This is a genomic window from Micromonospora sp. NPDC051141 (assembly GCF_044455765.1).
Classification (GTDB): Bacteria; Actinomycetota; Actinomycetes; order Mycobacteriales; family Micromonosporaceae; genus Micromonospora.
In genome coordinates, this window is sequence record NZ_JBITFD010000014.1 from 170,000 (window position 1) to 212,936 (window position 42,937).

Sequence of the window (42,937 nt, forward strand, 5' to 3'; positions counted from 1 at the left end):
TCGCTGGCCACGCACTCGTCGCCTGCCTGGTCGCCGTCGTCCTGCCCGTTCGCCGGGACCTCACCTGATCGCCCCCGCACCTCGGCCCGGACCGGAGGAGGGCGCTGTCAGCAGGCCGCGCGTTGGCCCGAGTGGTGGGTGCCGATCCGGCCGACCACGGTCAGGTCGGTGAGAGCGGTGTTCGCCGCGCGTGCCACGTAGCACGAGTACCGGTGCTGGTTGATGACTTCCAGGTGGATGTGCGCCCCGCTGTCGCCGTTGACCTGGTAGCAGCTGGAGTACCGGAACCTGCCGGTCTCGCCGAGCTTGGTCCACGGTCCGACGGAGGCGCCGACGACGATGCCGCCGGACTTGTTGTTCACGTGCATCACATCCGCCCGGCCGATGATCTCGCCGGTCGTGGTGTCCCGCGCCTCGAGCCCGATCCGGTAGCCGCCGTCGGCGAGGTTTCCGGTCGCGCAGCCCGCGCGGACAGTCACCACGGTGACCGCGACCGGGTGCCCGGCCGCGGTCTTGGTGCCGAAGGGTGAGACGACGGTGGCCCCGGGGGCGCGGTAGATGTCCACCGCCCAGTCGTTGGTGTAACCCCAGTTCCCGAACACGATGTGATGGCCGGCCGGACCGGACACGCCGAACCGGTCCCAGGTGGACGAGCCCTGGATCGGCGGGTAGACCCCGATCGTGTCGGCCGTGGCGTGCGCGCCGGCCGGGGCCGCCGGCGCGGCGGCGGCACCCAGGGCGAGCGCGAGCGCGCCGAGCGTACGGGCGAGACGGGACCTCATCGTGCCTCCGGAGGGGTGTGCGACGCTGCGTGTCGACCAGTCGATGGACAAACTTGAATGAGGGTATTGCCTCCGAATGCGCGTCGGGAGGGGCCGACCTCATAAACAGTTTTGAACCGGCACATCATTGACAGCTGTTAACCGACCTGTCGCCGCCGGCACATCCACTCCTACCTTTCCGACACAGCCCTCCGGGTCTCCCCGTCGCCGGGACGCGACACCCGGAGTCGGCATGAGGAGGAGATCACCCGTGTCGCTACGACTCGCCGCCGCCGGTCTCACGCTGGGCGTGGCACTGGCCGGCATCGTCGGCATCGGCGGACCGGCCCAGGCCGATCCGACCGGTGTCGTCCGGAACGCGGACAGTCCGACCGCGGTGGCCGGCCGCTACATCGTGACTCTGAAGGACACCGGGCTCGCCCGCGCGGTGCTCGACGACCGCGCCCGAGAGCTGACCGGTCGCTTCGGTGCCCGGACCCGCCACGTGTACGGGTCCGCGCTGACCGGCTTCTCGGCCGAGATGCCTGCGCGCCAGGCCGCGCGCCTGGCCGCCGATCCGGCCGTCGCCGCTGTCGAACAGGTGCAACGCGTCCAGGTGTCGGACACCCAGACCAATCCGCCGAACTGGGGCGACGACCGGATCGACCAGCGGAGCCTGCCGTTGGACCGGTCGTTCACCTACCCGTCCGGGGCCGGGCAGGGCGTCACCGTCTACGTCCTGGACACCGGCATCAACGCCAACCACACCGAGTTCACCGGCCGGGTCCGCCAGGGCACCGACGTCGTCGACGGCGACAGCACGCCGCAGGACTGCCACGGGCACGGTACGCACGTGGCCGGCACGGCGGTGGGCAGCACGTACGGCGTCGCGAAGAAGGCGGCGGTGGTGTCGGTGCGGGTGCTCAACTGCCAGGGCACCGGCACCAACGACGATCTGATCGCCGGGATCAACTGGGTTCGTGCCAACGCGCAGAGGCCGGCGGTGGCCAACTACAGCATCGGCTGTGGCAGCCGGTGCTCCAGCCAGGCGATGGACAGCGCCGTCACCAGCCTGATCGGATCCGGCGTGCAGTTCGTGCAGGCGGCCGGAAACTCGTCCGACGACGCCTGCTACTACAGCCCGCAGGCGGTCGCGGCGGCCGTCACCGTCGGCAACAGCACCAGCTCCGACGGGCGCAACAGCAGCAGCAACTACGGCTCCTGCCTCGACCTGTTCGCCCCCGGCACCAGCATCGTCTCCGCCTCGTACGCCAGCAACACCGGCAGCGCGACGATGACCGGGACCTCGATGGCCTCGCCGCACGTGGCCGGTGCCGCCGCGCTCTACCTGGGTGCCAACCCGTCCGCCACGCCCGCGCAGGTGCGGGCCGCACTGGTGGACAACGGTACCACCGGCAAGATCACCAGTGCGGGCAGCGGATCGCCGAACGTGCTGCTCTACACCGGCTTCGTCGGCGGCACCGACCCCGCGCCTGATGCCCCGACGGTGACCGGGCCGGGTGACCAGACCTCCGGGCTCGGGCAGGCGGTCGACCTCCAGCTGCGCGGCAGCGGCGGCACCACGCCGTACACGTGGAGCGCCTCCGGCCTGCCGGCAGGGCTGGCGATCGGCGCCTCGACCGGCCGGATCACCGGCGCCGCCACGGCGGCGGGCACCACGACGGTGACGGTGACGCTCACCGACGCCGCGTCGCGCTCCGCGACCGCCACCTTCCGCTGGACGGTGACCGGCGGTGGCGGCTGCACGTCGGCCCAGGTGGTCGGCAACCCGGGCTTCGAGAACGGCGCCACGCCCTGGACGGCCACGGCGAACGTGATCGGCACGTGGGCGGCGCAGCCGGCCCGCTCCGGCAGCCGCAACGCCTGGTTGAACGGCGGCGGCGCGGTGCAGACCGACACCGTCACGCAGCAGGTGGCGATCCCGGCCGGGTGCACGACCGCGACCCTGCGCTTCTGGGTCCGGATCACCACCGCGGAGTACGAGAACCTGGCGTACGACACGTTGACCGTCAGCTACGGCGGTGCCACCGTGGCTCGTTACTCCAACCTCGACCGCACCGGTGGGTATGTGGAGAAGGTGATCGACCTCAGCGGATACGTCGGCCGGACTGCCGCGCTGACGTTCACCGGCGTCGAGGACTGGTCGTACCAGACCAGCTTTGCGCTCGACGACGTGACGGTCACCGTCGGCTGATCGGTGCCGTGGTGGGAGTGGGCGGTGGAGCAGGGCCGCTCACTCCCACTCCCACCGCATACCGACGATCCCGGGCGGAATGTCGGAGGCGATCAGGTGAGCGCCGTGGGTGGAGCCGATCCACGCCTCCCAGACGCCCTGGTCGGGCGCGTCGAGCCCGCGACGCTCGAACCGGTGGCAGCGGGCCGGTACGGCGTCGTGGTCGAACTGCACCTGAAGCACGTACTCGCCGACCGGCGTCGAGAAGGCCCGGTAGTAGTTGTCGGTGGGGCGCTGCGAGTCGCTGAGGAACTCGTACTCGAGGACGACCGAGTCGCCCCGGGCCAGCATGCGGTCGAAGACGATCTCCGCGACCAGGATTCCGGACCCGGGATCGGAGCGGACCCGGCCGATCCGGCAGTTGCGTACCGCGTTGATCCGGGTCGTCGCGGACGGGTCGTCGGTGCGGAAGATGCCCACCGTCCGTGACACCCGGTCGGTGTTGGCCCGCAGTACCTGGCGACAGACGAGGCTGATCTCCTGACGACGGACGCCGACCTGGTAGAGATCGTGCAGGCTGAGTCGGGTCAGCTCGTGGTAGTGCCAGCGGTCGACCTCGGCGATCATCCTGGCCAGCCCGGTACGGTCGTGGAACAGCCGGTCGATCTCGATGGTTCCGGGCGGCTGACTCAACCACCGGCCGCGCGGGCGTCGCGGTCCGAGCTGCACGATCAGCGACTCTGACGGCAGGTCGAGGATCTTCTCCAGCAGCCGCACCGCCCGGATGGAGTCCGGACGTTCGGGCCGGCTGCGACCACGCCGCCAGTAGCTCAATGTGGTGAGGCTGACGCCGACTCCCGCCGCCGACAACCGTTCCTGGATCTCCTCCAACTTCAGCCCGCGATCCTCGATGGCCAGGTGGAGCGCCGCCGAGAATGGCCCGGTCCGCAGCGCGTGCGCCAGGTCCCGGCCCAACTCCGCACGGGGCCTGTCCATGGTGGCGAGTATCGCTACGCCGGGCCCGACGCGCCACCTCGGCGGTCGGCCCGGGTGGGCTCGCTCCGCTCGCGGCCGACAAGTGGCTGACAGCTCAGGCTGACCGGCGGCCCAAGAACCCCGCCTAGCGTGGCCCGCATCCGCCCAATGCGATGAGCAGGCGTCGGTGGGGTGCTTCAAGTCACGCCGCGCGCACTGACGCCTGTCGACGCCCTCGAGGTACGACACCGCCTGGCTGCGACAACCGTTCGTCGGCGGCGGTAGCTGCGGAGGAGTGGCGCCCTGACCACGCGCTGCCTCAGTCGGTCGGTATCGCAGGACTGAACAGGCCGGCGCCTCGCACACGCGACGCCGGCCTGTTCAGCGCGGCCCGCCACACGCAGCCGGACCCCCTCCGGCCGGGCGAGCCCTGTACCCCTTCGATCGGTATACCGAGAATTGGTCGCGTTAGGTTACGGCCTCTGGTTCAGGAATTACCGAGCGCGTATCTGCCTGATCGGGAGCCGTTCCAGGGCCGGCCCAGCGTTTGGCCGGGTTCGACATCTGCTGGGCTGCACGACGATGTCGACCTCCCGGATGGCGGCGTCGAGCACGACTCGCGGCACCACCCGCCCCCAACTCCCACTCCCGATCGCGACCGGTAAGGATCCATACCATGACCGCTTCACGACCTTTGGCCCTGGTGACCGGCGCATCCGCCGGCATCGGCTACGCCCTCGCCCAGCAGGCCGCCCGACACGGGCACGACGTCATCATCACCGGGGCCAGCGGACGCGTGCACGACTCCGCCACCCGCCTCGCCGCGGATACCGGCGTCCAGGTCACCGCAGTGCAGTCCGACCTGCGTACCGCCGAGGGCGTCGATCAGGTCTGGAACGCCGTCACCGCTACCGGCCGGCCCTTGGCGATCGCCATGCTCAACGCGGGCGTCAGCCTCGGCGGTGCCGCGTTCGTCGACACTGACCTCGCCGACGAACTCGACGAGATCAACCTGAATGTCGTGTCCCAGGTCAGACTCGCCAAACCGATCGCTCGACACATGATTGCCAACCGTGCGGGCCGGATCCTGTTCACCAGTTCTCTGTCCGCGACCACGCCCACCCCGTTCGAGACGGTGTACGGCCCGACCCGCGCATTCGTGTACTCCTTCGCCCAGGGACTACGCCAGGAACTTCTCGGCACCGGAGTCACTGTCACCGCGCTGCTGCCCGGCGCCACCGCCACCGAGTTCCACGCCCGGGCCGGGATGGGCGGCACCCGGTTCGGCGACAACTCGTGGAAGAACGACCCTCAGGTCGTCGCGGTCAAAGGGTTCGCCGGCCTGATGGCCGGCCGCGACCACGTCATCGGCGGCGACCGCGCTACCTGGCGTGCCGCAATCCGCCAGCGGATCCTGCCCGAACGGATCAAGGCAGCGCAGTTCGCGAAAGCGTCGCGCCCCCGCTGTTCGCAGTAGGCCCTTGACCTCGGCGCGAGCGGCGTTCTAGCTTCCTGGAGATCAGGAAAGTTTGTTCACTGTTTCGCTTCGTCAACCGCCCGGGAGGGCACATGCGCGGAACGATCCCCCGCCGGCTCGCCACCTTCGTCACCGCTCTGACCGTCCTCGCCGTCGGCGTCCCGGTCGCCGCCGTGCAGGCCTCGCCGTCCAGGGTGGCCCATCGGGACGGGTTTCATCGGGTCGGCTACTTCACCCAGTGGGGCATCTACGGCCGGGCCTTCCCGGTCAAGAAGCTCGACACCTCCGGGGCCGCCGCGAGGCTGACCCACATCAACTACGCCTTCGGCGACGTCACCGCCGACGGGCTCTGCGCCTCCGGCGACGCCTGGGCGGACTACCAGCGCCCGGTGTCGGCCGAGGAGAGTGTCGACGGGATCGCCGACGCGGCCGGTGACTCGCTGAACGGCAACTTCGACCAACTGCGCAAGCTCAAGGCCAAACACCCGGGCCTGCGGGTGCTTCTCTCGCTCGGCGGCTGGAGTTGGCCGACGTACTTCTCCGACGCGGCTCTCACTCCGGAGTCCCGGCGGACCTTCGTCACCTCCTGTGTGGACCGGTTCCTCAAGGGCAACCTGCCGGTGGTCGGTGAGGTCGGCGGTGCCGGCTCGGCCGCCGGTGTCTTCGACGGCATCGACCTGGACTGGGAGTGGCCCGGCTCGGCGGGTGAGCCCGGCAACATCGTCCGCCCGGAGGACAAGCAGAACTTCACCGCGCTGGTCGCCGAGTTCCGCCGCCAGCTTGACGGCTACGGTCGGGTCACCCGCAGGCACTACGAGCTGACCGCGTTCCTCCCGGCCAACCCGGCCGCCATGGACGCCGGCTTCGAGGCCAGGAAAATCTTCAAGGATCTCGACTTCGCCACCGTCCAGGGCTACGACTTTCACGGCACCTGGGAGTCGGTGACCAACCAGCACTCGGCGCTGCGCCGGTCAGCCGCCGCCCCGGACAACCCGGACTTCACCATCGAACGAGCCATCGACGGTTGGCTCGACCGGGGCGCGCCGCGCGGCAAGCTGGTGCTCGGCATCCCGTACTACGGCCAGGGCTGGACCGGCGTGACCGGCGGCGGCAACGGCCTGTTCAAGCCGGCCACCGGCCCGGCGGCGGGCACCTGGGCACCCGGTAACGAGGACTACAAAATGTTGAAGAACCTGCCCGCGCAGGGCTACCGGGTGCACCGCGACCTGCGTACCGGGCACGCCTGGCTCTTCGACGGCACCACCTTCTGGACCTACGACGACCCGGTCACCGTGCTGCAGAAGACGCTCTACATCCGCAAGGAGCGCCTCGGCGGGGCGATGGTCTGGTCGCTCGACGGTGACGACGACCGGGCCACCCTGACCCGGACGATCGCCGCCGGTCTCCGGACCCCCTGACCCACCCGCACCAATGCGCCGCCGTGCTTCCCCGAACTGGCAACGCGGCGGCGCGGCCGGGGGTCGATCTCGACCCAGTCGGTCACAGATCGATTGATGGGAGGCTCTGCGTCTTACCCGAGACTGATCGACCATGCAGAACCGGGGGCTCTGACTCGCCGAGCGAGCACAGGCCCGGTGCCGGGCAACGCTCATGTTCAGCTCGCCGCTGCTACCAGGTTTAGATGTTCCAGCATGTCGGCTGTGCGCTCGGGTCGCCGTCTAAGAGATCGATCCCGCTGGTATGGTCGTCGTCGGTCGTCCCGCAGATTCCGAAATCGTCCGTGGGTGTGAATGACGGACGAGAAGAGGATGCGACAGATATGGAAACGATGTACCGGCTGAATGGCGGTGGCGACGACGCCGAGCACGAACGCGTTCGCCGCGACTCGGACAGACTCGACATGCTGCGCTGTCACGACATTCTCGACAGGCCCGCCGATGGCACCTTCGACGACATAGCGGCACTCGCTGTCAGCGTTTGCGGCACGGCGATGTCGACGGTGAGCATCGTCGACGCCGATCGGGTCTGGTTCGCCGCCAGTCAGGGCCTTCACGGTGTCAGCGAGGTCGGTGTGGATTCCGGACTGTGTGCGTCGGCGTTCTGCGCACACGGTCCGTATGTGATCGAGGATCTACAGGTCGATCCGCGGACGCTGAGCCACCCCCTCGTTCGGGGAGGTCTGGGCCTGCGCTTCTACGCCGCCGCGCCGATCATCACCCGGGACGGTCACCGCCTGGGAGTGGTGGCTGCCCTCGATGTCATCACGCAGAAGCTGACCCACGACCAGAGAGCCTCCCTGGTGCGTCTGGCCAGCTTGGTGGCACGGCAGCTCGATCTACGACTCGACGCGCTGCGGGCGGTGCGAGCCGAACGGCGGGCCCGCCGCGACTTGACTGGAGGATGACCCCAAGGCGAGAGCGGCGCGGGGAGCCCGAATAGGAGAGCCGTGCGGCGCGGCTACCGGCAGGAGACTGCCCGGTTGTCGCCCTGGCGCCGACGTCGCCGTCCCGCCGGTCAGAGTACCTCGTCCGCTCGCGCCGACTTGGCCGTCCGAGCCGCTGAGGCGGGCCTCCTCTTCGCCGGTCGGTCGTGATTCGCCAGCAGCGCGCTGGTCCGGCGGAAGCTCCTTTCGGTCATGACACGAGGTGGGAGTGATCGGCGGCGGGCCGACCGACGAGGGCCGCCATAGCCCTCGGTGCGACACTAATATCGGGTCGTCTCGATCGGGTACGTCCGTTTTGCTCGCGCTCAGACGCTGGCTGCCTGGTCCGCCTCGGCCTTGCTCATGCCGGCTGCCTGGAGCAGTTCGTTCACCACGATGAACACCTGCGAAGCGACGATGTTGCCGGAGAAGCCGAGATCGGTGTCGCGGGCCCGCCGGACCGCCTCGACGGCTTCCAGCGCCCGGGAACGGGCGATCTCGGGGGTACGGCCAGCCAGGAAGTCACGGTGCAGCAGTCGTAGCGACTGGCCGAACGTCTCTATCGCTGCCGGCAGGTCGGGCGGCACAGGTTCCCGGGCGTCCAGCAGCGCGACGATCCGGCGTACCATGTTGCGGCTGTTGGTGAACGCCAGTTCCAGGTGGGTGGACGCGTTCTCGTAGCGGCGGAGCTGGCCACGCCGTCGCCATCTCCACGGTGACAACGCTGTCACCTCGCGAGCTGCGGCAACAATTTCTGTGGTTTGCTTACGTTCGGCCTCGGCTGCCTGGAGGCGTTGCAGCGCCGCGTCCGCTTGCTCGATGTTGCCGGTGGCGAGCGCCTGCGCGGCGGCGGTGAGCTGGTTGGCGAACAGGTCGAGGGTGGGTCCGGCGGCCCGGTGCACGACCCGCACCGGATTCAGCGGTAGCAGCAGCAGCGCCACCACGACGGCTATGCCGCCGCCGACCAGGGCGTTCGCGGTCCGTGGCACGGCCAGGTCCGGCGCTGTGGGCTCGACACTGCCCAGGAGGACGGCGGTGCTACCAGCCTGCACCATCACCGCTCCGTTGCCCCGGAAGATCACCGCCACCGAGATGGCCGCCGCGACCACCAGCCCGGTCTGCACCGGTCCAGAGCCGATCACCGCGATGATCAGGTCGCCGACCAGGACGCCGAGGACCACGCCCGCGAGCAGTTCGGCGGTGCGGCGTACCCGGTTTCCGATCGCGGCGGCGATGGTGCCGACCGCCGCGGCGGGCGCGAACAGCGGCTGCGGGTTGTGCAGCAACGTGTTCGCGACATACCAGGAGAGTCCGGCCGCGAGCCCGGCCTGAAGCGCCACGATGAAGTAGCTGCGCAGCCGCTCGACCGCCTCCCGGGCGTAGCGGCGCACTGTCGTCGGTACGCCCATCACGTGGCGCGCTGATCGTCAGGCGATCGGAGGCGGAAAGGCGCGGGCTCGGTCACGTCTTCCTCTACCCGCCCGCCTCGTCGGTAGTCCGATGGGGCGGCGCGAACCATGACGGCGTCTTCTTGAATGAGTGATTGACGATCGAGCGAACCGGGTATTTGCCCGTCACACCATCATCACCGCGCGAGCGCGCGTTATCAGGGAGATTGCCGTGGGATTCGGCGACAAGATCGACAACACTGCTCAGAACGTCACCGGAAAGGTCAAGGAAGGCGTCGGACGGGCTACCGACGACGAGCGGCTCGAAGCCGAGGGCCGTGGTGACCAGGCTGTCGCAAAGCTCAAGCAGGCTGGTGAGAAGATTAGGGACGCCTTCAAGAGCTGATCTCGGCGAGGCGCGCCGCCGCTTGTCCGGCCCAGTGGTGGGGAGCCGTGCCGCGACAGACGAGCCCGGGTCGGTGACCGAACGGGATCGCGGACTCAGGCTCGTCCGTGATCCCGCGCGTCAGTGTTATCCGCGCGGGTGCGGGGTCGCCGGGCACGCTTCTGGCCGGCCTGGTACTCCAACCGCACCTGGTGAAGTCGGTGTCCTCGCTGGCGGTGGGCTGTTCCGGCGCGGTATTGGTATCGACTTCGCCATCGTGGCCATCGATGCGACACATTCCCGGCCTGTTCCGCCAGGGTGTAGCCGTTCTTACGGCCCAGACCCGAGATCAGGCCGCACAGGTACCGCCGCGCCCGACGCCGCGGCTCCGAACGGCGAGACCGAGGCCCGATACGGGCATGCAACCGCTCTGAGCGTTGCCGTCAACGACGGTACGGCGGGAGCCGGCTCAGCCGTGGACGGGCCCGAAAGGGCCGGATGACGGAAGCGGATGTGAGCTGACCGACAGCTCTGGAGCGGCCCGGTGTTCGACGGGTCGACCGGACGTGCCGGCGGCGGTAGCGTCTGCTCGGGCCCGTCCGTTCGGCCCTCCGTCGGATGGGGAGTGCAGCGTGAGGCATCGGGCCGGGCTCGCGGTCGGTGACGGCGAGTTGCTCCCGTCAAACGTCCTGCGGCGCACCAGGGCAGAGGTGGCGGTCCTCGTGCTGCTCGATTCGGCCGGCACGCAGCTCGACCTGGTCGACCACGTCGGCATGGTGCCCGAGCTGGCCGAGACGTGGGCCCACTTCCCGCTCGCTGCCCCGGTCGGGATCTCCCGGGCCGCCCGTACCGGCGAGGTGATCGTGGCGGACTCGTTCCGGGAACGGTTGATCCGCTTCCCGGCGACCGCGAGTCTGCCGACCGCCGACATCGAGGGTCTGGTGGCCGTGCCGCTGTGGCATCCCGGCGCCGACGGGACGATCATCGGCGCGATGAGCCTCGGCTTTCGTGGCGTGGTGCCGCCCGGCGCCGCGTCGGTGGCGACGACACTCGCCGCGACCGCCGCCCGGCGGATACGCGCGGCTGGACGGCGGCACGGCGCGCGCCGACCGGTCGCCGACGAACCCGGGCCGCCCGGTCCCTCGTCGGTGGCCGGCCTGGGGCGGTCGCCGACGGTCGCCGCCATCGACCAGACGCTGCTGGAGACGGTCCTGCTCCACCTGCCGGTCGGGGTGAGCGTGCTGGACCGCGACCTGCGCTTCGTGAGGGCCAACCAGCGGGCGGCCGAGATCAATGGGCGGCCCGCCGCCGACCATGTGGGGCGGCACCTGCGCGAGGTGCTGCCGGACCTGCCCGAGTCGTTCGCCGACCAGCTCCGGCAGGTGCTCGATACCGGGCGACCGATGGTCAACTTGGATGTCGTCGGGGCCACCCCGGGCCGGCCCGGCCGCCGACGGTGGCGGGGGAGCTACTACCCGGTGCACGGGACGACGCCGGTCGGGCCGGTCGGCGTCGCGGCCGTCTTCGACGAGGTGGCCGACGAGGCGACCCTCGGTGTCGAGCAGGTCACCGCGGAACGGGCCGCCATGCTCACCGCGCTCGACACGCTCGTCGAGAACGCGCCTGTCGGCGTCGCCCTGCTCGACACCGACCTGCGTTACCTCCGGATCAACGCCATTCTGGCGGGGTGGAACGGCCACCCGGTGGCGGACCATCTCGGCCGCCGGGTGCCGGACCTCCTCCCCGAACTCGGGCCGGTCCTCGAACCGCTGATGCGGGAAGTCGCCGATGCCGGCGAGGTCCGCGACGTGGAGATCGTCCGGGCCGGGCGGACGTACCTCAGCAGTTTCCTCGCCGTGCCCGGCGGCGGTGGCCGGGCCGGCGCGGTGGCCGTCCTGGTCACCGACGTGACGCGCCGCCGGCGGGAGGAGCTGCGGGCCCGCCGGGTGCAGGACTTCACCGCCGCGCTCTCCCAGGCGGTCTCCGTGGCCGAGGTGGTCGACGCGGTCCGGGACGGCGCCGGCCCGGCCGCGGAGGCGGCCCTCGCCGCCGTCGCGCTGATGGACGAGAGCGGCCGGCAGATCCGGTTCGCGCCCACCGGCCAGGAGCCCCCGGCACGGTGGAAGGCCGTCGGGCGGGACGCCATCCATCCGATCGCGGCGACCTTCTGCGACGAGGAACCCCGCTTCTTCCCGGACATTCAACCCCTGGTCGACGACTATCCCGAGGTGGCCGAGGCGGTGCGGCGCAGCCCGTACCGGTCGTGGGCGATGGTGCCGCTGCACGGGCGGGGGACCGCCGCCGGGGTGCTCATCTTCGGGTACGCCGACGCGCAGGAGTTCGAGCCGGCGCACCGCAACTTCCTGGTCACCCTGGCCGGGCTGGCCGGTCAGGCGCTCGCCCGGGCGCAGCTCTACGAGCGGGAGCACGCCACCGCCGTACGTCTGCAACGCAGTCTGCTTCCCTCGCGGCTGCCGCGGGTGCCCGGCGCCGATCTGGCCGCCGTCTACCTGGCCGGGGACTCGGCCGGGGTCGGCGGCGACTTCTACGACGTGTTCCCGGTCGACGGCGCCGCCGGGCGGGAGTGGGTCCTCGTGATCGGTGACGTCGCCGGCCGGGGCGTGGACGCCGCCTCGGTCACCGGTCTGGCCAGGCACACACTGCGGATCACCGCGGCCCTGGCCGAGCCGGCCACCGCGCTGCGCCAGTTGCACGGCCGGCTGCGCAACGACCCGGACGTGGACCGATTCCTCAGCGTGGTGTGCCTGCGGCTGCGGCTGCGCGACGGCGGCGCCGACCTGGAGCTGGCCTCGGGGGGCCACCCTCCCGCGTTGGTTCGGCGGGTGGACGGGCGGGTCGAGGTGATCAATCTGCCCGGCGTGCTGCTGGGGGCCTTTCCCGAGGTGCGGGTGGGGCACCGGTCGGTGGCCCTGGCCGCGGGTGACACCGTGCTGCTCTACACCGACGGAGTGATCGAGGCGCGCGGGCCGGACGGCCTCTTCGGTGAGGAACGACTCGTGGCGCTGCTGCGCGGCGCGTCCGACGGCGATCCGCGGCGGCTGGTCGAGCTGGTGCGCGACGGGGTGGCCGCCTACCAGCTCGGCCCGGTCGCCGACGACATCGCGATCCTCGCGCTTCGCATCGGTGGTTGACGCGCGTGCGTGCGGTTGAAGGCGGAGGGCCGAGTCGGTGCTTACGACCTTCTGTGGGGACCTGTCGTTGGGGGAGAGCTTGGTGACCCGGGCAACGCGTCGGCGGCCCGGGCGGAGTTCGCCATCGAAGTCGTTCACGTCGAGCCTGCCCATCGCCCGCGGTGCTTCCAGGCCGAACGCCCGTCGTGGCACCCCCGGTTCCACCGTGTCGAAGCAACGGCCCCGCACCGAGCTGCGAGACGTCGGTTAGGGAACGCCGGCCGGTGGGGCCCAAACCGTCCGAGGGCATCCACCGGGGCAGGGTGCCGACTGAGGGCGTTTCCTAACGTTCAGCGGCAGGCGGTTGCTCTGGATCGTGATCGGACGCCCGGGGACCTTCGGGACCTGCCGGTGACAGGCGTAGCAGTGTCTCGATGCGGGTGACCCGGAAACGGCGTTCGGCCACGATCACCTCGTCCGCCAGGCTCGCGTCGAGATCGTCGGCGGCACGCTCATATGGCCTCGCCCGCGCGGCGCTGAGGCGTAGGCGGAGCGGCTCGAGGTGACGCAGACCGAACGCGATCTCATTGCGGGCCAACTGCGGTGTGGCCACCGCGCGGCTGTACGGACGCCAAGACCCTCCGACGCACTCGGCTGCGGCGAAGCGTGGCGGAAGGACAACCCCGAGCGGATGCGAGATGATGGCGGCCTTGCTGTCGGCGTGGACATCGGTGGGCACCTGACCGCGTGGGTAGTGCGTGGTCATCAACGCGACCCGCGGCATCGCCTCGCTGACATCGGTCGCCGCATCCGGGTCGGCAACGATCTCCTCATCGAGAAAGCTGTCGTGATCGGCCGCCGCACGGGGATCACGATCAGTCGGTCGAGGCGGCTCCGGCCCGTCCGGGCCGAACCGCGCGAACGTCTCCACCCGCATGATCCGGTGCGCGCATCCCGCCACGATCACCTCGTCGACCTTCACCCGGTCCAGCACCATCACCACCGCGGTCAACTGCGCGACCACCGCCGGCTCTACCGTCTCGCGGAGCCTGACTCGCAGCCGATGCGCGAGTGTGTCGCGGGCCTCCTGCGGCGTGTCTGCCACCACCGCGTGAATCCGCCACCGCCCAGCATCGGCGACCGCGTGACCGAACAGAGGCGCGCCGATGCGGATCGTGGGATACAGGGCAGTACGACGGGACAAGTCATTCTCCGTCGATGCTCCGAACGGGTCGGCACGCTGCCGCACCCGCACCACGACCACGGGCGCCGACTCGTCATGCTCACTCATGGCGATCATTGTGTAACAGCTTCGCGTGGCTTGCGGCTACGGCGCGCGGAGATTCAGGCGCATTGACCTCCTCGGCCTGTTAGAGGCCGAGGAGTGCTGAAATCACCCAGGGGACCACGTGGTCTCCGCTTCCGGACGGTGTGCGCCGGGGCTCTCGGCGGAACTCCCAGGCGTGGCGCGGAAGGGGGACCGCCCGAGTGTTGCTGACCGCCCCGCTCCCGCGGCTTCCGTGGCAAGGTCAGGCCCGACGTGCCGATCGCCGTGCGGCGGGGACGCGGAGCGCGTCCAGCGCGCGGCGCACCTCGTCGGCGCCGATGGTGTCGCCGGTCTGCTCGGAGATGGCGAGTGCGAGGTGCAGGTCGTCGCGGGCCGGGAGCTGCTGGCCCGTGTCGCGGTGCACCTTCGCCCGCTCGGTGAGTACCCGCCACTCCGCCTCGCGGTTGCCGGTGTCCCGGGCGGCGGTGAGGGCTCTGTCGAGCCACCCGTGTGCCTGCCGGTACCGGCCGCTACGGGCGTACGCCTGGCCGATGGTCAGGATGGTGATGCCGAGGCCCAGTTCGTCGCCGATCTCCCGGCGCAGCCGCAGGCTCTCCCGAAGATGGACGAGCGCCGCGTCGGACTGGTCGAGTTGCAGCAGCACGTCGGCGAGGTTGTTCAGGGTGACGCCCATCCGTCGGCGGTCGGCGCGCGGACGGTGGAGGTCGAGGGCTCGGAGGAAGGCCGCCCGGGCCTCGTCGAGTCGGCCGGCGGCGGCGAGCAGGACGCCGAGATGGTCGACGGCCACCGCCACCGCCTCAGTGTCGTCGTCCGCCTCCCGCAGTGCGAGCGCGATCCGGAGGCTGTCGACCGCCCGCTCGGTCTCGCCCAGCCGGGACTGGGCCACCGCGAAGTAGGTGAGCGCGGTCGCCTCGTCCGGCCGGCTGCCCAGTCGCCGGGCACACCGCAGCGCGGCCTGGGCCACCTCACGGAGATCGCGGTAGTACCCCCGCATGGGCAGGAACGGATACAGCTCCGCGCACAGTCGGACCGCGAACAGGTCACCCTCGGTGGTGCTGTCCCGGGCCGCCACGCGCGCGGCGGCGATCAGGTTCTCCCGCTCCCGCTCCAACCACCGCAGGGCCTCCCGCTGGTCGGCGAAGGTCACGACGGCCCGCGCCTCGACGAACCCGTCCGCCGGTCGGTCGGGAACGCGTCGCAGGTGGTCCCCGGCCCGTCGGGTGGTGCCGAGCCAGTGGCACCGGGCGGCGTGGATCGTCGCGGCCCGGGTCGTCGGGTCGCGCCGGCCGCGCTCCATCGCGTAGAGCCGGACGAGATCGTGCAGGCGGTAACGGTCCGTCCCGCACGGCTCGACGAGGCCGGCGGCGGCCAGCTGGTCCAGCAGCGCGCGCGCCTCACGAGCGTCGGCTCCGGTGAGAACCTGGGTCAGTTCGAGACCGATCGTCGGGGGACAGACCATGCCCCACCGGTCGAACAGGTCCACCGCCTCGGGTCCGCCGGGTCGGTCGGCGAGGAGTTCGGCGGTGACTGCGAGGCTGGCGCGTACGGCCAGGTCGTCGCAGCTCAGCTCATCCAGCCTGAACTGTTCGTCGGCGAGCCGGGCGACCATGTCGGTGAGCGTCCACTCCGGACGGCCAAACAGTCGGGCCCCGACGATGCGTAGCGCGAGCGGAAGGTGGTCGCACAGGTCGGCAAGCGCCGCCGCCTCCTTCGGGGCTGCGAGAATGCGTTCGGGCCCCGCGTGCCGGGCGAGCAGCGCCACCGACTCGTCGGAGGTGAGCGCGCCGACGGCGAGGTGGGCTACGTCCAACGTCGGCAGCGCCGTGCGGCTCGTCACGATCACGGTGGCGGTGCCGAGCACCGACAGCAGGCGGCGCACCTGTCCGGCGTCGAGCCTCGGAGATCTGATTCGTGCTGTTCGGTGGCCTCCTCTCCGACCGCTATCCGTCGAAGGTGGTCGTCGTCCTGGTCGACCTGGCGCGGGCCGTCGCGGCGACGGTGTTCACCGTGGCCCTCATCCTCGGCGCGATCTCCGTGTGGTGGGTCTACGCGCTGATCTTCGTGCTCGCCACGGCGGAAGTCGTCTACTTCAGTGCGGTCCAGGTATTTCTCGCCGACGCACTCGACCGGGCCGACCTGGGCGTGGTCAACGGCCGGGTCGCCTCGATCACCACCACGGCGAACAGCCTCGCCGGGCCCGGTGCGGGGGCGTTCCTGTTCGGACTCGCCCCAGCCCTTCCGTTCCTGGTCGACGCCGTGTCGTTCGGCGCTGCGGCGCTGTGCAACGCGCGGGTACCGTAGGGCGAACCGGGCAGCGCGCGGCTGCCGCCGTGTTCTCTCCACGCGCCGGCATGGCAGCGCAGCTTGTGGCCGGCTTCCGGGCGACCTTCGGTGACGCCTTCCTCCGCTGGTTCTTCGTCTTCGCGGTGATCCGGGCACTCGCGGCCGCGGCGGTGCTCTCCGTGCTGGCCGTCTTCGTGGTCACCGACCGACGCCTTCCCGTCACCCACTACGGGTACGTGCTCGCCGTCGGCGCCATCGGTGGGGTCGTCGGCGGCTGGCTCGTCTCCCGATACGGGGATCGCGTTCCGCTCTGGCGGAGCATGTGGGCGGCGAACGTCACCTTCGGGTTCTCTTTCGCGCTGCTGCCGCTGGGTGCCACGGTATCGGTGATCGGCGCTCTGCTCGCGCTGAACCTCGCCGCCGCGGTCTGGACCGCCGTTCTGGCTGCCACCTACCGCCAGCGCGTGGTGCCCCGGAGCGAGCTTGGTCGGGCGAGCAGCGTGCTGCGGCTCGGGGTGGGGGTGGCGACCATCCTGGGCGCGGCGACCGCGGGCCTGGTCGGTGACGCGCTACCGCTGGACGGGCTGTTCGTCGGTCTGGGCCTCCTGGTGGTGGCCGTGTGCGGCCCGTTCGTCCGGTCGCCGCGGCGACCGGACGAACGGGCTGACATCGACATGGACCTGGGAGATGCGCGACCGGGGCGAGGGCTTCGTCGACTGGACCATCCGGGTGAGGGCCGCCCTTCAGGTGGTCAGTCGCTGGCAGAGCATCGGGTGCAGCAGCCGGGACAGCTCGGCGACGTCGGCGACGGGCCGTTCGAAGGCGAGTCGGGTCCGTCGGGTCGCGCCGGGTCGGCCGTGGGCGACCAGTAGTCCGTACCGGTCGATGCGGACCACCCGTGGCGTGTCGGCGCCGGGCAGCGTCAGGTGTTGGCGTAGGTAGCCGGTGACCTGCTCGGCGTGGTGGTCGGCGAGGTCGGCCAGCAGCTGCGCCTCGACCGGGTGCAGCGGGTCGGGCTCGGCCTCCGCGTACGCCTCGGGGTCGATGCGGCGCACCGTGTCGGCGCGTTCCCAGCGGGCCTCGGCCACTTCGAAGCGGTGCAGGTGGTAGCGGGTGCCGACGTCGAGCAGGTCGCCGGTCGGGTGGGTGGCGGCGAAGTCGACGGCGGCGCCGCGGGCCTCGTCGCCGTCGAGTCGCTCGGCCCAACCCGAGATCCAGGCCCGGCCGAGTGGGGGGGCGCCGGCGGCGGGCGGAAGGTCGAGCACGTCCAGGACGGTGGCGACGTCGGTGTCCCCGGCCCGTGGTGCGAGCGCGGCGGCGAGGTCGCTGAACACCGGCACCAGCAGCAGCACCCGACCGTCCGGGTCGGTGGCGTGTCGGACCTGGTGCGGGCGGGCCTGGCGGGCCAGGTGGACGAGGGCGGGCAGCCGGCCCGCGACGAGGGTACGCACGATCTCCGCCGGGCTGGGCCGCATGGTCCCGACCTCCTCAACATAGGTTAGGCTTACCTAATAATTAGGTTAGACCATGCGATCGGAGCCGTCGACATGAACCACCCCCGCCCCAAGGCCCGGCTCTCCCGCGCCCTCGGCATCCCGCTGACCCGCAAGTGCGTCCGATACCTCGAACGGCGCCCCTACCCGCCGGGCGTGCACGGCCGCAACCGCCGCAAGACCTCCGACTACCAGGTGCGACTGCGGGAGAAGCAGCGTCTGCGTCACCAGTACAACGTCAGCGAGACCCAGCTGCGCCGCACGTTCGACGAAGCCGCCCGCGGCGCCGGGAAGACCGGCGAGTCGCTGGTCACGCTGCTGGAGCGGCGGCTTGACGCGGTGGTGCTGCGGGCCGGGCTGGCGCGCAGCATCTACCAGGCGCGTCAGCTCGTCGGGCACGGCCACGTCACCGTCGACGGATGCAAGGTCGACCGGCCCTCCTACCGCTTGCGGCCGGGTCAGGTGGTGGCGGTGCGTGAGCGCAGCCGGTCGTTGCCGCCGTTCCAGCTCGCCGCCGCCGGCGCGCACGCCGACGATCAACCCCGGGCGTACCTGTCGGTGGAACTGCCTGAGCTGCGCGCGACGCTGCTGCGCGAGCCGGCCCGGCACGAGGTGCCGGTGGTCTGCGACGAGCAGCTCGTGGTGGAGTTCTACTCCCGCTGACGTCCGGCGGCCGTCGACCGGCCGTCACCGCCCGGTCGGTCGGGCCCACGCGGCAGCGATCCGGTGCGGATCCCCGGTGCGGAACTCGGGCGGGTCGTGCAACAGGAAGTCGCGGTGACTGATGTTCCACGCGTACGCGCCGGCCATGGCGAAGACCAGCACGTCGCCGACCGCCACCGGGCCGGCGTCGCTCGACCGGGACAGTACGTCCTTCGGCGTGCACAACTGCCCGACCACGGTCAGCGGCCCGCCGTCGGTGCGTGGGCCGTCACCACCGTGCCGACGGTGCACGGTGAACGGCTGGGCGTGCCCCTTCGCCGCCGGCGTACGCAGGTGGTGGGTGCCGCCGGCGACCACCGCGAACCACTCGCCGTGTGAGCGCTTCACGTCGATCACCTCGGTCAGGTACGCGCCGCAGTAGACGGTGAGCGAGCGGCCCGGCTCGATGCGCAGCCGCACCTCCGGATACGTGTCGCGCAGACGGCCCAGCGCCCGGCCGTATCCGGCCCAGTCGAACCGGGTGGCCGGGTCGCCGTAGTCGACGGCCATGCCGCCACCGACGTTGACCTCCCGCGCGCCGACCTCGGTGACCGACCAGCGGACCACGGCCTCGGCCACCGTGGCGGCGAGCGGGGCGTCCACGCCGCTGGCCAGGTGGACGTGCACGCCGTGCACCTCGACCTGGGCGGGTGGGCGGCGTGCGGCGGCGACCGCCTCGGCCGGCGCCATTCCGAAGGGGCTGGGCCGACCGCCCATCACCAGGCTCGCGCCCGGTGCGTCCAGCGGCAGGTTCACCCGTAGCAGCACCCGTGCCGGCGTCCCGACGGCGGCTGCCACGGCGCCCAGGCGGCACAGCTCGGCCGGAGACTCCACGTGGATCCGCGTCACTCCGGCGGTGAGCGCGGCGGCCAGGTCGGCGTCGGTCTTGCCCGGCCCGGCGTACGCCGCAGCCGGTCGTCCGGGCAGCGTCTCGGCGAGGCGTCGCAGCTCGCCCCGGCTGGCGGTCTCGAAACCGTCCACCACGGGGGCGAGTGTGCGCAGCACGTCCGGCTCGGGGTTCGCCTTGACCGCGTAGAGCAGTTCGACGTCGGGGGGCAGCGCGGCGCGGATCGCTCGTGCGTGCGCGGCCAGCGCGTCGAGGTCATGGACGTAGACCGGCCGGGTCACCGGTGACCGCCGAACGGGTTCGGCACCGGCACGAACGGCGCCGCCCGGTCCGCGTCGCGCCGCCATCGCACCAGCAGGTTCGCCTTGGCCACCAGCGGCTCACCGGCCAGCAGTCCGCGCAGCTCCGACCCGTGCGGCCCGGCGGCGACCTCGGCGACCACGTCCCGCGTCTCCCGCCACAGCGCTGGCTCGATGCCGGGCCGGGCGTCGGCGAGGGCGCCGCAGATCCCGGCCAGGTGGTTGACGAACAGGCAGTAGACGACGCGGCGGCGGGCGTCCTCCGGGCCGTACCCGACCTGCCGGGGCACTCCCGCCGGCCAGTGGACCCACCGACTGGTGTCGAGCTTCACCCCCTCCAGGTCGCGCAGCAGCATTCCCGCCGGGTAACCGTCGGCGTCCCGGACCACGACCACGTTCTGCAGGTGTGGTTCGTGCACCACCCCGTGTCGCAGCCAGGCGCCCAGCACGGCCGGCACCAGCAACTCGACGTAACGTCGCCACCACCCCACCGGGTCGGGCACCGGCAGCGGCGCGGCGGCCAGCCCGGCCGCCAGCATCGGTGTCTGCCCGGGCCGCAGGTGGGGCCGCAGCCCGGTGCGCAGGATCGTCCCGTACGCCTCGTCCGCGCCGGGCGCGTCGACGGTCCGGTACGCCGGCTCGGTCAGCAGCGCCACGCCCGGCGGCAGTGGCACCCGGGCGAGCAGCCCGGTCAGCGCGACCGCGCCGGTCAGCTCGTAACGGGCGTTCCTGCGCAGGCAGTTGGTGATCCGCACGTGCAGGCTGGTCTTGACGAACAGGTCGGCGTCGGGGGAGTAGAGCGTGCGGACGCTCGCGGTGGGCCGCACCGGCTTTCCGGCCGGGCCGAGCCGGCGCACCCGGGAATCCGCCGGTGGCATCAGCGTCAGCTGCCACGGGTGCACCGGCAACACCCGGTGCCCGGCCGGCGGGTGGGGCGGGTCCAGGCCGGCCAGCAGCGGGTCGACCGGGCCGGCCTCGGCCACCAGGTCGTCCGGCACGGCGAGCCAGTGCAGGCGGAACGCGGTGCGCAGCTCCGGCGCGTAGGCTTGCCAGCCGGCCGGATCGCCGCTGCGCCACTTCGGAGTGGGGTGGTGCGGGTGCCCGAGCACGAGTGACTGCTCGGACGCGACGTACGCGTCGATCGCCGGGTCCCCCGTCGGGGTCGGCTCGGCGGCCGGCCGCCCGGCCAGCAGGTGAGCCGTCACCTCCCGGCTCGCCCGCACCTGTCCGACGAACTCGGGGTTGTCCCGGCCGGTGCGCGCGGCCAGCTCCGCCGCCACGAGCGTGGCCAGACGTTCCGCGTCCACCCCGGCCCAGCCGCCGCCGTCGAGGCGGCGACGCACCGGGCCGTGATAGCGATGCGCGCCCACCGGGGACAGCCGGGTCACCGCGCAGCGCAGCGTCACCCCGGTGGCCGGCAGGTGGACCTGCACCCGGTGGCCGGTCACGGTGACCTGACCGGCGGGGGCGGCGACCTCGCGGACCAGGCAGCCGAACACGGCGTGCGCGGCGGCGAGGTCCGCCGGTCGGGTGTGCCGCGGCGCACGTCGGCGCAGTCCGGTGCCCGTCATCGCGTCTCCCGCAGGTAGTTCGGTCCGGTGCGGTGGTAGTACTTGTTCACGTCGGCGCAGCCGAGGCGCTGCTTGGGCAGCAGGGTCCCGGCGGTCACCATCGCCTTGACCGGGAGGTGCTCGGCCCGCAGCACCCGGTCGGTGAACGTCCGCGCCGCGGGTCCGTCGCCCCACCGGTCCCGAGCCGCGACGAGCCGGGGGGTCAGCGCGTCGGCCGGCGACGGCACCGGCACGCCCCGGGCGGCCAGCGCCAGCAGCGGCGCGGTCGCGGCGAGGTGCAGCGTGATGGTGACGAACACGTCGGCCAACGCGTCCGGGTCGACCGCCCACATCCGGGTGTCGCGCAGCGTCACCGCGCTCCGGTGCCGTGGGTCGAGGCGGGCGCCGTCGTCGTCCTTGTAGAGCAGCCCGACCGTCCCGTCGGGCGCGAGCAGCAGGTGAATGTTCTGCGGGTGGGCCTCCAGCGCGACGCCGTGGCGCAGCCACAGGCAGACGTGCCAGTCGAGCAGCAGGTCCAGGTAGGACGCCAGCACCGTCTCGGGACGGCCGCCACTGATCCGCTCCAGCACCGTGCCGGCCTGCGGGTCGGGCGCGGCCAGCGCGGCCACCGGCACCACACGCGTCGCGGCCAGGTCACGGGGGAAGCGGCGGATGAGGAACGCCAGCCGGTCGTCGTCGCCGGTGTGACCGTACGTGTGCTCGTCGGCGTGCCGGATCCGGCCGGTGAAGGTGGGCTCGGTGGCGGCGATCCGGTCGAGCAGCCCGGCCACCGCCGCGCCGTCGGCCAGTGTGTCCGGTCGTAGGCCGCGTCGGTTCCGGGCCCCCAGCGTGGCGGTGGGCAACGGCAACTTCAGATGGGTGTACGGGTCTTCCACGAGCGCCACCGTGCGCATGGACAGCGTGGGCCGCACCGGCACCGCCGGCCGGTCGAGCACCGGCAGCGCGTACCGGGCCGCGGCGAGCGGGTGCACCGGCAGCAGCAGGTCACCCACCCGGTCCGCCGCCGGCCACCAGGCGGGCAGCGGACCGGTGAGCCGTACGGCCGCCCGGGGCGCGGCGTGCCAGCGCAACGCGAACCGGGGCGCGTGCTCGGGGGCGTACCGGAGCAGGTCGTCGTCGTCGTCGAGGCCGTGCCGGCAGAGGTCCGTGGGATAGACCGGGTGGCCGGCGTGCGCCGCCAGCACGTCATCCAGCGGCGCCGCCGGCATGCCGGCCGGCGTGGACGACCGTTCGGCGGCCACGGCGGCGAACACCGCGCGCCGGTTCTGCCGGGCGAGCCGGCGGGCCCTCAGGTCGGTGTGGCACTCGGCGGTGAACGTCCGCCAGCCCTCCTCGGCCTCGGCGTCGCCGGTGGGAGCGAGCAGCGCGAGCAGCCCGTCGAGCGTGTCCACCACGCGGTCGGAGCCGGCGGGGTCGCGGACCCACACGGTCGGCGCCGCGCAGCGCAGATCCGCCTGGAACCCGTCGGCGCGGACCGGGATGCGCAGCAGTCCGCCGGCGTGCGGCACCTCCCACCGGTCCTCGGAGGCGAGTCGGCCGCGCCGGTGCAGCCCGAGGTGGTCCTCCCGCAGCAGGGCGTCGAGCACCCGGGCGACGACCTGTTGCTCGCTGTCGTCGGTCATCAGCTGATCGTCCACCGTCGCTCGGCCCGGAACTCGGCGAGTGCCGCTGCCACGACGCCCGGCCCCGGCCCGATGCCGTGCAACGCGGCCAGGTAGTCGCGGTTGGTGCCGGTGCGCTCGGCGACCCGGCCCACCTGCCGCAGCGGGCGACAGGCCAGCCGCACGCCGTCGCGGATGGTGTCCGCCGGCCCGGGCGCCGCGGTGAGCCGGCCGGACCGGTCGGCGCAGACGTACTCGACCCGGGCGTGCCGGTCGAGCGTGGACGGGTCGGGCAGGTGCAGTGCGCTCAGCGGCTCGCCGAGATGCAGCCGGATCACGTGGGCGAACAGCGGTGTGTCGAGCAGGTCGGCGAGGATCAGATCCATCCGGTCACCGATCAGCCGGTCGTTGACCTCGATCAGCCGGATCCGGTCGTGCCGCACGACGTACTCGGTGTGGCAGGCGCCGAAGCCGACGCCGAGCGCGCCGAGCAGCGCGCGGATCCGGGCGTCGTGGGTCGGCGGCGGGGGCGACCAGTCGAGGCTCACCTCGGTGAAGGTCGGCGGCGGCCCGAGGTGGGTGTGCCAGCCCCCGAGCACCGCCAGTCGTACGCCGTCGCCAAGTGTGTCGTAGGTACGCAGCTCACCGGCCAGGTACTCCTCGACGACCAGGGCGATCTCCGGTCGCCGTCGCCGGATGCCGGCGACCCGCGCCGCCAACTCCCGCCGGTCGCTCACCAGGTAGGCGTCCTCGCTGGCCACCCCGTCGCGGGGCTTGACCACGGCGGGGAAGAGATCGTCCGGGACGTCGGGCGCCGCGTCCGGCGCGATGGCGGCCACGCGGACCGGGTCCAGATCGGCGGCGGCGAGCGCGCGGCGCATCGCCGCCTTGTCCTTGCAGCGGCGGGCGGACTCCGGGTCCTTGCCGGGCAGGCCGAGCTTGCCGGCGGCGAGGGCGGTCGCCTCCTGGAGGTGGTCGCTGTTGGACAGCAGCCCGGCCGGCGGGTCCGCGCCCGTGGCCGCGACGACCGCCGCCGCGTCCCGGACCGCGCAGCGGCGCACCGCTACGCCGGGCGGCCACTCGTCGGGCCGGTCGGTCAGCACCGTGACCGGCAGGTCGAGGGTGTCCGCCGCGGGAAGGAAGCCCTCCAGCACGGCGTCGGTGGGGTTCAGCGCGGTCAGGTAGAGCCGCATGCCACCTCCTCGATCGCTCGGACATTTAGGATAGCCTACCCTAAATGTACGGCTTTCGGCGTTATGCGGAGGTGGGTCCGGCCATCCGCTCGGCGCGGTGCAGCAGCGCCGCGGCGACCAGACCGCCGGCCAGGACTGCCACCGCGCCCACTGTCTGGCCGGTCCGCAGCGCCTCGGCGAAGGCGGTGGTGACCACCTCCCGGTCCGGGCCGGCGGCGGCCAGCGCGGCCGGGAACGAGCCGGCGCCGGCCAGCGCGGCCGGCAGCAGCGCGCCGAACCGGGCGTTGAGCACCGCGCCCAGCACCGCGACGCCGAGGCTGCTGCCGACCTCGGTCATGGTGCCGTCGACGCCGGCCCCGGCGCCGGCCTTGTCGGTGGGGATCGCGCTCATCACCGCCTCGACGATCGCCGGGTTCGCCAACGCGCATCCGGCACCCATCACGACCAGCCCGGCCAGCAGCGTGCCGTAGCCGGCCGGCCCGTGGGTGACAAGCGCCAGACCACCGGCCAGCAGCGTCATCCCGACCGCGATGGCGGCCGGCCGCCCGAGCCGACGGATCACCGACGCGGCCACCCCGGCGACGTTGAGCACCACGATGGACAGCGCGAACGGCGCCATCCGCAGCCCCGCCTCCCAGGCCGGGTAGCCGCGGACGAACTGGAGGTGCTGGGTGAGCAGGAACAGCGCCCCGGTGGCGCCGAACGTGATCAGCACGACGCCACTGACCGCGCCGACGAAGCGACGGTCCCGGAAGAAGCGCATGTCCAGCATCGGGTGGGCGACCCGCCGCTCCCAACCGACGAACGACGCCAGCAGCAGCACGCCGGCCGCGCCCGCGCCGAGCACCGCCACCGACGTCCAGCCGCGTTCGGGACCGGAGATGATCGCCCAGACGATCGCGGTCAGGCCGGCGGTGGACAGCACCACACCGCCCAGGTCGAGCGGTCCGCCGGCCGGGTCGCGCGACTCCGGCACCAGTGCCCGGGCGGCGAGCAGGCAGACCAGCACGACCGGCACGTTCAGCAGGAAGATCGCGCCCCACGGGAGGTGGGCCAGGACGAACCCGCCGATCGGTGGTCCGGCGGCGAAGCCCAGCGCGCTGGTCGCCGCCCAGACGCCGATCGCGCGGGACCGCTCGGCGGCGTCGAAGACCTGCATGGCGACGGCGAGCGTGGCGGTGACCAGCAGCGCGCCGCCCACGCCCATGCCGGCCCGGGCGGCGATCAGCTGCTCGGCGGTGCCGGCCAGCCCGGCCGCCGTCGAGCCGAGCCCGAACAGCACCAGCCCGAGCAGCAGCATCCGTCGCCGCCCGTACCGGTCGGCGGCGCCGCCGGCGCTCAGCAGCAGACCGGACAGCACCAGCGCGTATGCGTTGATCATCCACTGCACGTCGGCGGTGCCGGCGTCCAGCTCGACGGTGAGCACCGGCACCGCCACGGTCAGCACGGTGTTGTCCAGCACCACGACCAGCTGGGCCAGGCAGAGCACGGCCAGGATCAGCCAACGGTGCGGCACCGGGGCCGGGGCGGCCCGGCCGGCGTCGACCGTCGCCGGGTCGGCGCTCATCGCGGCGGCGCGAAGCGGGCGAGCGGGTTGGCGAGCGTGCCGGCGAACTGCAAGGCGGCGGACGGATCGGTCAGGTCCACCATCTGCTGGTTGTTGCGCAACTGGAGCCGGTTGAGGCAGGACAGCGTGAACTCCGGCGCGAAGAGGTCGTGCCGGCGCATCCGCTCGGCCAGGTGCGGCACCGTCTCGGCGTATCCGGTGGCGCACTCGGCGACGACGCGCCAGAAGTCGTCCTGGTCGAGCACGCCCTCGCTGTGCAGGGCGGCGCTCAGGTGGCGCAGGAAGCAGTCGAACACGTCGGTGAAGATGGACAGGATCTTCTCGTCCTCCGGGATCGCCGCCCGGACCCGCCGCACCCGCTCCGGCAGGTCGGCCTCCGGGTCCATCACCACGATCTCCTCGGCGATGTCCTTGAAGACCACCCGCTCCACCACATCGTCGTCGAGCACCAGGATGACGTTCTCGCCGTGCGGCATGAACGCCAGGTCGTAGGCGTAGAGGCTGTGCAGCAGCGGCACCAGGTAGGCGTCGAGGTAGCGGCGCAGCCAGCGCTGCGGGGGCAGGCCGGAGCGGGCGATCAGCGCCGCCGCCAGCGAGCGGCCGTCCCGGTCGAGGTGCAGCAGCGAGGCCATGGTGGCCAGCCGCCGGCCGGGCTCCAGGCCGGGCACCGGGCTCTCCCGCCAGAGCGCGGCGAGCATCTTCCGGTACGGCGAACCGGGGGCGGTCGCCGTCTCGTACTGCTGGTGCCGGTAGCCGATCGCGGCCCGCTCCCGGATGATCGACAGGCCGGTGCGCTTGAGTACCGGGTCGGCGTCGACGAGCGCGGCCAGCCAGTCGTTGATCGCGGGCGTGGCTTCCATGTACGCGGCGGACAGCCCGCGCAGGAAGCCCATGTTCAGCACCGACAGCGCGGTCTTGACGTAGTGCTTCGTCGGGTCGGTGACGTTGAAGAACGTGCGGATGGACTGCTGGGCCAGATAGTCGTCCGGTCCCTCGCCGAGGCAGACCAGCCGGCGCTGGGCCACCTCGCCGGCGAACGTGACCGCGAGCCGGTTCCACCACTGCCAGGGGTGCACCGGGATGAGCAGGTAGTCGGCCGGGTCGAGGCCCAGGCCGGTGAGCGTGGCGGTGAACCGGGCCAGCGTCTCCTCGCCCAGCTCGGCGCGGACGAGGGTGTCGTAGTCCAGGTCGGCGGCGCAGGTGAACGTGGTCCGGTCGCGCTGCGCGGCCAGCCAGAGCAGCCGTACCGGTGCGGCGGTCTCCGGGGCGTACCCGTGGTATTCGTCCACGCCGAAGCCGATGCGCCCGTTGTTCGCCACGAAGCAGGGGTGGCCCTCGGTCATGCCGGTCTCGATCGCCTGGAAGTCGGCGGCGGCCAGCTCGGCGGCGGTGACCGCCGGCTTGCCCAGCTTGTACGCGGTGCCGGCGAGGGTGGAGGTGATCTCCTCCAGGTAGACCGGCAGGACCGTGGCGGTGAGGCCGAGCGCGTCGCGCAGCTCCAGGCACAGGTCGACCGCGTCCGGCGGTAGCTCGACGCCGTCGCGGCGCCGGGTGATGCTGGCGGCGTCGATGTGCCAGTGGTCCAGCGCCAGTCGCTGTGCGGCGAACCGGTACTCCGCCGTGTCGTCGTCGCCGCGTACGACCCACCGGCCGGGTCCGTCCGGCTCGGGGGTGATCAGTCGTTCGTGGGCGAACTCGGCGAGCGCCTTGCGCACCAGAAGCCGGTTGGCGGTGGCCCACGCCTCGGGGGTGAGGTGGTCGACGGATGCGGCGGGGTTCACAGGGGTACGTCTCCTTCGTGGGCGGCCTTCTCGACGGCCGCGCGGAACTGGTCCCTGGTGCAGGCGCTGAGCAGCGCGGTCTTCTCCGGCTTGCGGATCTCGCCGAGCACGGTGAAGCCGACGGCGGCGTTGAGCGCGTGCACGGCGGTGTTGCGCACGTCCGGCTCCACCACCACCCGGCGTGTCGCCGGGTCGGCGAACAGCCACGCCAGGACCGTGGTGATGACCGCGCGGGTGAAGCCGTGCACGGGTGCGTCGGTGGGTGCGCAGAGGAAGTGCATGCCGACGTCGCCGGGCGCCGGGTCGTAGAGCCCGACCAGCTCGACCCGGGCCGGGTCGTAGCGTTCGGCCAGGAACGCCGGCTCGCCGCGCCACAGGCCGAGGTACGCGTCGTGGTGCGGGTGGGCGGCGATCCGCCGGTACTCCTCGGCGACGCCCGCCACGTCGGCGTCGGCCATGAGCCAGAACGCCGCCTTCGGGTGGGTGACCCAGCGGTGCAGCAGCGGCGCGTCGGCGTCGGCGTCCAGCGGGCGCAGCGCGAACGCGCCCAAACGCGCGTCGACGGTGGTGAACACGCTCATGAGGGCGCCCCGAACTCCTGGAACGCGATGGTCTTCTCGATCGGATAGTGCTCGCGCCCGGTCAGCTCGCGGATGATCCACGAGTTGCGGTACGGGCCCATGCCCAGGTCGGGTGAGGTGATGCTGTGCGTGTGGGTGCCGCCGTTCTGCAGGAACACGCCCCGCCCGGTGTGGTCGACGCTGTAGTTGCGGGCCACGTCGAGGCGGCCGTGCGCGTCGAAGCGGAGCCGGTCACGGATCGGGTCGAGGAACTCCGGCAGCCGGTGGCGGTAGCCGGTGGCCAGGATCAGGCCCTCGGTGTCCAGGGTGAACGCGCGGTCCTGCTCGGTGTGGCGCAGTCCGAGGCGGTAGCGGCCGTCGGCGTGCTCGGCGTGGACCAGTTCGGTGTTGGTGAGCAGTCGGGTGGGCGTCGGGCCGGTCAGGCTCTTGGCGTAGAGCGTGTCGTAGATGTCGTTGATCAGGTCGGCGTTGATGCCCTTGAACAGCGGCTTCTGCTCGCCCTCCAGGCGGTAACGGGTGGCCTCGGGCAGCGCGTGGAAGTAGTCCACGTAGTCCGGTGAGGTCATCTCCAGCGTCAGCTTGGTGTATTCCAGGGGGAAGAACCGGGGCGAGCGGGTCACCCAGGTGAGCTGGTAGCCATAGGTGTCGATGTCGCCGAGCAGGTCGTGGTAGATCTCCGCGGCGCTCTGGCCGCTGCCGACGATCGTGATGCTGCGCTTGGCCCGCAACACGTCGCGGTGCTCCCGGTAACGCGAGTTGTGGATCAGGTCGCCGCCCAGCCCCGCGCAGGCCGGCGGCAGGTACGGCGGGGTGCCGGTGCCCAGCACCAGGTGCCGGGCCCGGTGGGTGACCGGCCCGTCCGGCGTGTCCGCGTGCACCACGTAGTGCTCGCCGTCGTGCTCGACCCGGGTGACGGTGTGCCGGAAGCGCAGGTTCGGCAGCTTTCCGGCGGCCCAGCGACAGTAGGCGCTGTATTCCGCGCGCAGCGGGAAGAAGCTCTCCCGGATGTAGAACGGGTAGAGCCGGCCGGTCTCCTTGAGATAGCTGAGGAACGAGTACGGCGAGGTGGGGTCCGCGAGCGTGACCAGGTCGGCGAGGAACGGCGTCTGCAACCGCACCGCGTCGAGCAGCATCCCGGGATGCCAGTCGACGCTGTCGCGGGCCTCCAGGAACAGCCCGTCGAGGTCGTCGATCGGCGCGGTGAGGCAGGCCAGGCCGAGGTTGTACGGGCCCAGCCCGACGGCGATGAAGTGGTGCGTCGACATGGGGTTCTTTCTTTTCCGGGAGTCGTCAGCCGACCGGGCAGGACAACTCGGCGGTGGCCGCGGTCCGGGCGTACCAGGAGGCGTGGTCGGCGATCAGGTCGCGCACGTGGACGATGTCGTCCACCGTGGTCTCGGGGTTGAGCAGGGTCAGTTTCAGCCAGTGCGCGCCGTCGACCTTGGTGCCGGCGACCAGGGCCGCGCCGGAGGCGGCCAGCGCTTCGCGGGCGTGCAGGTTGGCCTCGTCGACGAGGTTCGGGTCGGCGTCGGGTGGCAGGTGGCGGAAGACCACGGTGCTCAGCTGGGAGCGGGCCGCGACCTCGAACCGGGGGTCGGCGTCGAGCAGTTGCCAGGCCTCGGCGGCGAGGTCGACGACCTGGTCGAAGAGCGCGCCGACCGCGTCCGGGCCCATGATCCGCAGGGTGAGCCAGAGCTTGGCCGCGTCGAAGCGGCGGGTGGTCTGGAGGCTCTTGTCGACCTGGTTCGGGATGCCCTGCTCGGCGGCGCGGGCCGGGTTGAGGTAGTCGGCGTGCCAGGTGGCGTGGCGCAGCGTACGACCGTCGCGGACCAGCAGCGCGCTGGAGCTGACCGGCTGGAAGAACGACTTGTGGTAGTCGACGGTCACCGACGCGGCCCGCTCGATGCCGTCGAGCAGGTGCCGGCGGGTGGGGGAGACCAGCAGCCCGCACCCGTACGCGGCGTCGACGTGCAGCCAGATGCCGGCGGCGGTGCAGATGTCGGCGATCTCCGGCAGTGGGTCGATGGTGCCGAAGTCGGTGGTGCCGGCGGTGGCGACGACCGCCATCACCACCTGACCGTCGCGCCGGCAGCGGTCGATGGTGCGGGCGAGTTCGTCGGTGCGCATCCGCCGGCCGGCGTCGGTGGGCACGGTGAGCACCGCGTCGGCGGCGAGGCCGAGCAGTTTGGCGGCCTTCTGCACGCTGAAGTGGCCGGCCGCCGAGGTGATGACGCGCAGCCGGGCCAGCACCTCCGGGCGGGCCGGCCGGGTGGCGGCAGAGCCCACCTCCCGGCGGTACGCCTCCTCCCGGGCCAGCAACATCGCCTGGAGGTTGGACTGGGTGCCGCCGCTGGTGAAGATGCCGTCGGCGGTGGCGCCGAGGCCGATCCGTCCGGCCGTCCAGTCGATCAGCCGGCGTTCCATCAGCGTCGCGCCGGCGCTCTGGTCCCAGGTGTCCAGCGAGGAGTTGACGGCGCTGAGCACCGCCTCGCCGAGCAGCGCCGGGATGACCACCGGGCAGTTCAGGTGGGCGAGGTAGCGGGGATGGTGGAAGTACACCGCGTCGCGCAGCCACACGTCGTGCAGCTCGTCGAGGGCGGCGTCGGTGTCGCCCAGCGGCCGGTCCAGGTCGATCGCGCCGACCAGCGGGGCGAGCGCCTCCGGGGTGACGCCGGTGCCCGGGCGGTCCACCTCGGCGACCCGACGGGCGACCCGGTCGACGCCGCGCGCGAGGACGTCCCGGTACCGCCCGAGCGAGCTGGCGTTGAACAGATGGGCCCGCGCTGCGGTGTTGATCGAACTCATGTGGCATCCCGGTCGTCGTGCGGACAGGAGCGTGGTCGGACCACGTAAAGATCAGATTAGGTTAGGCTTACCTAACAAGCAAGTCCGCCGCGGCGGGCGCCGGGCGGGACGCCGGCCCGGGCGGCGGGAACCGCCGCTGGTGCGCCACCCCCACCACGACACCGGCGGCGACCAGCGCGAGCGAGGCCAGCGCCACCGCCGGGTAGCCCCAGCGGGCGGCGGCGGCGAGCCCGAGCGAGGCGGCCACGAACGAGCAGACCAGCCCGAACGACGACAGCACGGTGAAGTCGGTGCCTCCGCTGCCCGGCCGGGAGTAGTCCATGTTGACCGTGTAGAGCACCACGTTGGCGATCGTGTACGCGGCCAGGAAGAAGCAGAGCGCGACGACCGTGCCGCCCAGCGGCGCGCGGCCGTTCAGCAGCGGCAGCAACGCCACTGTGGACAGCGCCAGTGCGACCCCGCCGGCCACCAGCACGCCGGCCCGGCCGAACCGGCCGATGCCGAGGCCCGCGACCAGGCCGGCGGCGATCGCCGGGATGCTCGTCACCACGCCGGTCACCACGCCGATCCGGCCCAGCGACCAGCCGGCGTCGACAAGCGCGGGTGTCACCAGCGCATACGCCATGCCGGCGCCCACGTAGACCAGCGGCACCACGCCGAAGGTCCACCACCGGCAGCCGGGCTGGCCGAACACCGACACCAGCGCCCGGTAGGCGACGCCGATGCGCACCACCCGGTCAGTGCGCTCCGGTTCCCGGAACCGCCACACCACGAGCAGCCCGACCGAGGTCAACGCGGCCAGCAGACCGACCGCGGCGGCCCAGCCGAAGCGGTCGTAGACCAGCACGCACGCGCCGCCGCCGAGCAGGTTGCCCAGGTAGCTCGCGGCCACCTGGATGCCGTTGCCGGTACCCCGGTCGGACGTGGCCAGCAGCCGGACCGCGACCGCGTCGGCGGCGATGTCCTGGGTGGCGGAGAAGAAGACGAACGCGGCGCAGATGGCGATGACCGGGCCGAGCTGGTCGGCGGGACGGGAGAACGGCAGCAGTGCCAGCAGGGTCAGCACCAGCGCGGCCTGCAACACCAGCAGCCAGGACCGGTAGTGGCCGCGGTGCCGGGAGCCGTATCGGTCCAGGACCGGCGCCCAGAGGAACTTGACCGGCCAGATCAGGCCGACCACCTGGAGCAGCGCCAGCGTGTCCAGCGAGGTGCCGCCGTCGCGCAGGATGGCGGTGAGCCCGACGGTGATGAAGCCGATGCCGAGGTACTGCGTGACGTAGAGCGCGGTGAGCGTACCCAGGCGGCCCATCAGACGGCCCGCCAGTAGCCGAGCGCGGTGAGCTGGTGCTTGCCGACGCCGAGGGTCCGCCGGACGTGCCGGGTGATGCTGCGGGTGCTGGCCGCCTCGCAGGCCACCCAGTAGTGCGCGGACCCGGCGGCCGGCAGCGCCGCGCAGACGGTGTCGACCAGGTGTCGACCGTCGTCGCGGCGGGGCACCCAGGTCACCTCGTGGTGTGCCCGGGCGCGCGGGGTCAGCGCCTTCTCGCCCTCGTGGGCGTACTCCAGCCAGACCGTCGCCGGGATGTCCGCGCCGGCGTCGAGGAGGCTGTTCACCGCCGGCAGCGAGGCCGCGTCGCCGACCAGGTAGAGGTGCTCGGGCGCGGGGTCGGGCAGTTCGAACGCGCTGCCCTGCACGGTCGCGTCGATGGTGTCGCCGACCTCGGCGGCGGTGGCCCACCGGGCGGCGACACCGTCGTGCACGGCGAACTCCAGCGTGAACCGCCCGTTCTCGGGATCCGGGTCGACGAGCGTGTAGGCCCGCTGGTGTGCCCGCCCGTCGTTGTCGAACCAGAGCCGGATCCACATCGTCGGGTGCGCTCCGCACGCCGCCAGCAGCCCGCCGTCGTCGAGGAGCAGTCGCTGGTAGTGCCCGTCGACCGACTCGGTGCTCCGCACGGTGAGCCGGAAGTCCCGGCCCCCCATGGCCTTGAGCACCAGGCCCTCCCAGTTCCGTTTCACGAACCCCTCCAGGTAAGGTCTGCCTCAGTTAGGGGAGGGTAGCCTAAGTTGAAGATCCGAGGAAACGGCCTCCCGGGGACCGGACGGTGACCAGCGTCGATCGCGACAGGTGGGGAGTACCCCAGCTCTGGGCCGACGACGTGGACGCGCTCGCCCGTCTCCAGGGCCGGGTCGCCGCCCGGGACCGGGCCTGGCAGATCAGCGTCGAGCGGTGGCGCGCCGAGGGTCGGCTGGCCGCCCGCGTCGGCGCGGCCGAACTGCCCTGGGACCGGTTCGCCCGCCGCGCCCGGCTGGACGACACCGCCCGCCGCTGCCACGAACGGCTCGACCCCGCCACCCGCCGGTGGGTCGAGGCGTACGTCGACGGCGTCAACGCCGGCCTCGCCGAGGGCGCCACCGCCGCGCCCGAGTTCGCCGCGACCGGCGCCACGCCGGAGCCGTGGCAGCCCTGGTCGCCGCTGGGCGTCTTCCTCGTCCAACACGTGCTCTTCTCCACCTTCCCGAACAAGCTCTGGCACGCGCACGTCGCGCGCACCCTCGGCCCCGAGGCGGTCGGGCTGTTCGCGGTCGAGGGGCCCGCGTCGTCCGGCAGCAACGCCTGGGCGGTGCCCGCCGACCCGGTCACCGGGCGCGGCCCGGTGCTCGCCGGCGACCCGCACCGGCTGCTCGAACTACCCGGGATCTACCAGCAGGTGCGGCTGGCCTGCCCCGAGTTCGACGTGGTCGGGCTGGCCTTCCCCGGCGTACCCGGACTGCCGCACTTCGGCCACGCCGGCCACGTCGCCTGGGCCGTCACCAACGCGATGGCCGACTACCAGGACCTCTACCGCGAGCAACTCCGCCGCGACGGCGACCAGGTGCTGGTCCGGGACGCGGACGGCTGGACCCCGGTCCCGCACCACGTCGAGAAGATCGAGGTCCGCGGCGGCACGCCGGAGCGGGTCGAGGTGATCGAGACGCCGCGCGGCCCGGTGATCGACCACGACCGGGTCACCGGCGAGGCGATCAGCCTGCGCACACCGAGCCGGGCCGAGGCGCGCCTCGGCTTCGAGGCGCTGCTTCCGCTGCTGCGCGCCCGCGACGCCGCGGACGTCGCGGACGCGCTCCGCGACTGGGTGGAGCCGGTCAACAGCGTGCTCACCGCCGACACCGGCGGTGCCGTGCGCCGCCTGGTCGCCGGCCTGGTCCCGGTACGCGACGAGCGGTGCCGCCGCGAGCCGGTGCCCGGCTGGGAGGCCCGACACCACTGGACCGGCGACCACCTGCCGATGGTCGACGAGCAGGTCGACGGCGTCGCGGTCTGCGCCAACGACCGGCGCGCCGACGTCACCGCGCACGGCGTCGACTTCGCACCGCCGCACCGCGCCCGACGGATCCGGGCGCTGCTCGCCGACGGCGTCGAGGCGTCCACCGTGCACACCGACGCCCGGCTCCCATCGGCAGCGGTGCGCCGGCTGCTCGACCGGCTCGACCCGGCCCGGCTCGACGCGCCGGCGCGTACCCTCCTCGCCCGGTTGCTGGCCTGGGACGGCGTGATGGCGGCCGACTCGGCCGACGCCGGCGCCTACGCGGCGTGGCGCGCCGCGCTCGCCCGCCGGCTGTGCGCGCACCCGGCGCTGCGCGCGCTGCACGAACCGTCCGGCTACGACGAGCTGTTCGCGCCCTGGACCGACCCGGCGGCGCGGATCGGCCTCGCGCTGGACCACCTGGTCGAGCGGCACGCCGACCTGGGTGTCGACGTCCTGCCACTCGCCGCCGCCGCGCTGGCCGAAGTGGCCGCCGGCCCGCCGCCCGAGCCGTGGGGGCGTCGGCACCTGCTGCACCCGGTGCACCTGGGCGTCGCCGCGGAGACCTCGGCCGCCGTCGCGGCGATGCGCCGGCGGGTGGCGTTCGGCGGCGACACCGACTGCGTGCTGGCCACCTCCAGCCTCCCCGGCGTCTCCGACGCCTGCTGGCGCGGCCCGGTCGCCCGCTACGTGTGGGACCTGACCGACCGGGCCGCCGGCGGCTGGGTTGTTCCGTTCGGCGCCTCGGGCCTGCCCGGCAACCCGCACTTCACCGACCAACTGAGCCACTGGGCCGCCGGCGACCTGATCCCGCTGCCCTCCGGACCGCTGACCCCGGTGTCCACCGGGTCCCCGACGAAGGACGAGACGATGGTGACCTACCAGGAGCGGATCCCCGACCTCGGCGAGCTGACGCTGCAGCCGGTACGCCCGGACCGGCACGCCGAGCTGCTGCACGGCTGGGTCAGCCTGCCCCGCAACGCGTTCTGGGGGATGGGTTCGCACACCGTCGACGACGTCCGCGAGGTCTACGCGTTCCTCGACGGGCTGGACACCCACCACGCGTACCTGATTCTGCTGAACGGCGAGCCGGTGGGGCTGTTCCAGACCTACCGCCCGGAGGCCGATCCGGTGGGTGAGCGGTACCCGGTCCAGCCCGGCGACGTCGGCATGCACCTGCTGCTGAATCCGCCGCGGCACCTCGCCCGCGGCCTCACCGCGGCCGTCGGTCCCGCCCTGGCCCGCTTCCTGTTACGGGACCCGGCCGCGCGACGCATCGTGGTCGAGCCGGACGTGCGCAACGCAGCCGCCCTGCGCCGGCTGACGGTCGAGGGCTTCACGTTCGCCTCCGAGATCGACATGCCGGACAAGCGGGCGCAGTTGGCGTTCCTGACCCGGGAGCGGTTCGAGACAGACCACCCGACACATCTCGCCTAGGACGCCTGCCGAAAGCCGGCCCAGTCGTCCATCACCCCTGAGCCGGGTTCTGCTGCGGGATCCGGCTGCCCGGCGGGTGGTGGCCGGGCCGGACATCCGCATCGACGCCGCGCTGCGTCGACTGCGGACGGAGGGTTTCGCGTTCGCCGACGAGGTCGACCTGCCGGAGAAGCGCGCGCAGTTGGCGTTCCTCCGCGACGCCGGAAACCCGACGACCGGACCTTGACCCTGACGCTGCGTCAACCCTCCATGCTGGCTGCCATGAGCATGCCCCCAACAAGCAGGCAGGTCCAGGGACCCGCGATCCACGTGCGTGGCCTGGAGAAGTCGTTCACGCAGCTGACGGTGCTGCGCGGCGTCGACCTCGATGTGGCGCGGGGCAGCATCTTCGCCCTGCTCGGCTCCAACGGGGCCGGCAAGACCACGGTGGTGAAGATCCTGGCCACGCTGCTGCGGGCCGACGCGGGGATCGCCCGGGTCAACGGCTTCGACGTCGCGACGCAGGCCGCCGACGTCCGCAGGTCCATCAGCCTCACCGGGCAGTTCGCCGCGGTCGACGAGATCCTGACCGGGCGGGAGAACCTTGTCCTGGTCGCCCGGCTCAGACACCTGAAAGACCCGGGCGCGTGCGCCGACGACCTGCTGAGACGCTTCTCGCTTACCGAGGCGGCCACCCGACGGGTGGCGACCTACTCCGGAGGCATGCGCCGACGTCTGGACATCGCGATGAGTCTGATCGGGAAACCGCCGGTCATCTTCCTCGACGAGCCGACGACCAGGCTGGACCCGCAGGCGCGCATCGAGGTCTGGCAGGCCGTGAAGGAACTCGCCGCAGGCGCAACTGGCGGCGTACGCCGGAGTCACCGTGCGGGCGGTGCGGCACTACCACCAGGTCGGACTGCTTCCCGAACCGGATCGGGACGCCTCGGGCTACCGGCGGTACGGCGCGACGGCGGTGGTGTCGCTCATCAAGATCCGTACCCTCGCCAACGCCGGCGTGCCGCTGTCAGAGATCGGTCGGTTGCTCGACGCCGACGATTTGACCTTCGTCGACGCGATCGAGAGGATCGACCGTCGCCTGCGCGACGAGGTCCAGCGGCTCGAAACCAGCCGCAGACAGATCGCGCAGCTCACCGCCGGGGATCGTCTGATGCTTCCGGCCGAGGTGGCCCACTACCTCGATCGGCTCCGCGAGATCGGGGTGTCCCCGCGAATTCTCGACGGCGAGCGGGACGGGTGGATCCTGATCGCGGCCCGCTGGCCCGACCGGGTCCGCGACTGGATGCCCGCCAAGCTCGCGGAACTCGACGACCCGCAGGTCGTCCGGCTCTACCGGCTCCTCTCGGACATCTTCGACGGCGACCCGGACGACTCTTCGCGGTTGCCGGAGGTCGCCGACATCATGGTCGGCCTGGCGGAGCAGGCGGAGGCCGCCGGCCGGTTGGAGTTCGGCGAGGTAGGGGACGACAACCTCCTGTTCGACCTTGTGGACTTACTTGCCGTCGAGTCCGACCCGCGGGCCCAGCGGCTGCACCAACTGATGCGTGAGCGTGGCTGGACCGGCTGGAACCGGATGGAACGGCTGACGGACCAGCCCAACTGACCTCTCGCGCGTCGTTCCACCTTTCGATGCCGACCCCATTCGACAGTGGGCTCAGGTGTCCCCGCCGGGACGCACGGGAAGCCGGCCCGGTCTCCCGGCGGCCGGGCCGGCGCGCCTGCGACCCCCCTGCCTCAGTTGCCGTGCGCATCACCGCGCCCCGACTGCCCACACCGCGTGCTTCCGAGGCCCGATCCCGCATGGCAGCGGCGGACCAAACCTACGCACCACCATCGCCACCCTCGGCGAACCCGAGACGCAACCTTCGGCATCTACGGCCTGACATCTCATCGATCAACACGAGCGCGACAACTTGCCCTCCTCCGGATGACCACAACAGACAGATGGTGGGACCGCCTGGCCCGCCGCGCGAATAGCATCGACGCGTACAGTTGCAGGCTGGCGCCGTCCACGCGTCGATCACGCCGATGAGCTGCTGAAACTCCAGATCAGGCAAGTGTGGGCCGAGGTGCCGATAGCTCCAAACTCCGGGTGCGTTGGAGTTGGCGCCAGCAGACGACGGCGGTGGCCTCGTCGGCAGGGTTTACCGCCAGGCGGGCAATCTTGAATATGTGCCGATCCGCCGGGCCGCCTTCGCCCGCGACGCCGGTGATCATCACCGGCCACGGCCCGGGATTGCGGATGGACGCGCCGAACGTGCCCTGGCCTCCGGGATTGAAGGCGAACCGTACCTCAGTCGTCGGCCAACGTGCGGGACTCCGCATCAGCTCCTTTCCATAACTGGACTTCGGCCCACTCAGCCAGGCGTGGCTAGGCCCGTCGAAGGCATTCGGACCGAAGGCGAACAAACCGTCATGTACGCCGGCGCAGAGCGATCATCGCCGCCTGGTCTGGCCACGGCGGATCGCGGCCGACCGGCGAACCCGGCGCGGCACGACCACCAGGAATGCGACCAGGAAGCCCACGGCCGCACCGCCGAGCGCCCACAGTCCGATCCGCGGCAGGTAGTCGACGATCGGGAAAGTGGCGATCTCCCGCGAGATGCAGTAGCTCGGCGTGTATCGGTCGTAGACCACGCACGGCCGACTGTTCTCAAACGCCCGCTGGTAGAAGAAGGCCGAGCACGCCGCCACGATGAACGCGCACACGGCGGCAACGCCGGTTAGTAGGCCGCGGTTGGTGCCCAGCGCCTGCTCACAGCGGCGTTGGACGGTGAGCAGATCCGGGTTGTGCGGCTCGAAGGCCAGCAGTTGATTTACCGTGACCAGCGCCTTCTTGTGCTCGGCCCGACCGACCTGCTCGGCAAGGAGGGCGCGCAGCCGGCGCACCTCACTGTGGCCGGCCTTGTCCTCGGCCTCGGCCAGCAGTGCTGAGAACATGTTGTCGACCACGTCCGGGACGAGCGCGCCGACCTTCGACCGCTGCTGCGGATCGAGTCGGAAGTCGCGATCGATGATCTCCAAGACAGCCCGTTCCCGCTCCTCCGGGCTCAGCTTGCGTAGCTCGGCGACGATCTGGTCGCGAGTCAGGCCCTTGCCGCGTTGCAGTTCGTCGACGATCCTCGCAGCGAGTTCGACGCCCGAGACGACGAGCTGACCGTAGGGCAGCAACCCGCCGACCTGCTTGGCGATCTCCCAGCCGATCGCGGTAAAGATGACCCGACGCACCCTAGCGCCTTCCATGCGCCAAGGATATCCGCAGACTTCAAATTGCTGCTCGAATGCGGCGGCGACCGAGTACAACGAACGAGGGGAGAGGCGCCGCATCGCGATCTTGATTTGCTGGTCCGCCGCGGATATGGCACGACCTTCGATGGCGTCTATTGTCGGGGCGATGGCGTGGTCCGGCGATTGCAGATGATCGGGGGTGCGGATCCTGTCCGAATGCGGAAGAACTATCTCCCGCGGCGTGACGGTCGAGGGATTGACCTTGGTCCGGGGCGACATCGGCCACGCTGAGGCAGGGCAGGGCTCACGGCCCGTGGTGCACGCTCCTTGTGGTAGCACGAGATGTGCCGACAGTCGCCGAGCACCTTCTTGCCGTGGTCGCCGCGGCGAGCCCAGCACCCGACGCGCCTACGGCAACTCCTGGCGACGCATGGCCGTCGCCTCGGCGATCGGCGCATCGACGCGGTGCGCGCCAGCCACCTCGAAGCCCTCATGCGACAGGCCGCCGCCGGCCCCCGCTCCCGCCGCAACTCACGTTACGGCCGGCGAGCACCTCGTCGCCGTCGCCCGCGCCTCTACAACCGGCGCCATCCCGACGGCTGTCTGACGGCCACGGACAGCCCCGCCCGAGACTGGGCGGCCAGCGGCGGGGTGGGCGCGTTGATCACCAGGCGCAGGGCGCGTAGTCCTTCAGGAAGCAGCCGTACAGGTCCTCGCCCTGTTCGCCGCGGACGATCGGGTCGTAGACCCGGGCCGCGCCGTCGATGAGGTCCAGCGGGGCGTGGAAGCCGGCATCCGCCAGCCGCATCTTCGTCGGGTGGGGCCGCTCGTCGGTGATCCAGCCGGTGTCGACGCTGGTCATGAGAATGCCGTCGGTCAGCATCTCCTGGGCGCTGGTTCGGGTGAGCATGTTCAGCGCGGCCTTGGCCATGTTGGTGTGCGGGTGCCCCGGCCCCTTGTAGCCGCGGGTGAACTGGCCCTCCATCGCCGACACGTTCACCACGTACTTCCGGCGGGCGGTCGCTGCGGCCATCGCCGGTCGAAGTCGGCTGACCAGCACGAACGGCGCGGTCACGTTGCACAGCTGCACTTCGAGCAGCTCGACCGGGTCCACCTCGTGCACCCGCTGCACCCAACTGTTGACCGGGTCGAGGTCCGGCACCAGACCGCCGGCGTCGATGGCGGTGGCTGCCGCGATCCGTTCCGGCGAGGCGGAGCCGCTGGTCAGCGCCAACGCGGTGAGCGCCTGCGGGGTGACCGGGGTCGACGGCGGCGGGGCGATCCGGCCCGCCGGGCCGCCCTGGCCGGTTGGTGTGGCGAACGTGATCAGCTCCGGCAGGGGGCCGTCCGGCAGGGCCGCCGTCTCCGCGGCGACGAGCTGCGCGTACGCCCCGGGCGTGCGGCGGACGGTCTGCGCCGCGTTGTTGATCAGGATGTCGAGTGGGCCCTGGGCGCTGACCGAGTCAGCGAGGGCGATCACCTGGGCGGGGTCGCGCAGGTCGATCCCGACGATCCGCAGGCGGTGCAGCCAGTCCCCGCTGTCCGGCATCGCGGCGAATCGGCGGACCGCGTCGTGCGGGAACCGCGTGGTCACCGTGGTGTGCGCGCCGTCGCGCAGCAGCCGCAGCGCGATGTACATGCCGATCTTGGCTCGGCCGCCGGTGAGCAGCGCGCGCCGGCCGGTCAGGTCGGTGCGGGCGTCGCGGCGTTCCCGGTTGAGCGCGGCGCAGGGCGGGCAGAGCTGGTGGTAGAAGGCGTCCACCTCGCGGTAACGCTGCTTGCAGACGTAGCAGCCGCGCGGGTTGTGCAGGAAGCCGGCCGTGGCGCCGACGGTGGGGGAGGCGAGCGGGAGGCCCTGGGTCTCGTCGTCGATCCGGCCCGGGGCGCCGGTGGCGGTGGCCGCTGTCACCGCGCGGTCGGCCGCCGTGACGGCATCCCGCCGTTCCTCGCGTCGCCGCTGCTTGATCACCTTGTAGAGCCTCGCGGTGGCCCGTTGCACCCGCACGACGTCGGGGTGATCGGGAGGCAGGTCCTCCAACGCCTCGAAGACGCTGAGGCAGGTCTCCAGCCGTTCGCGGTCAATGCCGCCTTGACCGGTTTCGGTCATGTTGTTCGCCGTCATGCGTCGCTGTCTCGTCCCGTTCCCTGCGCCGGATCTCCCCAGCCCACCCCAAGTCCGACCCGAAACTGTACGCACCGCACGGCCTCCGACGCATCCCGCGTCTGTTCGACTGAGTCGCCATCGAAAGCCCGCGGCCACCGCTTGGCGGCCGTCGACAGGTCGCGGCGGAGTTCGCCTACCCGCGTGGGCGCCGGCCGCGGTCGCACGACCGGCGTGTCGAGCGGACGGGGAAGGGACGCGGCAGGCACGAGCGATATGCCTGTTCACGCGGGAAGCGCGGCCCGTACGCCGTGAGCCGGATCACCGACAGTGCCGGACCCGTCGCTCGCCCTACGCTCCCGGCGGCACATGACGCACGGGGGCGTGTCTGGTCGGCTGCCACGCGGGACCCCGTGCGCGAACCGGAGAGGGGATCCCTGTGTCCTTCGCACGTCGAAGTCTCGCCACGTTCACCGCCGCGGTTCTGGCCGCCGCCCTACCGGCCGCCGCCTCCGCCGAGGAGCAGGATGTCGGGCTGCTCCGACTCACCGTGACCCAGCCCGACGGCACCGCCGCCCGGGGTGTCGTCGACCTCGCCGCCACCGACGACAGCTACTCCGACTACCTGCAACTCGACGAGTCCGGGCAGCTCAGTGTGGAGGTGCCGGCCGCCGACTACAAGGTCCGCATCACTCCGGCGTACGACGACCCCGACCTGCCGGACGAAGGGCTCCGGCAGTGGGTGCCCGGCAAGACCCGGTACGCCGATGCCGAGGCGTTCCGCGTGGCCGCGGGGGGCACGACGGACGTCGCCGAGCGGCTGGTCACGCCCAGCCCGATCACCGTGCGGGCGCGGGACGCGATCACGGGCGCGCCCATCACCCGGGTCTGCGCGTACGCCGTCGATCGCGGCGGCAACTGCGACGACGCCGAGCTGACCATTCCCCGGCTCGTCCCCGGCCCGCAGACGATCCGGGTCTACACCGACGATGGCAACTACCTGGCCACCGACGCCGAGGTGACCGTGGTCGAGGGCGACAGCGGTCCTGCCGTGGTCGACCTGACGCCCGCCGCCCACCTGGAGACGACGGTGGTCGACGCTGCCACCGGGGCGCCGGTCGGGGGAGCCTGCGCCACCGTCGCGCCGTCCGGCACCGGCGAGCTGCCTGCGGTGGGCCCGCTGGCCTGCTCCGACGAGAGCGGTCACCTCCGGCTGGACGGCGTCGAGGCCGGCTCCTGGAAGCTGTTCGTCCGTCCCACGGGTGGCTCGTCGTACGGGGCGCAGTGGGTCGGCGCCACCGGCGGCACGGGCGACCCCGCGAAGGCCCGGACCCTCACCGTCGCCGCCGGTGGGACCGTCGTCGCCCCACCGGTCCGCCTGGACCGTGCCGGCACCATCACCGGCACCGTGACCAGCGCCGCCACCGGCGCGCCGGTGACCTCGGGCACGGTCTCCCTCGCCCACTCCCCGGGCCTGTCCTACCTTCGCTGGGACGAGGATCTGGACGCTCAGGGCACCTACCGGATCGGCTGGCTCGGCCCCTACCGCTGGCCGCTCCTGTTCTCCACGTCCGACCACGCCCTCCAGTGGTCCGGCGGGGTGCCGGTCCGCAGCCAGGCGATGCCGGTCGCCGTCCGGGCCGGCCGGAGCACCACGTACAGCCCGGCGCTGAAGCGCGGCACGCTGGTGACCGGCAGGCTGACGAACCTCGCGGGACGCCCGGTCAGTGCCGTGCTGACGTTTCACCACGCGGCCACCGGCGAGGTGGTCGGGTCGGCGTGGGACCGCGACGGCCGGTACGAGACGCGGGTGCTGGGCCGGCAGACGGTCACCGTCGGCTGGCAGTGGGGCGGGTTCGCCGACTATGCCGGCTGGCACGACGGCGTCGCCGACGTGGCCGCCGCGAAGCGAGTAGCCGTTCCGTCCCGCGGCACGTTGACGGTCGACATCGGGCTGCGCCCGTTCCCGGCGGTCTGAGCCGCCGAAGCCTGGTCGGGCGTGCGCCGCACGCCCGACCAGGCTCTGCGTCCCGGGTGGGACCGCACCTCGTGCCGTTCGCCGCGAAGCGTCGACCTGCGGCACGCGCGGCCTACCGCCGCAGGTCGCGTCGCTGGTAGGCGTGCCGGCCGACCATCGCCGCCGTGACCGCCACCGCACCCG

Annotated in this window: 32 protein-coding genes and 3 pseudogenes (1 of these 35 only partly in view); 16 read left to right on the plus strand and 19 right to left on the minus strand. The window is 72.2% G+C overall.

The window, feature by feature from the left end:
* On the plus strand, window positions 1-68 hold the 3' portion of the coding sequence (locus ACIA6B_RS25150; protein WP_396776878.1) for a hypothetical protein. Its footprint begins 67 nt before the window's first position; only the last 68 of its 135 coding nucleotides appear in the window; its start codon lies off the left edge, out of view; the stop codon is at window positions 66-68.
* 39 nt (window positions 69-107) lie between these two features.
* On the opposite strand, the gene ACIA6B_RS25155 is transcribed toward ACIA6B_RS25150, so the two are convergent.
* A complete protein-coding gene (locus ACIA6B_RS25155; RefSeq protein WP_396776880.1) occupies window positions 108-782 on the minus strand; it encodes a hypothetical protein in 675 nt (224 codons plus the stop codon).
* A 250-nt stretch (window positions 783-1,032) separates the two neighbouring features.
* On the opposite strand from ACIA6B_RS25155, the gene ACIA6B_RS25160 reads away from it, so the two are divergent.
* A complete protein-coding gene (locus tag ACIA6B_RS25160) occupies window positions 1,033-2,976 on the plus strand; it encodes a S8 family serine peptidase (RefSeq protein ID WP_396776882.1) in 1,944 nt (647 codons plus the stop codon).
* A gap of 39 nt (window positions 2,977-3,015) precedes the next feature.
* On the opposite strand, the gene ACIA6B_RS25165 is transcribed toward ACIA6B_RS25160, so the two are convergent.
* Entirely contained in the window at window positions 3,016-3,951 is a 936-nt protein-coding gene (locus ACIA6B_RS25165) for a helix-turn-helix domain-containing protein (protein ID WP_396776884.1), read from the minus strand.
* Window positions 3,952-4,606: 655 nt separating this feature from the next.
* Here ACIA6B_RS25165 and ACIA6B_RS25170 point away from each other — a divergent pair.
* The 3 genes from ACIA6B_RS25170 (at window position 4,607) to ACIA6B_RS25180 (ending at window position 7,772) form a co-directional block, all read left to right on the plus strand.
* Window positions 4,607-5,407 (plus strand): SDR family NAD(P)-dependent oxidoreductase, encoded by an 801-nt coding sequence (locus tag ACIA6B_RS25170; RefSeq protein WP_396776885.1) that lies wholly within the window; start codon window positions 4,607-4,609, stop codon window positions 5,405-5,407.
* Between the two features lie 92 nt (window positions 5,408-5,499).
* Window positions 5,500-6,825: a glycoside hydrolase family 18 protein gene (locus tag ACIA6B_RS25175; protein WP_396776886.1), complete on the plus strand. Its 1,326-nt coding sequence runs from the start codon at window positions 5,500-5,502 to the stop codon at window positions 6,823-6,825.
* A 224-nt stretch (window positions 6,826-7,049) separates the two neighbouring features.
* Entirely contained in the window at window positions 7,050-7,772 is a 723-nt protein-coding gene (locus ACIA6B_RS25180) for a GAF domain-containing protein (RefSeq protein WP_396776888.1), read from the plus strand.
* Between the two features lie 344 nt (window positions 7,773-8,116).
* On the opposite strand, the gene ACIA6B_RS25185 is transcribed toward ACIA6B_RS25180, so the two are convergent.
* Complete coding sequence (locus ACIA6B_RS25185; protein ID WP_396776890.1) at window positions 8,117-9,199, minus strand: aromatic acid exporter family protein; 1,083 nt, start codon at window positions 9,197-9,199, stop codon at window positions 8,117-8,119.
* Between the two features lie 211 nt (window positions 9,200-9,410).
* Between ACIA6B_RS25185 and ACIA6B_RS25190 the strand changes: the two genes are divergently transcribed.
* Together ACIA6B_RS25190 and ACIA6B_RS25195 are read left to right on the plus strand one after the other, a co-directional pair.
* Window positions 9,411-9,584, plus strand: a complete 174-nt coding sequence (locus tag ACIA6B_RS25190; RefSeq protein WP_396776947.1) for a CsbD family protein — start codon at window positions 9,411-9,413, stop codon at window positions 9,582-9,584.
* Window positions 9,585-10,195: 611 nt separating this feature from the next.
* Complete coding sequence (locus ACIA6B_RS25195) at window positions 10,196-12,715, plus strand: SpoIIE family protein phosphatase (protein WP_396776892.1); 2,520 nt, start codon at window positions 10,196-10,198, stop codon at window positions 12,713-12,715.
* 322 nt (window positions 12,716-13,037) lie between these two features.
* Here ACIA6B_RS25195 and ACIA6B_RS25200 read toward each other — a convergent pair whose 3' ends face one another.
* Both ACIA6B_RS25200 and ACIA6B_RS25205 read right to left on the minus strand, forming a co-directional pair.
* Window positions 13,038-13,985: a DUF5954 family protein gene (locus tag ACIA6B_RS25200; protein WP_396776893.1), complete on the minus strand. Its 948-nt coding sequence runs from the start codon at window positions 13,983-13,985 to the stop codon at window positions 13,038-13,040.
* 238 nt (window positions 13,986-14,223) lie between these two features.
* Entirely contained in the window at window positions 14,224-15,861 is a 1,638-nt protein-coding gene (locus tag ACIA6B_RS25205) for a tetratricopeptide repeat protein (protein WP_396776894.1), read from the minus strand.
* Window positions 15,862-15,893: 32 nt separating this feature from the next.
* Between ACIA6B_RS25205 and ACIA6B_RS25210 the strand changes: the two genes are divergently transcribed.
* Both ACIA6B_RS25210 and ACIA6B_RS25215 read left to right on the plus strand, forming a co-directional pair.
* Complete coding sequence (locus tag ACIA6B_RS25210) at window positions 15,894-16,283, plus strand: hypothetical protein (RefSeq protein ID WP_396776897.1); 390 nt, start codon at window positions 15,894-15,896, stop codon at window positions 16,281-16,283.
* Window positions 16,284-16,333: 50 nt separating this feature from the next.
* A pseudogene (locus ACIA6B_RS25215) lies at window positions 16,334-16,918 on the plus strand (MFS transporter); the annotation flags it as partial.
* 90 nt (window positions 16,919-17,008) lie between these two features.
* On the opposite strand, the gene ACIA6B_RS25220 reads toward ACIA6B_RS25215, so the two are convergent.
* Window positions 17,009-17,740 carry a DUF2470 domain-containing protein gene (locus tag ACIA6B_RS25220; protein WP_396776900.1) on the minus strand — a complete coding sequence of 244 codons (732 nt, stop codon included), beginning with the start codon at window positions 17,738-17,740 and terminating at the stop codon, window positions 17,009-17,011.
* Window positions 17,741-17,812: 72 nt separating this feature from the next.
* On the opposite strand from ACIA6B_RS25220, the gene rpsD reads away from it, so the two are divergent.
* A complete protein-coding gene (rpsD, locus tag ACIA6B_RS25225) occupies window positions 17,813-18,421 on the plus strand; it encodes a 30S ribosomal protein S4 (RefSeq protein ID WP_396776902.1) in 609 nt (202 codons plus the stop codon).
* Between the two features lie 24 nt (window positions 18,422-18,445).
* On the opposite strand, the gene ACIA6B_RS25230 is transcribed toward rpsD, so the two are convergent.
* The 11 genes from ACIA6B_RS25230 to ACIA6B_RS25280 all read right to left on the minus strand — a co-directional run bounded on the left by ACIA6B_RS25230 (window position 18,446) and on the right by ACIA6B_RS25280 (window position 32,724).
* Window positions 18,446-19,588: an alanine racemase gene (locus ACIA6B_RS25230; RefSeq protein WP_396776904.1), complete on the minus strand. Its 1,143-nt coding sequence runs from the start codon at window positions 19,586-19,588 to the stop codon at window positions 18,446-18,448.
* Window positions 19,585-21,177, minus strand: coding sequence for an IucA/IucC family protein (locus ACIA6B_RS25235; protein WP_396776907.1), 1,593 nt, complete (start codon window positions 21,175-21,177; stop codon window positions 19,585-19,587). Before ACIA6B_RS25235 ends, ACIA6B_RS25230 begins: the two co-directional genes overlap by 4 nt.
* A complete protein-coding gene (locus ACIA6B_RS25240; protein ID WP_396776908.1) occupies window positions 21,174-22,799 on the minus strand; it encodes an IucA/IucC family protein in 1,626 nt (541 codons plus the stop codon). The genes ACIA6B_RS25235 and ACIA6B_RS25240 overlap by 4 nt, the downstream gene beginning before the upstream one ends.
* Window positions 22,799-23,971: an acetyl-CoA carboxylase biotin carboxylase subunit family protein gene (locus tag ACIA6B_RS25245; protein ID WP_396776910.1), complete on the minus strand. Its 1,173-nt coding sequence runs from the start codon at window positions 23,969-23,971 to the stop codon at window positions 22,799-22,801. The genes ACIA6B_RS25240 and ACIA6B_RS25245 overlap by 1 nt, the downstream gene beginning before the upstream one ends.
* A 61-nt stretch (window positions 23,972-24,032) precedes the next feature.
* Window positions 24,033-25,538 carry an MFS transporter gene (locus ACIA6B_RS25250; protein ID WP_396776912.1) on the minus strand — a complete coding sequence of 502 codons (1,506 nt, stop codon included), beginning with the start codon at window positions 25,536-25,538 and terminating at the stop codon, window positions 24,033-24,035.
* Window positions 25,535-27,319 carry an IucA/IucC family protein gene (locus ACIA6B_RS25255; RefSeq protein WP_396776914.1) on the minus strand — a complete coding sequence of 595 codons (1,785 nt, stop codon included), beginning with the start codon at window positions 27,317-27,319 and terminating at the stop codon, window positions 25,535-25,537. The genes ACIA6B_RS25250 and ACIA6B_RS25255 overlap by 4 nt, the downstream gene beginning before the upstream one ends.
* Entirely contained in the window at window positions 27,316-27,900 is a 585-nt protein-coding gene (locus ACIA6B_RS25260; protein WP_396776915.1) for a GNAT family N-acetyltransferase, read from the minus strand. The genes ACIA6B_RS25255 and ACIA6B_RS25260 overlap by 4 nt, the downstream gene beginning before the upstream one ends.
* Entirely contained in the window at window positions 27,897-29,165 is a 1,269-nt protein-coding gene (locus tag ACIA6B_RS25265) for a lysine N(6)-hydroxylase/L-ornithine N(5)-oxygenase family protein (RefSeq protein WP_396776917.1), read from the minus strand. The genes ACIA6B_RS25260 and ACIA6B_RS25265 overlap by 4 nt, the downstream gene beginning before the upstream one ends.
* 25 nt (window positions 29,166-29,190) lie before the next feature.
* Window positions 29,191-30,705, minus strand: coding sequence for a pyridoxal phosphate-dependent decarboxylase family protein (locus ACIA6B_RS25270; RefSeq protein WP_396776919.1), 1,515 nt, complete (start codon window positions 30,703-30,705; stop codon window positions 29,191-29,193).
* A 67-nt stretch (window positions 30,706-30,772) separates the two neighbouring features.
* Entirely contained in the window at window positions 30,773-32,014 is a 1,242-nt protein-coding gene (locus tag ACIA6B_RS25275; protein ID WP_396776921.1) for an MFS transporter, read from the minus strand.
* The gene (locus ACIA6B_RS25280) at window positions 32,014-32,724 is read right to left on the minus strand and encodes a siderophore-interacting protein (protein ID WP_396776923.1); all 711 of its coding nucleotides are present in this window, start codon (window positions 32,722-32,724) and stop codon (window positions 32,014-32,016) included. The genes ACIA6B_RS25275 and ACIA6B_RS25280 overlap by 1 nt, the downstream gene beginning before the upstream one ends.
* Before the next feature lie 86 nt (window positions 32,725-32,810).
* Between ACIA6B_RS25280 and ACIA6B_RS25285 the strand changes: the two are divergent.
* The 5 genes and pseudogenes from ACIA6B_RS25285 to ACIA6B_RS25305 all read left to right on the plus strand — a co-directional run.
* A pseudogene (locus tag ACIA6B_RS25285) lies at window positions 32,811-34,826 on the plus strand (penicillin acylase family protein); the annotation flags it as partial.
* A 57-nt stretch (window positions 34,827-34,883) separates the two neighbouring features.
* Window positions 34,884-35,447: a GNAT family N-acetyltransferase gene (locus ACIA6B_RS25290; protein ID WP_396776949.1), complete on the plus strand. Its 564-nt coding sequence runs from the start codon at window positions 34,884-34,886 to the stop codon at window positions 35,445-35,447.
* A 79-nt stretch (window positions 35,448-35,526) separates the two neighbouring features.
* Window positions 35,527-35,673, plus strand: coding sequence for a hypothetical protein (locus ACIA6B_RS25295; protein WP_396776925.1), 147 nt, complete (start codon window positions 35,527-35,529; stop codon window positions 35,671-35,673).
* A gap of 23 nt (window positions 35,674-35,696) precedes the next feature.
* Window positions 35,697-36,290, plus strand: a pseudogene (locus ACIA6B_RS25300) (ABC transporter ATP-binding protein); the annotation flags it as partial.
* A 31-nt stretch (window positions 36,291-36,321) separates the two neighbouring features.
* Window positions 36,322-37,050 (plus strand): MerR family transcriptional regulator, encoded by a 729-nt coding sequence (locus tag ACIA6B_RS25305; RefSeq protein WP_396776926.1) that lies wholly within the window; start codon window positions 36,322-36,324, stop codon window positions 37,048-37,050.
* An 833-nt stretch (window positions 37,051-37,883) separates the two neighbouring features.
* Here ACIA6B_RS25305 and ACIA6B_RS25310 read toward each other — a convergent pair.
* On the minus strand, window positions 37,884-38,954 hold the full coding sequence (locus ACIA6B_RS25310; RefSeq protein ID WP_396776928.1) for a hypothetical protein: 1,071 nt from the start codon (window positions 38,952-38,954) through the stop codon (window positions 37,884-37,886).
* Between the two features lie 385 nt (window positions 38,955-39,339).
* Entirely contained in the window at window positions 39,340-40,782 is a 1,443-nt protein-coding gene (locus ACIA6B_RS25315) for an SDR family NAD(P)-dependent oxidoreductase (RefSeq protein WP_396776929.1), read from the minus strand.
* Window positions 40,783-41,215: 433 nt separating this feature from the next.
* Here ACIA6B_RS25315 and ACIA6B_RS25320 point away from each other — a divergent pair, with 433 nt between their 5' ends.
* Complete coding sequence (locus tag ACIA6B_RS25320) at window positions 41,216-42,754, plus strand: hypothetical protein (RefSeq protein WP_396776930.1); 1,539 nt, start codon at window positions 41,216-41,218, stop codon at window positions 42,752-42,754.
* Window positions 42,755-42,937 lie beyond the last annotated feature (183 nt).

Excerpts from the sequence above, each read along its gene's own strand:
- ACIA6B_RS25235 (WP_396776907.1), bottom strand. The coding sequence starts at position 21,177 with ATGACGGGCACCGGACTGCGCCGACGTGCGCCGCGGCACACCCGACCG.
- ACIA6B_RS25165 (WP_396776884.1), bottom strand. The coding sequence starts at position 3,951 with ATGGACAGGCCCCGTGCGGAGTTGGGCCGGGACCTGGCGCACGCGCTG.
- ACIA6B_RS25220 (WP_396776900.1), bottom strand. The coding sequence starts at position 17,740 with ATGCGGCCCAGCCCGGCGGAGATCGTGCGTACCCTCGTCGCGGGCCGG.
- ACIA6B_RS25265 (WP_396776917.1), bottom strand. The coding sequence starts at position 29,165 with ATGTCGACGCACCACTTCATCGCCGTCGGGCTGGGCCCGTACAACCTC.
- ACIA6B_RS25245 (WP_396776910.1), bottom strand. The coding sequence starts at position 23,971 with ATGCGGCTCTACCTGACCGCGCTGAACCCCACCGACGCCGTGCTGGAG.
- ACIA6B_RS25275 (WP_396776921.1), bottom strand. The coding sequence starts at position 32,014 with ATGGGCCGCCTGGGTACGCTCACCGCGCTCTACGTCACGCAGTACCTC.
- ACIA6B_RS25310 (WP_396776928.1), bottom strand. The coding sequence starts at position 38,954 with ATGTCGCCCCGGACCAAGGTCAATCCCTCGACCGTCACGCCGCGGGAG.
- ACIA6B_RS25200 (WP_396776893.1), bottom strand. The coding sequence starts at position 13,985 with ATGAGTGAGCATGACGAGTCGGCGCCCGTGGTCGTGGTGCGGGTGCGG.
- ACIA6B_RS25180 (WP_396776888.1), top strand. The coding sequence starts at position 7,050 with ATGTTCCAGCATGTCGGCTGTGCGCTCGGGTCGCCGTCTAAGAGATCG.
- ACIA6B_RS25185 (WP_396776890.1), bottom strand. The coding sequence starts at position 9,199 with ATGGGCGTACCGACGACAGTGCGCCGCTACGCCCGGGAGGCGGTCGAG.
- ACIA6B_RS25250 (WP_396776912.1), bottom strand. The coding sequence starts at position 25,538 with ATGAGCGCCGACCCGGCGACGGTCGACGCCGGCCGGGCCGCCCCGGCC.
- ACIA6B_RS25260 (WP_396776915.1), bottom strand. The coding sequence starts at position 27,900 with ATGAGCGTGTTCACCACCGTCGACGCGCGTTTGGGCGCGTTCGCGCTG.
- ACIA6B_RS25175 (WP_396776886.1), top strand. The coding sequence starts at position 5,500 with ATGCGCGGAACGATCCCCCGCCGGCTCGCCACCTTCGTCACCGCTCTG.
- ACIA6B_RS25240 (WP_396776908.1), bottom strand. The coding sequence starts at position 22,799 with ATGACCGACGACAGCGAGCAACAGGTCGTCGCCCGGGTGCTCGACGCC.
- ACIA6B_RS25315 (WP_396776929.1), bottom strand. The coding sequence starts at position 40,782 with ATGACCGAAACCGGTCAAGGCGGCATTGACCGCGAACGGCTGGAGACC.
- rpsD (WP_396776902.1), top strand. The coding sequence starts at position 17,813 with ATGAACCACCCCCGCCCCAAGGCCCGGCTCTCCCGCGCCCTCGGCATC.
- ACIA6B_RS25270 (WP_396776919.1), bottom strand. The coding sequence starts at position 30,705 with ATGAGTTCGATCAACACCGCAGCGCGGGCCCATCTGTTCAACGCCAGC.
- ACIA6B_RS25170 (WP_396776885.1), top strand. The coding sequence starts at position 4,607 with ATGACCGCTTCACGACCTTTGGCCCTGGTGACCGGCGCATCCGCCGGC.
- ACIA6B_RS25155 (WP_396776880.1), bottom strand. The coding sequence starts at position 782 with ATGAGGTCCCGTCTCGCCCGTACGCTCGGCGCGCTCGCGCTCGCCCTG.